At 66.0% G+C, this 56,623-nt stretch carries 55 protein-coding genes and 1 tRNA gene (2 of these 56 cut by a window edge); 30 read left to right on the forward strand and 26 right to left on the reverse strand.

The features are described 5' to 3' along the window. From C5B91_RS08225 to C5B91_RS08240, 4 genes are all read right to left on the reverse strand, one after another. Positions 1-380, reverse strand: partial view of a DUF4112 domain-containing protein gene (locus C5B91_RS08225; RefSeq protein ID WP_008096359.1) — the 5' portion only. It extends 196 nt beyond the left edge of the window; only the first 380 of its 576 coding nucleotides appear in the window; its start codon is at positions 378-380; the stop codon falls past the left edge of the window. Between the two features lie 214 nt (positions 381-594). Beyond that, a complete protein-coding gene (gene aceB, locus C5B91_RS08230; RefSeq protein ID WP_008096357.1) occupies positions 595-1,896 on the reverse strand; it encodes a malate synthase AceB in 1,302 nt (433 codons plus the stop codon). Continuing rightward, positions 1,889-2,926, reverse strand: a complete 1,038-nt coding sequence (gene aceA / locus C5B91_RS08235; RefSeq protein WP_004041865.1) for an isocitrate lyase — start codon at positions 2,924-2,926, stop codon at positions 1,889-1,891. The genes aceB and aceA overlap by 8 nt, the downstream gene beginning before the upstream one ends. Further along, a complete protein-coding gene (locus C5B91_RS08240; RefSeq protein WP_115819712.1) occupies positions 2,923-3,177 on the reverse strand; it encodes a hypothetical protein in 255 nt (84 codons plus the stop codon). Before C5B91_RS08240 ends, aceA begins: the two co-directional genes overlap by 4 nt. Positions 3,178-3,523: 346 nt before the next feature. On the opposite strand from C5B91_RS08240, the gene C5B91_RS08245 reads away from it, so the two are divergent. From C5B91_RS08245 to C5B91_RS08260, 4 genes are all read left to right on the forward strand, one after another. Further along, complete coding sequence (locus C5B91_RS08245) at positions 3,524-4,477, forward strand: ABC transporter ATP-binding protein (RefSeq protein WP_008096352.1); 954 nt, start codon at positions 3,524-3,526, stop codon at positions 4,475-4,477. Beyond that, positions 4,474-5,250 carry an ABC transporter permease gene (locus tag C5B91_RS08250; protein ID WP_008096350.1) on the forward strand — a complete coding sequence of 259 codons (777 nt, stop codon included), beginning with the start codon at positions 4,474-4,476 and terminating at the stop codon, positions 5,248-5,250. The genes C5B91_RS08245 and C5B91_RS08250 overlap by 4 nt, the downstream gene beginning before the upstream one ends. 145 nt (positions 5,251-5,395) lie before the next feature. Continuing rightward, positions 5,396-6,295, forward strand: a complete 900-nt coding sequence (locus C5B91_RS08255) for a S49 family peptidase (RefSeq protein WP_115819711.1) — start codon at positions 5,396-5,398, stop codon at positions 6,293-6,295. Continuing rightward, complete coding sequence (locus C5B91_RS08260) at positions 6,282-7,301, forward strand: hypothetical protein (protein WP_049967451.1); 1,020 nt, start codon at positions 6,282-6,284, stop codon at positions 7,299-7,301. Before C5B91_RS08255 ends, C5B91_RS08260 begins: the two co-directional genes overlap by 14 nt. A gap of 178 nt (positions 7,302-7,479) precedes the next feature. On the opposite strand, the gene C5B91_RS08265 is transcribed toward C5B91_RS08260, so the two are convergent. Further along, positions 7,480-9,381, reverse strand: coding sequence for an ABC transporter ATP-binding protein (locus C5B91_RS08265; protein ID WP_115819814.1), 1,902 nt, complete (start codon positions 9,379-9,381; stop codon positions 7,480-7,482). A gap of 163 nt (positions 9,382-9,544) precedes the next feature. Between C5B91_RS08265 and trmY the strand changes: the two genes are divergently transcribed. The 4 genes from trmY to C5B91_RS08285 all read left to right on the forward strand — a co-directional run bounded on the left by trmY (position 9,545) and on the right by C5B91_RS08285 (position 14,665). Further along, positions 9,545-10,141, forward strand: a complete 597-nt coding sequence (gene trmY / locus C5B91_RS08270) for a tRNA (pseudouridine(54)-N(1))-methyltransferase TrmY (protein WP_049967452.1) — start codon at positions 9,545-9,547, stop codon at positions 10,139-10,141. Positions 10,142-10,225: 84 nt separating this feature from the next. Next, positions 10,226-10,298 (forward strand) — tRNA-Pro (locus tag C5B91_RS08275). 708 nt (positions 10,299-11,006) lie between these two features. Beyond that, complete coding sequence (locus tag C5B91_RS08280) at positions 11,007-12,248, forward strand: ABC transporter substrate-binding protein (RefSeq protein ID WP_008096341.1); 1,242 nt, start codon at positions 11,007-11,009, stop codon at positions 12,246-12,248. 92 nt (positions 12,249-12,340) lie between these two features. Continuing rightward, complete coding sequence (locus C5B91_RS08285; RefSeq protein ID WP_115819710.1) at positions 12,341-14,665, forward strand: hypothetical protein; 2,325 nt, start codon at positions 12,341-12,343, stop codon at positions 14,663-14,665. Positions 14,666-14,784: 119 nt separating this feature from the next. Here C5B91_RS08285 and C5B91_RS08290 read toward each other — a convergent pair whose 3' ends face one another. Continuing rightward, complete coding sequence (locus C5B91_RS08290; RefSeq protein WP_004041873.1) at positions 14,785-14,979, reverse strand: cold-shock protein; 195 nt, start codon at positions 14,977-14,979, stop codon at positions 14,785-14,787. Between the two features lie 253 nt (positions 14,980-15,232). Between C5B91_RS08290 and C5B91_RS08295 the strand changes: the two genes are divergently transcribed. Beyond that, positions 15,233-15,850, forward strand: a complete 618-nt coding sequence (locus C5B91_RS08295) for a bifunctional 2-polyprenyl-6-hydroxyphenol methylase/3-demethylubiquinol 3-O-methyltransferase UbiG (protein ID WP_008096338.1) — start codon at positions 15,233-15,235, stop codon at positions 15,848-15,850. Positions 15,851-15,862: 12 nt separating this feature from the next. Here C5B91_RS08295 and C5B91_RS08300 read toward each other — a convergent pair whose 3' ends face one another. After that, complete coding sequence (locus tag C5B91_RS08300) at positions 15,863-16,579, reverse strand: hypothetical protein (RefSeq protein ID WP_115819709.1); 717 nt, start codon at positions 16,577-16,579, stop codon at positions 15,863-15,865. A gap of 119 nt (positions 16,580-16,698) precedes the next feature. Here C5B91_RS08300 and C5B91_RS08305 point away from each other — a divergent pair, with 119 nt between their 5' ends. From C5B91_RS08305 to C5B91_RS08320, 4 genes are all read left to right on the forward strand, one after another. Further along, on the forward strand, positions 16,699-17,430 hold the full coding sequence (locus tag C5B91_RS08305; protein ID WP_004976222.1) for a hypothetical protein: 732 nt from the start codon (positions 16,699-16,701) through the stop codon (positions 17,428-17,430). Between the two features lie 45 nt (positions 17,431-17,475). Next, positions 17,476-18,063: an NUDIX domain-containing protein gene (locus C5B91_RS08310; RefSeq protein WP_115819708.1), complete on the forward strand. Its 588-nt coding sequence runs from the start codon at positions 17,476-17,478 to the stop codon at positions 18,061-18,063. Between the two features lie 90 nt (positions 18,064-18,153). Then, positions 18,154-18,927 carry a CPBP family intramembrane glutamic endopeptidase gene (locus C5B91_RS08315; RefSeq protein ID WP_008096322.1) on the forward strand — a complete coding sequence of 258 codons (774 nt, stop codon included), beginning with the start codon at positions 18,154-18,156 and terminating at the stop codon, positions 18,925-18,927. Between the two features lie 48 nt (positions 18,928-18,975). Continuing rightward, on the forward strand, positions 18,976-20,847 hold the full coding sequence (locus tag C5B91_RS08320) for an SLC13 family permease (protein WP_115819707.1): 1,872 nt from the start codon (positions 18,976-18,978) through the stop codon (positions 20,845-20,847). Positions 20,848-20,885: 38 nt separating this feature from the next. Here C5B91_RS08320 and C5B91_RS08325 read toward each other — a convergent pair whose 3' ends face one another. The 3 genes from C5B91_RS08325 to C5B91_RS08335 all read right to left on the reverse strand — a co-directional run bounded on the left by C5B91_RS08325 (position 20,886) and on the right by C5B91_RS08335 (position 23,223). Beyond that, positions 20,886-21,353 carry a cupin domain-containing protein gene (locus C5B91_RS08325; protein WP_004976215.1) on the reverse strand — a complete coding sequence of 156 codons (468 nt, stop codon included), beginning with the start codon at positions 21,351-21,353 and terminating at the stop codon, positions 20,886-20,888. Between the two features lie 71 nt (positions 21,354-21,424). Next, positions 21,425-22,945: a methyl-accepting chemotaxis protein gene (locus C5B91_RS08330; RefSeq protein ID WP_115819706.1), complete on the reverse strand. Its 1,521-nt coding sequence runs from the start codon at positions 22,943-22,945 to the stop codon at positions 21,425-21,427. Next, a complete protein-coding gene (locus tag C5B91_RS08335) occupies positions 22,942-23,223 on the reverse strand; it encodes a hypothetical protein (protein WP_008096314.1) in 282 nt (93 codons plus the stop codon). Before C5B91_RS08335 ends, C5B91_RS08330 begins: the two co-directional genes overlap by 4 nt. A gap of 186 nt (positions 23,224-23,409) precedes the next feature. On the opposite strand from C5B91_RS08335, the gene tgtA reads away from it, so the two are divergent. The 3 genes from tgtA (at position 23,410) to C5B91_RS08350 (ending at position 25,718) form a co-directional block, all read left to right on the forward strand. Beyond that, on the forward strand, positions 23,410-24,984 hold the full coding sequence (gene tgtA, locus C5B91_RS08340; protein ID WP_115819705.1) for a tRNA guanosine(15) transglycosylase TgtA: 1,575 nt from the start codon (positions 23,410-23,412) through the stop codon (positions 24,982-24,984). Between the two features lie 73 nt (positions 24,985-25,057). After that, the gene (locus C5B91_RS08345) at positions 25,058-25,333 is read left to right on the forward strand and encodes a winged helix-turn-helix domain-containing protein (RefSeq protein WP_004041883.1); all 276 of its coding nucleotides are present in this window, start codon (positions 25,058-25,060) and stop codon (positions 25,331-25,333) included. A 79-nt stretch (positions 25,334-25,412) separates the two neighbouring features. Then, positions 25,413-25,718, forward strand: coding sequence for a hypothetical protein (locus tag C5B91_RS08350; protein WP_042662634.1), 306 nt, complete (start codon positions 25,413-25,415; stop codon positions 25,716-25,718). Between the two features lie 49 nt (positions 25,719-25,767). Here the strand turns inward: C5B91_RS08350 and epsC are convergent, their stop codons facing one another. After that, positions 25,768-26,631 carry a serine O-acetyltransferase EpsC gene (gene epsC / locus C5B91_RS08355; protein WP_008096310.1) on the reverse strand — a complete coding sequence of 288 codons (864 nt, stop codon included), beginning with the start codon at positions 26,629-26,631 and terminating at the stop codon, positions 25,768-25,770. Positions 26,632-26,907: 276 nt separating this feature from the next. Here epsC and C5B91_RS08360 point away from each other — a divergent pair, with 276 nt between their 5' ends. Further along, positions 26,908-28,887 carry a PGF-CTERM sorting domain-containing protein gene (locus tag C5B91_RS08360; protein ID WP_008096307.1) on the forward strand — a complete coding sequence of 660 codons (1,980 nt, stop codon included), beginning with the start codon at positions 26,908-26,910 and terminating at the stop codon, positions 28,885-28,887. A 133-nt stretch (positions 28,888-29,020) separates the two neighbouring features. Here the strand turns inward: C5B91_RS08360 and C5B91_RS08365 are convergent, their stop codons facing one another. Then, positions 29,021-29,482 carry a hypothetical protein gene (locus C5B91_RS08365; protein ID WP_008096306.1) on the reverse strand — a complete coding sequence of 154 codons (462 nt, stop codon included), beginning with the start codon at positions 29,480-29,482 and terminating at the stop codon, positions 29,021-29,023. A gap of 133 nt (positions 29,483-29,615) precedes the next feature. Between C5B91_RS08365 and C5B91_RS08370 the strand changes: the two genes are divergently transcribed. The 6 genes from C5B91_RS08370 (at position 29,616) to C5B91_RS08395 (ending at position 34,830) form a co-directional block, all read left to right on the forward strand. Continuing rightward, entirely contained in the window at positions 29,616-29,975 is a 360-nt protein-coding gene (locus tag C5B91_RS08370) for a hypothetical protein (RefSeq protein ID WP_049913663.1), read from the forward strand. A 124-nt stretch (positions 29,976-30,099) separates the two neighbouring features. Then, positions 30,100-31,857, forward strand: a complete 1,758-nt coding sequence (gene arcS, locus C5B91_RS08375) for an archaeosine synthase (RefSeq protein ID WP_049967462.1) — start codon at positions 30,100-30,102, stop codon at positions 31,855-31,857. Positions 31,858-32,080: 223 nt separating this feature from the next. Further along, positions 32,081-32,350 carry a hypothetical protein gene (locus tag C5B91_RS08380; protein ID WP_008096297.1) on the forward strand — a complete coding sequence of 90 codons (270 nt, stop codon included), beginning with the start codon at positions 32,081-32,083 and terminating at the stop codon, positions 32,348-32,350. A 98-nt stretch (positions 32,351-32,448) separates the two neighbouring features. Then, the gene (locus C5B91_RS08385; protein WP_004976186.1) at positions 32,449-32,757 is read left to right on the forward strand and encodes a hypothetical protein; all 309 of its coding nucleotides are present in this window, start codon (positions 32,449-32,451) and stop codon (positions 32,755-32,757) included. A 184-nt stretch (positions 32,758-32,941) separates the two neighbouring features. After that, the gene (locus tag C5B91_RS08390) at positions 32,942-33,331 is read left to right on the forward strand and encodes a hypothetical protein (protein ID WP_049967463.1); all 390 of its coding nucleotides are present in this window, start codon (positions 32,942-32,944) and stop codon (positions 33,329-33,331) included. A gap of 596 nt (positions 33,332-33,927) precedes the next feature. Next, on the forward strand, positions 33,928-34,830 hold the full coding sequence (locus C5B91_RS08395; RefSeq protein ID WP_008096293.1) for a hypothetical protein: 903 nt from the start codon (positions 33,928-33,930) through the stop codon (positions 34,828-34,830). A 15-nt stretch (positions 34,831-34,845) separates the two neighbouring features. Here the strand turns inward: C5B91_RS08395 and C5B91_RS08400 are convergent, their stop codons facing one another. Continuing rightward, positions 34,846-35,964, reverse strand: a complete 1,119-nt coding sequence (locus C5B91_RS08400; RefSeq protein ID WP_008096291.1) for a hypothetical protein — start codon at positions 35,962-35,964, stop codon at positions 34,846-34,848. A 110-nt stretch (positions 35,965-36,074) separates the two neighbouring features. On the opposite strand from C5B91_RS08400, the gene C5B91_RS08405 reads away from it, so the two are divergent. After that, complete coding sequence (locus C5B91_RS08405; protein ID WP_008096289.1) at positions 36,075-37,097, forward strand: DUF5305 domain-containing protein; 1,023 nt, start codon at positions 36,075-36,077, stop codon at positions 37,095-37,097. A 33-nt stretch (positions 37,098-37,130) separates the two neighbouring features. On the opposite strand, the gene C5B91_RS08410 is transcribed toward C5B91_RS08405, so the two are convergent. The 4 genes from C5B91_RS08410 to C5B91_RS08425 form a co-directional block, all read right to left on the reverse strand. After that, on the reverse strand, positions 37,131-37,724 hold the full coding sequence (locus C5B91_RS08410) for a hypothetical protein (RefSeq protein ID WP_049967465.1): 594 nt from the start codon (positions 37,722-37,724) through the stop codon (positions 37,131-37,133). Positions 37,725-37,819: 95 nt separating this feature from the next. Further along, positions 37,820-38,440 carry a hypothetical protein gene (locus C5B91_RS08415; protein WP_008096285.1) on the reverse strand — a complete coding sequence of 207 codons (621 nt, stop codon included), beginning with the start codon at positions 38,438-38,440 and terminating at the stop codon, positions 37,820-37,822. Between the two features lie 42 nt (positions 38,441-38,482). Beyond that, on the reverse strand, positions 38,483-39,214 hold the full coding sequence (locus C5B91_RS08420) for a hypothetical protein (protein ID WP_115819704.1): 732 nt from the start codon (positions 39,212-39,214) through the stop codon (positions 38,483-38,485). A gap of 3 nt (positions 39,215-39,217) precedes the next feature. Beyond that, complete coding sequence (locus C5B91_RS08425) at positions 39,218-39,826, reverse strand: hypothetical protein (RefSeq protein WP_115819703.1); 609 nt, start codon at positions 39,824-39,826, stop codon at positions 39,218-39,220. Positions 39,827-40,277: 451 nt separating this feature from the next. Here C5B91_RS08425 and C5B91_RS08430 point away from each other — a divergent pair, with 451 nt between their 5' ends. Continuing rightward, on the forward strand, positions 40,278-41,438 hold the full coding sequence (locus tag C5B91_RS08430; protein WP_115819702.1) for a signal peptidase I: 1,161 nt from the start codon (positions 40,278-40,280) through the stop codon (positions 41,436-41,438). A 49-nt stretch (positions 41,439-41,487) separates the two neighbouring features. Here C5B91_RS08430 and C5B91_RS08435 read toward each other — a convergent pair whose 3' ends face one another. After that, on the reverse strand, positions 41,488-43,284 hold the full coding sequence (locus C5B91_RS08435) for a hypothetical protein (protein ID WP_115819701.1): 1,797 nt from the start codon (positions 43,282-43,284) through the stop codon (positions 41,488-41,490). Positions 43,285-43,641: 357 nt separating this feature from the next. On the opposite strand from C5B91_RS08435, the gene C5B91_RS08440 reads away from it, so the two are divergent. Beyond that, entirely contained in the window at positions 43,642-43,899 is a 258-nt protein-coding gene (locus tag C5B91_RS08440; protein ID WP_049967468.1) for a hypothetical protein, read from the forward strand. Positions 43,900-43,922: 23 nt separating this feature from the next. Here the strand turns inward: C5B91_RS08440 and C5B91_RS08445 are convergent, their stop codons facing one another. Then, positions 43,923-44,318: a response regulator gene (locus C5B91_RS08445; protein ID WP_008096273.1), complete on the reverse strand. Its 396-nt coding sequence runs from the start codon at positions 44,316-44,318 to the stop codon at positions 43,923-43,925. A gap of 99 nt (positions 44,319-44,417) precedes the next feature. Beyond that, a complete protein-coding gene (locus C5B91_RS08450; protein ID WP_049968564.1) occupies positions 44,418-45,605 on the reverse strand; it encodes a tubulin/FtsZ family protein in 1,188 nt (395 codons plus the stop codon). A 124-nt stretch (positions 45,606-45,729) separates the two neighbouring features. Here C5B91_RS08450 and C5B91_RS22635 point away from each other — a divergent pair, with 124 nt between their 5' ends. Further along, a complete protein-coding gene (locus C5B91_RS22635) occupies positions 45,730-46,191 on the forward strand; it encodes a zinc finger domain-containing protein (RefSeq protein ID WP_008096269.1) in 462 nt (153 codons plus the stop codon). Positions 46,192-46,275: 84 nt separating this feature from the next. On the opposite strand, the gene C5B91_RS08460 is transcribed toward C5B91_RS22635, so the two are convergent. The 5 genes from C5B91_RS08460 to C5B91_RS08480 form a co-directional block, all read right to left on the reverse strand. After that, positions 46,276-47,298, reverse strand: a complete 1,023-nt coding sequence (locus tag C5B91_RS08460; protein WP_008096267.1) for a cell division protein FtsA — start codon at positions 47,296-47,298, stop codon at positions 46,276-46,278. A gap of 132 nt (positions 47,299-47,430) precedes the next feature. Further along, on the reverse strand, positions 47,431-48,333 hold the full coding sequence (locus tag C5B91_RS08465) for a hypothetical protein (RefSeq protein ID WP_008096265.1): 903 nt from the start codon (positions 48,331-48,333) through the stop codon (positions 47,431-47,433). A 105-nt stretch (positions 48,334-48,438) separates the two neighbouring features. Beyond that, positions 48,439-49,821 carry a pentapeptide repeat-containing protein gene (locus C5B91_RS08470; RefSeq protein ID WP_199519523.1) on the reverse strand — a complete coding sequence of 461 codons (1,383 nt, stop codon included), beginning with the start codon at positions 49,819-49,821 and terminating at the stop codon, positions 48,439-48,441. 96 nt (positions 49,822-49,917) lie between these two features. After that, a complete protein-coding gene (locus tag C5B91_RS08475) occupies positions 49,918-50,277 on the reverse strand; it encodes a hypothetical protein (protein ID WP_008096261.1) in 360 nt (119 codons plus the stop codon). Between the two features lie 277 nt (positions 50,278-50,554). Continuing rightward, positions 50,555-50,827, reverse strand: coding sequence for a PRC-barrel domain-containing protein (locus C5B91_RS08480; RefSeq protein ID WP_008096259.1), 273 nt, complete (start codon positions 50,825-50,827; stop codon positions 50,555-50,557). A gap of 402 nt (positions 50,828-51,229) precedes the next feature. Between C5B91_RS08480 and C5B91_RS08485 the strand changes: the two genes are divergently transcribed. Next, positions 51,230-51,460, forward strand: a complete 231-nt coding sequence (locus tag C5B91_RS08485; RefSeq protein WP_115819700.1) for a hypothetical protein — start codon at positions 51,230-51,232, stop codon at positions 51,458-51,460. A 489-nt stretch (positions 51,461-51,949) separates the two neighbouring features. On the opposite strand, the gene C5B91_RS21915 is transcribed toward C5B91_RS08485, so the two are convergent. Further along, positions 51,950-52,435, reverse strand: a complete 486-nt coding sequence (locus C5B91_RS21915; protein ID WP_147298787.1) for a hypothetical protein — start codon at positions 52,433-52,435, stop codon at positions 51,950-51,952. Between the two features lie 10 nt (positions 52,436-52,445). Here C5B91_RS21915 and C5B91_RS08490 point away from each other — a divergent pair, with 10 nt between their 5' ends. Both C5B91_RS08490 and C5B91_RS08495 read left to right on the forward strand, forming a co-directional pair. Next, on the forward strand, positions 52,446-56,129 hold the full coding sequence (locus C5B91_RS08490; RefSeq protein ID WP_147374886.1) for a PKD domain-containing protein: 3,684 nt from the start codon (positions 52,446-52,448) through the stop codon (positions 56,127-56,129). 9 nt (positions 56,130-56,138) lie between these two features. After that, positions 56,139-56,623 carry the start of a PKD domain-containing protein gene (locus C5B91_RS08495; protein ID WP_008096252.1) on the forward strand. Its footprint extends 946 nt past the window's final position, so only the first 485 of its 1,431 coding nucleotides appear in the window; it begins with the start codon at positions 56,139-56,141; its stop codon lies off the right edge, out of view.

Below are 56,623 nucleotides of genomic sequence, written 5' to 3' on the forward strand. Positions count from 1 at the left end.
TCGAACACGTCGCCGACGACCGGGAGCGACCCGACGGTCGCGTCGAGGACGACGTTGCCGAGCATCCGCGCGAGCGTCGCCCGCGGCACGCCGAGCATCGCGGCCTCGACGAGGATGTACGCCGAGAGCGCCGAGGCCGTCGCGTCGCCGACGCCGGGCACGAGCCCTAGAATCGGGTCGAGACCGATGCGGTAGTTCGTCCCCGGAATCTCGAACGCCTCGTCGAGGTAGAAGCTCACCGTGCGGAGTCGCGCGAGCGTCTCCTCGTCCGCGACGCCCGCCGACTCGAAATCGACGACTGCGTCGGGTTCCAGCGACTCGTCTGCGTCGCCGTCGCTCGTCCCAACGGGCGTCGCCGGGGTGTTCGTCGAATCGTTCACACGTGTCAACTCGCGCGGGTGGAACTTGAGAATAGCGTCGGTCGGCGTCGTGTTGAGTCGGAAGCTGCGCGCCGAGTGGAAAAAAGAGCGCGACGCGCCGCCCCCACGGTTCGGGCGGGCGCGTCGTCGGAGCTACGAAGCCGGACGCCGTCGCGTGACCAAGCCGGAATCGGGGTCGACGGCGGAACCCCTGCGGTGGAGTCGGTTCCCGAACTTAGAGCCCCACCTCCATCGCGCGCTCGACGACGTCCGCGCCGTAGCGTTCCGCTAACTCCTCGTGTTGGTCGGGGCGGTGTTCGTACACGTCTTGGAACAGGCTGATGGGCGTCATCGCGGCCTGATACGTCGCCTCGTCCCACATGCGGTCCTTGGCGATGTCGATTTCGGTGCCGCCGATTCGGAGCGTCGCCGACTGCGTCATGGCGATAGCCCCGCGGCCCGCCTCCTTGGCCGCCTCGAACTCCTCCATGGAGTCGACGATGTCGTCCATGCTCGGGACGTACGAGGTCAGGCCGAGCAGCTCCTCGCGGAGTTCGTCCGCGGTGAGTTCCCGCGTGTCGCCGCCGACCCGGAGTTCGTAGCCGTCGTCGGTGGCTTCGAGCGAGAGGCGGTCGCCGTCGTACACCTCGGCCCCGTCCTCGGACGCGAGTTCGACCTCCTCGCCGTCCGCGTCGAGGAGCCAACTGCCGGTCTTCGGCGGGAGCGGCGAGGTGTTCGCCTCGACGACTTGGCCGGGCGTGAGCGACCAGATGCCGAGCATCCCCTTCGCCTGGTTCTCAGTCATGCGCTCGCGGTAGCCCTCCACGTCGCGGATGTCGTCGTAGGGGCCGTCGACGGCGACACAGCCGGCGGCGCTGGCCCCGCGAGAGGTGTTGTGTCGAAGCTCCGGCCACGCCGGAAGCTCGCCGGTCGGCGTCATGGCGCGCATGTCCTTCGTGTAGTCGACCTCGCCGTCGACGAGGAGGAACAGCCGTTCGAGGTTGTTCGTCGGCTTGCCCATCTCGTCGCGGAGGTCGCCCATGGCGAGTTCGGCCTCGCCGCTCTCGATGATGACCGACATGGCGAGGCTCCCCTCGTCGAGGCCGTGTTCGTTCTCGACGATGGTGAAGCACTCGTCGGCCTTCTTCCAGTCGTCGATGCCGCCGACCTCGGGGATGACGAAGCCGTCGATGTGCTCGACTGCGCCCTGCTCGGGGTCGGTGATGTCGAGCATGTGCTGGAAGCCCTGATACCGGGTCTCGGGGCTGTCGCGGTGCCAGACCATCCGCGGGTGAATCTCGCCGGGGAACTCCGCGCCGTGTTCGCCGATGACTTCGACGATGTTCTCGGCTCCCTCGTCGCGCATCGACGGCGCGGTGGCGTCCTCGTTGTCGGGGACCCACACGTCGGGCGCTTGCATCCCGCGGAGGCCGGCCGCCCGGCGGAGCATCTTCGCGGAGTCGGCTTCGCCCTCGACGGCCGTCGGCGAGGTGAAGAACGTCCGCACGAACTCCCGGTCGTGTCTGCGCTCAGTCATCGTCGTTGCTCGTGATGGGGTCGGCCTGCTCCTCGCTGAACCCTTCGGACTCCTCGATGCGGCGGCGCGCCTCGGGGTCGAACTCCGTCTCGATGTCCTGGTACCGCGAGACGAACGACAGCTCGTGGTGGCTCTCGGTCGGGTGGTCGAGGTAGCGCTGTTCGAGGTCGAACTGGCCTTCCTCGTCCTGTTCGGCGAGCTTCTTGAAGTCCTCGTAGACGGCGTGCGCGCCCGAGTGGAGGCCGAACAGCGTGATGAAGATGTACTTGTAGCCGAGGTCGCCCAGCTCCTGGAACGTCAGCGGGTCCTCCTCTTCGGACCACGCGAACGACGACGAGTAGTTGAACGCGAGCTTCAGGTCCGGGTGCGTCTCGTGAATCTCCTCGGCGTAGGCGACGGCGTCCTCACGCGAGGGGTTCGGCATCTCGGGCCAGACGATGTCGACGCCGGCGTCGGCGTAGATGCGGCCGCGTTCGACGTGTTCGTCCCAGTCGCCGTTCGAGGAACCGTAGGCGTCGGTGCGGGCGATGACGACCGTGTCCTCCGACTGCTTGGCGTCGACGGCGGCCTCGAAGCGAGCCTTGGCCTTCTCGCGGGAGACGATCTGCTTGCCCGCGATGTGGCCGCAGCGCTTGGGCGTCGTCTGGTCTTCGATGTGGACGGCGGCGACGCCGGCCTTCTCGTACTCGCGGACGGCGCGGCGGACGTTGTGGATGCCGCCGTAGCCCGTGTCGCAGTCGGCGATGACCGGGAGGTTCGTCGCCTCGACCATGCGCTTTGCGTTCTCGACCATCTCGGTCATCGTGACCATCTCCAGGTCCGGGAAGCCGAACTGCCCGAGGACCGTCGAGTAGCCGGACATGTAGGCGGCGTCGTGGCCCGTCATCTCGGCGAGGCGGGCGTCGAGGGCGTGGTACATGCCGGGGGCGAACACGAAGTCCTGCGTGTTCAGCATCTCCCGCAGTTCGCGGGCCTTCTGGTTGTCAACATCCTGTGCGAAGACGTCGCTGTCGAGTTCGGTCGGGTTCATTGGGTGTCGGTGGGCTGCATCGTTCGCTCGATGCGGTTCAGTTGGGCGCGGAGCGCGGCGAGTTCGCGCCGAATCGTCGTCATCTCGTCGTCCTCACCCGGTTGTCGGATGAAGGGGACGAGCGGCGCGTCCATGTTCTCCTCGTTGTTGGGGTAGCGCCGCGCGGCGCGAGGACGAGTCGTCGTCGAGCGAGCGGTGGTCTGCGTGCGGGCCGTCGTGTCGGTTCGGGTCGTGTTGTCGCGGTTTGTCATCGGTTACGTCGGTGGGGTCGGCGGTCGGTAGCGGTCGGTTCGGGTCGCGGTCGTCGAGCGGTCGGTTGCGTGGTGTGCTGCGGATACTACCATCGGATGTCTCCTCACCCGGTTCGACTGCCGAGTGGTACTAATAGTTAATGATTGATAATGATAATATTAGTTAATGACTTAGTTCTGTACGAACGGATATTAGGCCCTAATTTGACACATGGTAACATATCTACTCCGTGGGCAGGGTTCGAGCGTCGTCGACTCCACCCGGTGACCGGGCGTGCCACGCCGTGACGGGGCGTTCCGCGGACACTACGCTTAATCGCGTCCACGCCCGACGACGCACCAGCGAATGGCATCCGCGATAGAGATACGCGACTTGACGAAGTCCTACGGCGACGTCCGCGCCCTCGACGGCGTCGATCTCGACGTTCCCGAGGGGTCGTTCTTCGGGCTGTTGGGGCCGAACGGGGCGGGGAAGACGACGTTCATCAACATCCTCGTCGGTCTCGTTCGCAAGACCGGCGGTGAGGCGAGCGTCTTCGGCTACGACGTGGAAGACGACTACCGCGAGGCCCGCGACCGAATCGGCCTCGCGCCGCAGGAGTTCAACGTCGACCGATTCTTCCCCATCCGCGAAGTGCTCGAACACAAGGCTGGCTACCACGGGATTCCGCACGACGAGGCCCGCGAGCGCGCCGACGAGGTGCTCAAGCGCGTCGGCATCTACGACAAGCGCGACACCCGCTTCGACTGGCTCTCCGGCGGGATGAAACGCCGCTTCATGCTCGCGCGGGCGCTCATCACCGACCCCGACCTGCTCATCCTCGACGAACCGACCGCCGGGGTCGACGTGCAACTGCGCCACGAACTCTGGGAGACCATCGTCGACCTCAACGACAGCGGGACGACCATCCTGCTCACGACCCACTACATCGAGGAGGCAGAACGCCTCTGCGACGAGGTCGCCATCCTCGACTCCGGTTCCGTCATCGAGGTCGCAAGCCCCGAGGAACTGATGGACCGCGGCACCGACGACATCGTCGTCCAACTCCGCGACTCGCCGACCGCGGTCCCCGACTTCGCGGCCGACGACGACCGCGTCGAGGCCGTCGAACTCGACGGCACCCGCCTCGTCGTGACGGCCCAGCAGGGCGGTCTCGTCGCCCCCGACGTGGTGCAGGCGCTCGACAGGCAGGGCCACGAACTCGTCGACCTCGAAATCTCTCGCACGTCGCTCGAAGAGGTGTTCGTCGAGATGACGAGACAGGGTGAAGGCCGCGCCACCGCGGAGGTCGAGCAATGAGTCTCACGAGCCTCGACGTGACCGGTTTTTACGCCCTGCTCCGCCGCGAAGTCCTCCGGTTCGTCCGCCGCCCGCGCAACACGTTCGTCCCGCCGTTTATCACGAACGTGCTGTACTTCTCCGTCTTCGGCGTCATCCTCGGCGAGCGCATCAACGAAATCGCGGGCGTCCCGTACATCCTGTTTATCCTCCCCGGTCTCATCGTCCTCGGAGCCGTCTCGAACGCTTTCGAGAACGCGTCCTTCTCCATCTTCCACGGCCGTTGGAACCGCTACATCGAGGAGGCGCTGACCTCGCCGCTGTCGTACACCTCGATGGTCGGCGCGTACGTTCTCTCCAGTGCGACCCGCGGGGTGCTCGTCGGCGCGCTCGTCGCCCTCATCGGGGCGTTCTTCACGTCCGTCGGCGTCGCCCAACCGTTCTACCTCGTCGCGTTCATGCTCGTCATCACCCTGCTGTTCGCGGGCCTCGGCGTGGTCGGCGGCCTCTGGGCCGACGACTTCGACGACCTGACGATGATGAACCAGTTCATCCTCCGGCCGCTGGTGTTCTTCGGCGGCGTCTTCTACTCGCTCAACGAGATTCCCGCGACCTTCCAGCAGGCGTCGCTGCTCAACCCGATGATATACATGGTCAACGGCGTCCGCTACGGCTTCCTCGGCGTCACCGAGGTGGACCCGAACCTCTCGCTCGGCGTGCTGACGGCGCTCACGCTCGGGGTCGTCGGTCTCAACGTCGTGCTGTTCCGGCGCGGCTACGGACTGACCGACTGAGGCCGGGCGACCGTCATCGACCGTCTCCGGTGACAGCCCGCCGTAGTCGGCTCATCTCGCCCCGCCGCCTCGCGTTCTTGTCTGAACAACTGTCTTTTACGATGACAAGTATTTTCACAGCCGCTCTAGAAGTCACGTCCGAAGTATGGTATCAAAACCCTCCTCCGCGGCGTCGGCGCGGACCGTCTCGGTCCTCGCCCTCGTCGCGGCCGTCCTGGTTGGAGCATTCCTCGCCCCCGTCGTCTACGACGCGGCCGCGCCCACCCCCGACAGGGTCGCGGTCATCTCGGTCGACGGGTACATCTCCTCCTACACAGCTGACCAGCTGGAAGAGGACCTCCACGAAGCGCGAGAGAACGAATCGATAAAGGCGGTCGTCCTGAAGGTCGACAGCCCCGGCGGCTCCGCGGCCGCCTCCGAGCGGATGTACTTGGCGGTCAATCGGACCGCCCAAGAGATGCCGGTCGTCTCGAGCGTCCAAGGAACGGGCGCATCGGGCGCGTACTACACGATGCTCCCCTCTGAGAGCATCTACGTGACGCCCTCCTCGATAATCGGGAGCGTCGGCGTCCGCGGGTCGGCCCCCATCGGCGGCTCGTCCAACGAGATTCGCACCGGCCCCGACAAGGCGTCGATGACCGTCGACCAGCGTGAAGCGCAGATTGAGACGCTGAAGCACGCCTTCGTCGGCAGCGTCATGGACCACCGCGGCGACGACCTCTCGCTGTCGCGCGAGGAGGTCGCCTACGCGAAGGTGTACACCGGCGCTCGCGCCACGCAGAACGGCTACGCCGACGACATCGGCACGCTGCAGACGGCCATCGACCGCGCCGCCGCCGAGGCCGGCCTCGAAAACTACGAGGTCGTCGAGAAGGAGCCACAGGCCCAGTCGGGCATCATCCTCCTCAGCTCGGACAGCGGCGACTCGACGGTCGTCATCGAAGAGAGTCCCGTCGGATACGACGGCGTTCGCGCGCCGCAGTTCCTGATGGTGTACGGGCAAGTGCAGTACGAAGATGAGGTGATCGGTAATGTCTCAGCGTAACTTACTCGGCGGGACGGTCGTCTTCGCGGTCGCGCTCGGCCTCATCTTGGTCGGAGCCGCGGTGGCACCCTACGCCTTCCAACTCGGCGGTAGCGCCCCGGCAGACACGGAAAACGCCGCGAAACAGGCGTTCGACGCGGACGAACTCGTCGCCACACCCGGCCCCGAATCGGGCGACGTGACGATGGACTCGAACGCGGAGCCGAAGACCGTCCTCATCGACGTGGCCCACGAGAACGGCGTGAGCGAGTCCGACATGCAACCGCTCGTCGACGCGCTCGTCGCCAACGGCCATCAGGTGAAGTACCTCACCCGCGAGGACGCCCAGCGGAACTTCAACGGCTCGCTCCGGAAGGCCGACGCCTTCGTCGTCGTCAACCCCGAACAGCCGTACACCGGCGACCAGCTCGCCGGCCTGCGGTCGTTCGAGGACGCCGGCGGCCGCGTCGCCCTCCTCGGGGATCCGCAGTCCGCGGGCACGACGAGCATCCTCGGTCTCATCACCGTCTCGGTGTCGTCCGGGACCACCGGCGGCGACGCCGGACTGACCTCCGACTACGGGGTCTCGTTCGGTTCCTCGTCGCTGTACAACATGCACGACTACTACCTCAACTACGAGAACGTCTACGCCACGCCCGAGGGCGAAACCGCCCTGACCGAGGGCGTCGACGAGGTCGTGTTCCGCGACGCCGCGCCGCTTTCGGTCTCGGCCGACAGCGTCTCGCCGGCGCTCGTCTCCGGCGGCGAGACCCACGTCGAGTCGATTCGCAAGACCGGCCCGTACACGGTCGCCGCCCAGAGCGAGACGGTCGTCGCCATCGGCGACGCCGACTTCCTCGCGCCCGAATCGGCCTACGAGGCCGACAACGAAGTGCTCGTCGGCAACCTCGCGGACTTCCTCGTCTCCGGCGACAAGGAATCCGGCGCGCCCGCCCCGGCCACGCCCGAATCCGGCGGCGAGGCCGGTTCGGCACCCGGACAGGGAACCGCCCCAACTCCGGCGTAACCAACCCGAACCGACACGTATCGACGCGACCGGCCCACCCGTCTCAGCCATCGCGGGCGGCCGGTTGCCCGACACCGACGACCAGCCATCACTCACGCGACCGAAGCCGGACTCCCGGCTTCGTTGCCCCGCCCCGTTTTCTTTCGTCTTCTTCGCCTAGCGTCGCTCGACGACTTCCTCAGGCGTCTTCGCCGCCGTCGGCGCTGACGTCGGCGGCGATGCGGTCCGTGTCGGCCTCGTCGGCCGCGCGGCTTCGCTCGACCAGTCGCGCGAGGATGTCCGCCGAGACGCCCGACACGTCGCCGGCTTGGACGCCCCAGAGCGTCGCGTAGAGGCCGCCGAGTTCGACGAGTTCGTCGTGGGTGCCCGACTCGACGACTTCGCCCTCGTCGAGGACGACGATGGTGTCGGCCCGGCGGACCGTCGAGAGCCGGTGGGCGATGACGAGCGTCGTCCGGCCCGCCGAGAGTCGGTCGAGGGCGCGCTGGATGAGCAGTTCCGTCTCGGTGTCGACGGCGCTCGTCGCCTCGTCGAGGACGAGCATTCGCGGGTCTTGGAGCATCGCGCGGGCGATGGAGAGCCGCTGGCGCTGGCCGCCCGAGAGCTTCACGCCGCGCTCGCCGATGCGGGTGTCGTAGCCCTCCGGGACCCGCGAGACGAACTCGTGGGCCTCGGCGGCTTTCGCGGCCGCGACCATCTCCGCCTCGGTCGCGTCGAACGTCCCGTACAGGAGGTTCTCCCTGACCGTCCCGTCGAAGAGGTACACGTCCTGACTCACGTAGCCGATGGCCTCGCGAAGGCTCCTGATTTCGACGTCGCGCACGTCGTGGCCGTCCACGCGGACCGCCCCGTCCGTGGGTTCGTAGAGCCTGAGGAGGAGCTTCGCGACGGTGGATTTCCCCGCGCCCGTGGGGCCGACGAGGGCGACGGTTTCGCCCGACTCGGCCGCAAACGAGACGTCGTGGAGCACGTCGCGGCCGGTCGCGTAGGCGAACGAGACCTCGTCGAACTCGATTCGACCGGCGACGGTGTCGAGGGATTCGGCGTCGGGCGCGTCGCGGACGACGGCCTCGCGGTCGGCCAGCCCGAAGATGCGCTCGCCCGAGGCGCGGGCGTTCTCGTAGGAGTTGACGATGCGGCCCGCGCCGGACAGCGGGTCGATGAACCGCTGGGTCATGAACAGGAACGTGACGAACTCGCCGACCAGCAGGTCTCCGGTGAAGGGGGCGGGCGGGCCGAAGATGAGCCAGACGCCGCCGATGGCGAACGTGGCGGCGAACGCGACGCCGGCGAGGAGTTCCATCGACGGCTGGTAGAGGTAGTCGAGCCTGACCACCGCGAGGGCGCGACGGTAGTAGTCCATGGAGGCGTCGGCGACGCGGTCGGTCTCGTAGTCCTCGGTCGCGGAGGCCTTGATGACCTCAATCCCCGAAACGTTGTTCTCGATGCGGGTGTTGAGCGCGCCGACGCTCTCGCGGAGCGCGCGGTACAGCGGCCGAATCGTCCGCATGAACCAGACGGTGAAGACGGCCAGAAGCGGGACGGCCACGAGCGTGACGACCGCGAGCTGGGCGTTCAAGTAGAACAGCACGCCCGCGATGCCGACGACGGCGACGACCAACTGGAGGCCGCCCGAGAGCGTGCTGTCGAGGAACGTCCGAAGATTTCGCACGTCGCCGTCGAGAATCGAGAGCACCTGCCCGGTCTGCTTGTCGTCGAAGAAGGCCATATCGAGGCGCTGGAGCGCGTCGTAGGTGTCCACGCGGACGGCGTGTTGGACGCGATTCGAGTAGACCGCGAGGCCGAGGCCCTGCACCCACGAGAGCGCGACCCCGCCGACGAACGCCCCGATGACGAGCCAGAAACTCAGCCAGAACTGCCCGGAGACGGTCGTCGGCAGCCACGACGGCGGGACCAGCGGGAGGGCGTACGCCGTGTTCCGGAAGAACACCGCGTCGATGGCGACCCCGAGGACGAGCGCCGGGACGATGGCGACGAGTCGCCCGAGGACGCTCGCCAGTAACCCGACGACGAACCACGCGAGGTTCTCGCGACCGTATTCGGCGAACAGGCGGACCATCGGGTCGCGCCCGGACTTGTGGCTCACTTACCTGCGGTAAGCGTCCGGCGGATATGACGTGCGCGGTCGGGGAGATTCGCGCCCACTGCTGGCGTCGCTCCGACCCGTCCGCTCGCCCGCCCGAGTGAACAGCGATAAGGTTCCCACGCGCCGAATCGGAGTCATGCGCCAATTCATCGTCATCGGCCACGACGCGCCGACGACGCCCGACTTCTCGCTCGACGACATCGCCGGCGGGGCCGGCCGACTCGACGTGCTCTGTCGCTGTGTCAACTCCGCGTTCTTCCTCTCGCACGACATCCGCGAGGACGTTCGGGTTCATCTCGTCCTCGGCGACGAGTACACCGTCCGCTTCGAAGGCTCGGAACTCCGTCGGCTCAACCCCGACGAGCGCTCCACCGCCGCTCTGATTCGCAAGGCGCTGGAGAAACGCGAGGAGGCAATCGGCCACATGCCCGCCGAGTCGTCGCCGGGGGTCTCCATCCGCCGGGTGGGTTTCGAGACGACGCTGGAGGAGGCCGCCCGCGACGCGACGGTGGTCGAACTCCACGAGGACGGCGACCCCGTGGTTCAGGTCGAACCCCCCGAGAACCCGCTTTTCGTCCTCTCGGACCACCACGACTTCACCGACGAGGAAGCCGAGTTGCTGGCGGCCGCCGCCGACGAGCGGGTCCGACTCGGTCCCGAGATTCTTCACGCCGACCACTCGATTACGGTCGCGCACAACTACCTCGACACCGCGGGCTATTCGCGGTACTGAGGCGGGGTCGACGGTGTGTCACGCCGTCTGACGGTGGCCCGCAATCACAACTGTTAAACGCGACGGTGGCTTGCCTCAAAATGCGGGCCGGTGGGGTAGCTTGGTATCCTTCGGCCTTCGGGTGGCCGTAACCTCAGTTCGAATCTGAGCCGGCCCATATTCTCCCCACCTTTCACGACCCACGAGCGACAGCGAGTGGTCTGAAAGGTGTGGGAGGTTTCACCCGGCGAAGATTCGAATCAGGGAACGAACGAAGTGAGTGACCGTGGTTCGAATCTGAGCCGTACTCGCGAACGAAGTGAGCGGGTGCTTGTGACGAGCGCCAGCGAGTCACAGCGGCCCATTTCTACCCCTTTCAACGCCAACGAGCACCGCGTAGCGTGTGCGAGTCCCCCCGAAACGGTTGTCTGGGCGCCTGAAGATTCGAACGCCCGAGCGACAGCGAGGGAAGTTCGAATCTGAGCCGCCACTCCGCACGTCCTCTCTTCCTAGATGAAACAGGAGGTTCTGTTAGGAGAATCACAGTCCCGCCCGCAATTCGCTCATCAATACGTCGAACGCGACACACCCCCGCCACCAAACCGAAAACCTTCAATAGTTTAGGCCAACCTAAAACAAATGAGGGCGAGCGGTACCGACGGCTCGGCCGCCGCCTCGTCGCCGACAGACCCAAGGTGAGCACGGAATCGGCCGAACGGCCGGAGGCAGTCCAATCGCACCAAGCGGCGACGCGAGGCCGGCGCCCGCAGTTTCCTGTCAGAGCCGACGCACGGCCGAGCCGGCGAGGCGCTGCTCGCGCTCGTGACGGCCCCGTTGTCGTCCGAGAACCGAAGCAATTATCTATTTTAGGCTGGCCTAAAAAACTATGGAGCGCGACGAGACGCCACGGAAGGGACTGACGCGGCGCGACTACGTGAAGTACGGCGGCGCGGCCGTCGGCGGCGGGCTGCTCGCCGGCTGTACCGGAGAGGGCGGTTCGGAGTCGACGACGGACGCCGAGACCGAATCGACGACCGAGACCGCGACCGAGACGGCAACGGAAACGGAGACCGAGACGCCCGAGGACAGTTCGTACTCGGTGACGATGTCGCCGGTCGGCACCGTCGAGTTCGACGAGCCGCCGCAGAGCATCTTCACGCGGCTGACCCACCACGCGGGGATGGCGTTCGCGCTCGGCCGCGGCGACGACGTGAACGCGGTCAACGGGCCGGCGTACTACGACACGACGTGGAAGCAGTTCACGGCGCGGCTCCCGGGCGTCGAGGTCGACTGGGCGGACCTGTATCCCTCGTGGGAGACGAGCAAGGAGAAGCTCTACGAACTCGACAGCGACGTGCATCTGGCCGACCCCGCGTGGGTCGTCCAGCTCGAACAGTGGGACATGGACGACATCGAGGAGGTCGACGACAACATCTCGCCGTGGTTCGGGAACTCGCTGAGCGGTCGTCACGCGTCGCCGACCGACGAGTGGACCGGCGACTACGAGTACTACACGCTGTGGGAGCAGTTCGAGAAGGTCGCGCAGGTGCTCAACGAAGAGGAGCGATACGAGGCGCTCGCGGCCGTTCACGACGACCTGCTCGCCACCATCGAGGCGGGTCTGCCGCCGGAAGACGAGCGGCCGAGCGTGGTGCTTCTCACCGCGGCCGACATCGAAAAGCAGATCTGGGCGTACACGGTCGGCAACCCCGGCTTTATGACCTCCCACATCCGGCCGCTCGCGCCCCGCGACGCGTTCGAAGGCGCTATCGAGTCCGGCTCGAACGTCGACTTCGAGGCGCTGTTGGAGGCCGACCCCGACGTCATCCTCTTCCTGAGCGGGATGCAGCCGAACGTCAGCATGAACGACCTCCGGGCGACGCTCGAAGACGACCCCGTCGCCGCGGAGATTTCGGCGGTCCAGAACGGCCGCGTCTACCCGCAGGGCGCGCGGTATCAGGGTCCGATTCTCAACCTCTTCCAACTGGAGATGAGCGCCAAGCAGTTCCATCCCGAGGAGTTCGGCGCGTGGCCGACCTCGGACGGCGGCCCATACCCCGAAATTCCCGAGGAAGAACAGCTGTTCGACCGCCAGCACGTCGCCGACATCATCAACGGCGAGTTCTGAGCGGTCAGCCACGCCACACCGACGGCCCCGCACCCGCCGCCACCGGACGACACAAGAGATTTGTTCCGTCCTCGACTCCACCACATAGACAGATGACGGACCGACCCGCGTTCGACCGACGGGCGTTCCTCGCCGCGCTCGGGAGCGCCGGTCTCGGGTCGCTCGCCGGGTGTTCGGCCCTCGGCGGCGACTCGACCGAGACCGCCAGCACCGCCGCCCCGACCGCCAGCGTCGACGCCGAGGTCGCCCGCGACCTCGCCGCGCGGTTCGCGCCGACGCTCTACTTCGACGCCGACGAGACGTGGTTCCCGACGGACCCGCGGTCGTACGCGAGCGACCGGGACGGCGAGACGGTCGTCGACGGCTTCGACGCCTTCGACGGCTACCACGCGACACAGGGGGAAACGGACGAGCGAGCGCCGGAGCCGACGGTGTTCTACAACGTGGTCCGATACGATGACTCGTCGCTGACGGCCGTGCAGTACTGGTTCTACTCGGTGTTCGACCAGTTCACGACGAACTTCCACTGGCACGACTGGGAGGTGCTGCACGTCTTCGTCGACACGGCGGACGACGAGCCGGTCCCCCAACTGTACGTCGCGAGTTCGCACTCGCGGTCGGTCCCGAACAACGAGTTCCTCGACCCGGACCCCGCGCGTCCGCCGCGGGTGCTCTCCGAACTCGGGTCGCACTCCAGCGCGCTGTCGCTCAACGACCGCGCCGACCGGTTCCAGCGGCTCCCGGCGGGCGGGACGTTCGCGGACATCACGAACCGGGCGTTCGACCGCATCGAGGACGCCGCGGAGATACCTATCGCCTACGGCCTCCCGCGGGATGAGGGCGCGCGCCTCCCCTACGTCGTTCCGGAACTCGACGGCGCGCCGGTGTACGAAGACGAGCGACTCCCGTCGGTCACCCGCGACTCTCTCGTCAGCGAGGCGCTCACGGTGCGGTCGTTCGACGCGCTGTCGTCGCCGCCGACGGACCTCCCGGCGCGGTCGACGGGACTGGTGTTCGGGCCCGAGACGGCAGACGACGACCGCGACGCGGACACGGACGCCGACGCGGACACGGACGCCGACATCGAGTACGCGCTCGTCCCGGCGGGCGAGGTCGAGCACATCACCGAGTTCACCGGGCCGCAACTGAGCTTCGAGTTCGCGGTCCCCGGCTTCGTCGAGGACGCGATTGCGAGCCACCTCACGACGACGAGCACGCCGTGGAGCCAGCCGCGCTACGCCGACCCCGCGGCGGACATCACCGACCCGACCCACCGGAGCGCCCTCGCCGAGCGGTACGACGTCGTCGACGAGCCCTCGGCGCTCAACACGCTTTTCGTCCGGGTGACGGAGGCCGTCACCGACGCAGACGCGCCGGACGGCGAGGGCGTGACGACCCGCGAATCGGGCGTCGAGTCCGTCCTTCTCTTGGAGAGCGACCCGGAGGCTGCGCCGACGTTCGGCGGTCTCGGCGTCCTCCGGGATGTCCCCGCGGGCGAGCATCGGCTCACGGTGAACGGCGCAGGCTCGGCACCCCACAGCGAGACGGTCCGGGTCGGCGACGCGGGGTCCGGGTCGGAGTCCGCGTCGGAGACGGACTCGTCGTCCGGCGACGCCGAGACGCTCACCACGGCCGGCGTGGACGGCGAAATCCCGCTCGTCGCGCGGGAGTCCGCGACGAAGGTCGAGGTGGACGCCGACGGGACGGACCGCGACCTGACGGCGCTCGCGCTCGAAGACGACTTCGCCGGGCGACTGTACGACGCGCCGCTGTCCGGGCCGGACGCCGTCTACGTCCACCGCGGCGGCGCGTACACCGTCGAAGTCCGCGACAGCGACGACGAAATCGGCGCGTTCCGCGTGAACCCCGACCCGAGCGCGAGCGCCGCGGGCGACGACTCCGAGTCTGACTCCGGGTCCGCGCCGGCGTCGATTCCGAGCGTCCGAATCGACGAGCCGCGAACGGGGAAGGCGTCGCTCGCGACCTTCCTCGCCGACATCGCCGCCGAGACGGCCGCGGCGGTCGCGGCGGTCGACGAGAGAGACGGCGGCGACAACGACAACTCGGACGACTCGGACGACTCGGGTACTTCGGGCGACTCGTCGAGCACGGCCACCTCGAACGGCGCGACCCAAACGGCGACGAGCGACGGACAGGCGAACGCGGTCCGCGGGCTGGCGCAGGCGCTCGAATCGGTCGCCGAGGCCGCGAACCGGGCCGCAGAACGCGCCGAAGCCGGCGAGCGCGGCCGGGCGGACGAGAGCCTCGACACCGTCGCGTCGCGGCTCGAACGCGTGGCTGAGCGGTTAGCCGAGGCGCGCGGGGAGCTTCCGGGGTCGCTCTCTCGGGCGACCGACCGGCGACTCGAACAGGCGCGCCGTCGCTCGGAGCAGGCCCGTGCGGCCGACACGCTCTGAGTCAGTCGTTCGTGTCGTAGCTCGCGTGGACGACCGGCCGCGAACGCGTCGCTCGCCGGTCGAATATACGCAAAATGTGAGTTATCGTTCTGCCGCGAAACGCGGCGTACTAAATTAGTTTAAAGGCGCGTGAGGTTCGTCGCGCGCGGGCCCTTGGGGGCCTGCTCGATGTCGAACTCAACATCCGTGCCTTCTTCGAGGTCCGGGCCGCCGATGTCTTCCATGTGGAAGAACACGTCGTCGTCAGCATCGTCCGTCGAAATGAAACCGTAGCCGCCAGTGTCGTTGAAGAAATCAACGTTTCCTTTCGCCATTGCTTTTGAACACACACGCCCTTTACGGATAAGACTTGTGAGGGTCGTGTTGTCACGGGGGTTATTTTATTGAATATGTTTCTGAATCATCGGTATTTGTAGACGAATGTTCTGGTGTGTCGGTTCTACCCGCGCTCGCCTAGTGGTTCGGCGGTGATTCCTCGACAATCTGTGGTATCGGCAGTTCTCCCCGTCGGCCCCGGTCGGTCGCGGCCGACGAGGCTTTACGCGTGGCCGGACGGTCTCCGACACCGTGGATGCTAACGACGTTCGTCGGAAGTGGGCGAATCGGTCGGGAGAGTTCTCGCCGGAGTACTACGCGTACTACGGACCGAACGAGACGAGCGAGTCGATTCGGCGCGTCTTCGAGGAGCGTCTCGACCCCTCGGCGTCGATTCTCGAACTCGGTTGCGGTCCCGGTCGGCACCTCTCGCACCTCCGCGAACACGGCTTCGAGAACCTCCACGGCGTCGACATCAACCCCGACTGCTTCGAGGTGATGGCCGACGCCTATCCCGACCTCGCCGACTGCGGGACGTTCCACGCCGCCGCCATCGAGGAGGTCGCCGAGGAGTTCTCCCCGGGCCAGTTCGACGCCGTCTACTCCATCGAGACGCTCCAGCACATCCACCCCGACGACGCGTGGGTGTTCGAGGCGCTCGCCCGGAGCGCGAGCGACTACTTCGTCACCGTCGAAAACGAGGGCGACCAGTCGGTCCCGCCCGAGGACCGCGGCGTCAACGACGACGAGTACGACTTCCCTCTCTACTACCGCGATTGGGAGGCCGTGTTCGCGCCGTTCGACTTCGAACAGGTCGCCTGCGAGCGCGGCGACCGCGACACCCTCCGCGTGTTCCGCCGGACCGACTGACCTCGTTTCGGCTCAGAACCCGCCGTAGCGGAGGTACACCATGTCGGCGATGAGGACGAGTTGGAACAGCCCCTGCACGCCGCCGAGCATGGCGTTCTGTTTTCCGATGGCCGAGATGACGCCGGGGTCCGGGTCCTCGGAGGTCATCTCGAAGTACATCCGTATCTCGCCGGGCATCAAGAAGCCGAAGCCCTGCACCGAGAGGAGAGTGACGATGACGAGCGCGACGACGATGGCCGGGGTCGTCATCTGGAAGTCGCCGACGGTGGTCGCGACCCACGCGAGCGACCCGATGGTGGCGACGGCGAAGACGACCTGCCAGCGTCGGTCGCGCCACGCGTTCAGCCGGCGTCCGAGCAGGAGGAGAACCGGAATCAGGTTCGCGGCGGTGAACAGCGCGAGCCACGGCTCGGCGTGGGGAAACACACCGAGTCGCTGGGCGAGCGTGATGCCGCCCGCGATGGTGACGAGCGCCATCGACGGGAGGAAAAACGAGGTCTTCGGCGTGAGGCGCTCGAACACCGCGGCGCTCTGTTCGTCGGTCAACCCGCCGATGACCGGCCCGAGAATCGCCCCCATGAACAGGTCGGTCCCGGTCCAGAGCAGTCCCGCCATGACGTGGACGTACGTGTGTTGCTGGAGCGACCCGAGCGTGACCGCGTACGCGAGTGCGACTACCGACACGGCGACGATGCCGCCCGCGAACGCCGGGTTCGCCCGTTGTGCCATGCCCCCGATTGTCCCACCAATCGTTGCCCTGTGTTGGCTCATCACGTTCGAGACGTGTACTATCGGTGATAAAACCGGCGACGAACGAACTTATCCCCTCCAACCCCCACCCTCCGACAATGACTGACGCCCTCTCGTTCGATATCACGAGCGTCGACGACGTCGCGGCCAACCGCGACGAGGTCGTCGCCGCGGTCGAAGCCCACGCGGGACCCATCGCGCGCGAACTCGCCATCCTCCAGGGCGGCGACTACGGCCAGGAGACGTTCAAGACGCGCCGCGGGACGTGGACGCTCAAGTACGAGGCGGGCGCGCTGCAGTACCTCCGGTTCAAGGGGAAGTCGGGCGGCGAGACGTACGTCGTCTCGACCAAACAGCCCCCGGAGCCGAAGGCGCTCGGAACGGCGATGCAGGACTACCCGGCGTTCGTTGAGGCGTACAACGAGCACGTCGAGTCGCTCGACGGCGTCCTCGACGACGTACCGACGGAGTTCCCCGCGGTCACGACGACCGAGGAAATCGTCGCCCAGCGGGACCAACTCGTCTCGACCATCCGCGAGGTGGCCGACACCATGGCGGGCGAACTCAACCGCTTCGACGGCGAGTACGGCACCTTCACCCAGCGGGTCGGCGGCACGCGCTGGGAGCTGAAGTGGGACGGCCCGCGGGCGTCGTACCTCCGCGTCGGCGGCGAGGGCGGCATCTACCTGCTGTCGCAGTACGAACCCCCCGCCGCGCCCGACGTGCGCGAACTCGCCGGCGACTTCGTCGCGTTCGTGGAGGCGTACAACGAGTACGTCGACGACCTCGAAGCCGACCTCGCGACCGTCTCGTTCGACGACGCTGGGTAGCGGGGCACCGCGACGCTTTTGGAATCACCGCCGGCACGTGATGTCATGAGCGACGACTCCGAGACGGGTGACGACAGTCTCGCCGCCCCCGCCGACGACCTCGCGTGGGAGACCACCGACACGCGCATCGACTACTCGTGTCCCGGCTTCGACATCCGCATGGACGACGTTCGGCTCCCCGACGGGACCGAGACGGACTTCCACTACGTCGACGAGCCGGCGGCGGTCGTCGTCCTGCCGTTCACGCCCGACGGCGACGTGGTCGTCATCGACGAGTGGCGACAGGCCGTCGGCCGGACGAACCGCGGACTCCCCGCCGGCGGCACGGAACCGGACGACGACGACTACGCCGCGGCCGCCCGGCGCGAACTCGCGGAAGAGACCGGCCACGAGGCCGAGGCGGTCGAACCGCTCGTGACCGTCGAGCCGGCCAACGGTATCGCCAACTCGGTCCACCACTACTTCGTCGCGCGCGGGTGCGAGCCGAGCGCCGACCAGAACCTCGACTTCAACGAGAGTATCCGCCCGACGACGGTCGGCTACGACGACCTCGAGCGGGCCGTCCTCGCGGGCGAGGTCCGCGACGCGCGGACGGTTCTCGGCGTGCTCTACTACGAACTCGCCGGCGAGTAGCCCGGTCGGTTCCGCGCACCCCGCGTTCGCGTCTCGAACCCCCTTCCGAGGCGAGAAGGATTTTGACGCCGGCGCCCCAAGGGGTCGATTGTGGCTACTACGACGCGCCTCCCTGACCCCGTTCGGTCCTTCCTCGCGGCCATCGCCCTCGGCGGCGGCGGTCTCGCGGTGGGGACCATACTCGTTGTCATCACGCAGTTCGCGGCGTTGAGCGCGGGCATCGAACTGACACCGCTCGCGCTCGTCGTCATGTCGCTGGTTCTCCTGCAGGGCATCGCCTTCGGCGGCGTCGCCGTCGCCTACAGTCGGTACCGCGGTCTCGGACGCTCGTACTTCGGCGTCTCCGTCCCGTCGCTCCGCGACATCGTCGCGGTCGTCCTCGGCTACGTGACGGCGCTCGTCGCGGCGTTCGTCGGCGCGTTCCTCGTCTCGACGTTCGGCGTCCAAGCGGGGTCGAACCAAGTGACCGAAATCGCCGCGCAGGACCCGGAAGTGCTGTTGCTCCTCGTCCCGGCGTCGTTCCTCCTCATCGGCCCCGGCGAGGAACTGCTGTTCCGCGGGGTCGTCCAGAACCGCATCCGAGAGTCGTTCGGCCCGGTTCCGGGCATCGCCCTCGCCAGCGCCATCTTCGCGGCGATTCACTACGTCGCGCTCACCGGCGGCGCGGGCGGTCGACTCGTCACCATCGGCATCCTGTTCTTCCCGAGCGTCGTCTTCGGTACGGCGTACGAGCTGACCGACAACATCGCCGTGCCGGCGCTCATCCACGGCGCGTACAACGCGACGCTGTTCTCGCTGGCGTACCTCGTGTTCAAGTTCGCCGAGATGAACCCCGGCGAGGTTCCGACCGGACTGCTGTTCTGAGCGGCCGGCGATACCAGCCTTTTTCCTTCGCTGTCTCCTCGAACAGACGTGTTCTTCTCCACACTCGTGTCGGCCGTCCAGGGGCTCGTTCCGGCGGCCGTCACGGTGGACATGCTCGTCGTCTTCGCGCTCATCCTCCTCTCTCTCGTCTTGTTCGCCACCGAGTGGCTCCCCATCGACGTGACCGCCATCATCGTGATGGTCCTCCTGATGGTGTTGGAGCCGTGGACGCAAATCACCCCGCAGGAGGGGCTCTCGGGATTCGCCAGCCCTGCGACTATCACCGTGTTGGCGATGCTCATCTTGAGCACTGGCGTCAACCGAACCGGTATCGTCCAACTCATCGGCCGGAAGATGGCCGAGTACGCCGGCAACAGCCAAACGAAGCAACTCGCCGCGACGATTGGCGTCACCGGCCCGGTGTCGGGATTCATCAACAACACGCCGGTCGTGGCCATCCTCGTCCCGGTCGTCGCAGACCTCGCGCACAAGGGCAAGACCTCCCCGTCGAAGCTCCTCATGCCGCTTTCGTTCGCCTCGATGCTCGGCGGCACCCTGACGGTCATCGGGACTTCGACGAACATCCTCGCCAGCGACATCGCAGCCCAACTCGGACGGGAGTCGCCCGGTCTCGGGCTCCACGCCTTCGGCATGTTCGAGTTCACCAAGCTCGGCGTCATCGTCTTCGTGGTCGGCGCGGTCTACCTCATGACGGTCGGCGTCCGCCTGCTCCCGAAGCGGGTGCCCGCCGAGGACGACCTCCTCGAGGAGTACGCGCTCCAGGAGTACCTCGCCGACGTGGTCGTCCCCGCGGACTCGTCGCTCATCGGTCAGACCGTTCAGGAGGCCCTCGGGAACGACGACCTCGACATCGACGTGTTACAGCTCATCCGCTACGGCGAGCAGTTCTTGGAGCCGCTGGCCCGCAAGGAGATTCACGAGAACGACACGCTCCGACTCCGCACGAACCGGGAGACGCTCGAACGAATCATGCGCTCGGAAGGGCTCACGTTCGTCGGCGGGCCCCGCTCGGAGAGCGAGCTCCACCCGGGCGAAGAAGAGCCGGTCATGGTCGAAGTCGTCATCCCGTCGGGTTCGTTTCTCGTCGGCGAGAGCCTCGCCAGTTCGACGTTTCGACAGCGCTACGACGCGAACGTCCTCGCCTTCCGAACCCGCGGGAAGGTCGTCCGCGACCGGTTCGAGGACATCGACATCCGCGTCGGCGACACGCTGCTCGTGCAGGCACCGCCCGACAGCCTCACGCGACTCGTCCAAAACGAGGACTTCATCGTCGCCCACGAGTTCGAGGACACCGACTACCGAACCGAAAAGACGCCGTTCGCCGTCGCCATCATCGCCGGCGTCGTCGCGCTCCCGGCGTTCAACGTCCTCCCAATCGTCGTATCGGCGCTCGGCGGCGTCGTCGCGATGATTCTCACCGGCGTGCTCAAACCGAACGAACTGTACAAGTCGGTCGAGTGGAACGTCATCTTCCTGCTCGCGGGCGTCATCCCGCTCGGTGTCGCGCTCCAACAGACGGGTGCCGCGGCGCTCCTCGGTGACGCCGTCGCCTCGACGGCGACGTTCCTCCCCGCACTCGGCGTCCTGTGGGTGTTCTACCTCGCGACCGGGTTGCTCACGAGCGTCATCTCGAACAACGCGAGCGTCGTGCTCATGATTCCCGTCGCCGCCAGCGCCGCCCAATCAATCGGGGCCAACGCGTTCGCGTTCGTCCTCGCCGTGACGTTCGCGGCCTCGACGGCCTTCATGACGCCGGTCGGCTACCAGACGAACCTGTTCGTTTACGGCCCCGGCGGCTACACGTTCTCGGACTTCCTCCGCGTCGGCGCGCCGCTGCAGTTGCTCCTGTCGGTCGTCACCGTGGCCGGCATCGCCTTCTTCTGGGGCGTCGGCGCGTAGGCGCGTCGCCCCCGCCGTGCGAGTCGGCCACCGCCGACTCAGTCGTCGCCGTCGAACTCGTGGTCGTAGAACGCCGAGACCGTTCGGTCCGCCGAGCGACCCGGCGGCGCGCCGACGTAGACGCCGACTTTGTCGATGGACGGATGTATCGTCACGTCGGGGTCGCGCATGGTCGACATCGCCAGATACCGGAGCGGTTCGTCGCCGTCGTTGACGACGCAGTGCGCCCCTGACTCGTCGGTCGGGCAGGGTACGTAGTCGCCCTCGCAGAGGGCGTGGACCTCGCCGCCGAGGCGAACCTGCCCGCGCCCGGAGAGGACGTACAGCGCCTCCTCGTTCGCGGCGTGGTAGTGGTACGACCACGGCTGTGCGCCGGGCGGGAGTTCGTAGAGGCTACAGCCGAGGTGGTCGCTTCCGGCGGCCGCGCCCAGCCGCTTCTGTTTGAACGTGCCTTCGACGCCGTCGCGGACCCTCCAGTCGAGGTCGGACTCGTTGACCGGTTCCATATCGGGCGTTCGGCGAGTCGGCGGAAAAACGTTCGTCGGGGTCGCTCGCCGGCGCGGTCGCCGGGCGTCGGTCAGTTCGGACGGTCGTCGCCGCGCCCGTCGGCCCGCATCGCTCGGTTGGGGGTCGAGGCCGCGGACGTCGCCGTCTCGCGGCCCGGTGCGCCGCCCGCCGCGCGTCCGGAGTCGAACTGCGAGACGAGCGACTTGAGCTGTTGTGCGCGCTCCGAGAGCGACGAGGACGACGCCGCAATCTGCTGGGTCGCGGCCGTCTGTTCTTCGGCCGCGGCGGAGACGTTCTGGGCCTCGGAGGCCGTCCGGTCGCTGAGGTTCGTTATCTCGTCCATCATCGTGACGACCTCCTGGGTCGACTGCGCCTGCTCGTCGGTGGCGCTGCTGATGGACTGGATGGAGTCGTTGCTGTCTTCGATTTTGTGGACGATTTCCTCGAGCACCTCGACCGTCTCACCGACGGTCTCGCGGCTCGCTTCGACCTCGTCTTGCGTCTCGAAGGTGTCTTCGGCGACGTTCTCGGTCGATTTCTCGATGTCGCGGATGAGCGAATCGACCTCCTGGGTCGCCTCGGCGGTCTCCTCCGCGAGCGTCTTCACCTCGCTGGCGACGACGGCGAACCCCTCGCCGGCGTCGCCCGCGCCCGCCGCCTCGATGGAGGCGTTGAGCGCGAGGATGCTCGTCTTCTCCGCGATGTCGTCGATGAGGTCGACGACTTCGCTGATCTGCGTGACCGACTGCTGGAGGTCCTCGACCTCGCTGACGGTCTCGGTCGACCGCGACTCCAGTTGCTCCATCTTCTCGATGGTCGAACTGGCGGCCTCCTGGCTCTCTTTAGCGCGCCCGACGGTCTGTTGGGACTGCCGCGCGATTTCCTCGGAGGAGGAGGCGATTTCCTCGATGGTCGCAGAGAGGTTGCTCAGTTCGGACTCCGCGGCGTTGAGGTTCCGGTGCTGCGTCTCGTTGCCCGCCGAAATCTCCTCGATACTGTTCGCCACGTCCGTGCTCGTCGTCTTCACGGCGTCTGCGCTCGCGGTGACTTCGGAGCTCTCGTCGTCGACCTGCTCGGCGAACGTCTGTATCTGGACGATGACAGAGTCGATGGCCTCCAGCATTTCGTTGAACCCGCGGCCGATGCGACGCATCGCGTCGTTCTGGCTCTCGGCGTCGACGCGGACGGTGAGGTCGCCGTCGGCGGCCGTCTGCATCGCGTCACCGTAGTTCTCTGCCTGCCGTTCGAGGTCCGTCGTGAGCGCGTCGAGTTCGCGCCGCCGTTCTTCGGCGCTGTCGACGAGCTCCTTCATGTCCGCGACGATGGCGAGCGTCGCCGTGCCGCCGATGGCGAAGACGGCGACCGTGGCGGTCATGAGCGGCGAACTCGCGAGGTCGAACACCTCGGGATAGATGCCGACCTTTTCCAGCGTGAGGCTGGCCATCCACAGAATCGCCAGCACGGAAGCGAACGCGTACGTCAGCCAGAACGACGCTTCCGCGTCGGTGTCGCGGTAGTTGAGCCACGCCAGTACCGCCGCGCCGATGAACCCGAGGGTTCCGATAGCGTCGAAGAACGCGTCGATTATCACGAGCCCTCACCGCCTTTGATGACGTTTTTCCGGCGGATGTACGCGGCCGCGAAGAACGTCACGCCCGCGAGACCGATGCCGACCGCGTGCTCGACGAAGTTGAGCACCGACCCGAGGAAGAGCGCCTCGACGTTCGTGGCCACGATGCCGATTACGAGCATGACGTACCCCGCGGCGAACAGCTTCGTCTCGTCTCTGTACTGCGTGATAACCGGTATCAGCCCGACGAGCGCGACGGCGAGCGCGGTTACTTCGAGTGGCGATAGGTTGGCTAACATCTGGTTTCCCAGTTCTGCTAATCTCTTTGTAAACTGTTCGCCCAAAAAATCACGTTTGATACCCTTGCTGTATATTTTCTAGAACATTTCAACGCATGCACCGATTTCCGGTCGTGCGTCTGTTTTTGCGCGCACGGCCGACCCGCGAACGCAACCCTTACCGCCGCGCTCGGGAAACGCCACTCCATGCGCGACCACTTCGAACTCCGCGACGGGGACCTCGCCGGCCGAATCGGCCGTCTGTCGGTCCCGCGTGCGGGGGTCACCGTCGAGACGCCGGCCCTCCTGCCGGTCGTCAACCCGAACATCGACACGATTTCGCCCGCGCGGTTGGAGTCCGAGTTCGGCGCGGACATCCTCATCACCAACTCCTACATCATCAAGACGAACGAGCACCTCCGCGAGGAGGCGCTCGACGTGGGCCTCCACGAGATGCTCGATTTCGACGGAGCCATCATGACCGATTCGGGGTCGTTCCAGCTCGCCGAGTACGGCGAAATCGACACGACGACCGAGGAGATTCTCCAGTTCCAACGCGACATCGGGACCGACATCGCCACGCCGGTCGACATCCCGACGCCGCCGGATGCCGACCGCGAGCAGGCCGAAGCCGACCTCGAAATCACGAAGCGAGCCCTCGCCGACGCCGAGGCGGCCGACACGGGTGAGATGCTCGTCAACGCCCCCGTTCAGGGGTCGACCTATCCGGACCTCCGCGAGGAAGCCGGCCGTCACGCCGACGCGACCGACCTCGACGTGTTCCCCGTGGGCGCGGTCGTACCGATGATGAACGCCTACCGCTACGACGACATGGTCGACGCCGTCGCGGCCGCCAAGCGCGGCCTCGGCGTCGACGCCCCGGTCCACCTGTTCGGCGCGGGTCACCCGATGATGCTCGCGCTCGCCGTCGCGCTCGGTTGCGACCTCTTCGACTCCGCCGCCTACGCACTCTACGCCCGCGACGGCCGGTATCTCACGGTCCGCGGGACCGAACACCTCGAAGACCTCGAATATCTCCCGTGTACCTGCCCCATCTGTACCGAGTACTCGCCCGACGACCTGCGCGCCGCGGGGTCGAAAGAACAGGAGCAACTGCTCGCCGAGCACAACCTCCACGTCACGTTCGCCGAACTCCGCCGCATCAAGCAGGCCATCCGCGACGGCGACCTGATGGAACTCGTCGAGGAGCGCGCCCGTTCGCACCCGGCGATGCTCGACGGCTACCGCGCCCTCCTCGACCACGTCGACCAACTCGAACGCGAGGACCCCGCTTCGAAGGGCGCGTTCTTCTACGCCTCCAACGAGAGCGCCCACCGGCCCGAGGTCGCACGCCACCACGCCCGGATGGACCGCCTGACCGCCGAGGGCCACGTCCTCCTCACCGAGGGCGGCACCCCCTCCGGCGACGACTTCGACGCGACGTGGCGGGTCGTCCCGCCGTTCGGCCCGTTCCCGCGGTCGCTCTCCGAGACGTACCCGCTCACCGCCGAGGTCCCCGAGCGACTCGACCGCGACGCCTACGAGCAGGCCGCCCGCGGCGTCTCGCGGCTGGTCGAGGAGAACCCCGACGCGGCGTTCACGCTGGCGCACGACGACTGGCCCGAGTCGGCGCTCGCCCGCGTCCCCGAGTCGGTCGAGCTGGAGTCGCTTTCGACGGTCTCCGAGCGGTTGGGCGACGAGGCGTCGTCCGAGGGAGACGACGAGGGTGACGCCGGCGACGAGCGCGACGAGGGCGACTCGGACGGACTGTCAGACGAGTAGCGCCGACCCGGTCGGTCGCGTCGGCGTCTGTCGGTCGATGCTCTTAGGTTCACCCGACGTATCAACGAATACGATGGAGGCTGTCCTCTGGTACGTGCTCACGGGAACCCGCGGCGGCGAAAACCGTGTGCGTATTCTCAAGACCGTAGAGGAGCAGCCGCGAAACGCCAACCAACTGGCCGAGACGCTCGACCTCGACTACAAGACCGTCCGGCACCACCTCGACGTGCTCATGGACAACGACGTGGTCCAGCGGAGCGGCGACGACTACGGCGCGGTCTACCTCCCGTCGCCGCGGTGTCGCGCCAACTGGGAGACCGTCGAGACGATCGTCGAGCGGATGGACTGAGCATGCGAGTCACAGACGCGGTGATTATGGAAAGATTTGGGAAAGCGTATATCAGGATGACGGGGAAAGGAGAGAACGAATGAGTATCTGGGTGGACGTCGCGACGGTCTCCTCGGGCGTCAACGTCGTCGTGCTTCTCGCACTATCGGCGGTGTGGGCCCGAAACTACCTGACCTTCAGGTCCAAACACGCCGTCGGACTCCTCGTGTTCGGGGTGTTCCTCCTCGCCGAGAACGCGCTGGCGTTCTACATGTACATCCTCGACCCGACGCTCTCGGGGTGGTTCAGCACCGACGTGCCCGTCATCGCCTGGCGGCTGATGATGCTGTTGCACGTCTTCGAGACGTTCGGCCTCGTGTTCCTCGCGTGGATCACGTTCGACTGAAAACACGATTTTCCCCGCTCCCGTCCGGTTTTGACGCACCTTCGCCCGCTCAGTCGCGGTGTTTCCGCTCGTGGGTCGGGTGTTCGGAGATGAAGACGCTCGTGTGGTCCGGCACGTCCTCCGTGACCCACGAGTTCGCGCCGATGCTCACGTGGTCGCCGACGGAGACCGCGCCGAGCACCTTGGTCCCCGCGCCGATGACGACGCTATCGCCGATGTCCGGGTGGCGCTTGTATCCCTTCTTGAGCGAGTGCTCGTCGTCTTCGTCCTCCTCGAAGTGGAGCGCGCCGAGGGTCACGTCCTGATAGATGCGCGCCCACTCGCCGATGGTCGTCGTCTCGCCGATGACGACGCCGGTGCCGTGGTCGATGAAGAAGTAGTCGCCGATGGTCGCGCCGGGGTGGATGTCGATGCCCGACTCCATTTTCGCGTACTCGGCGAGTTCGCGGGCGTATTCGGGCGCGCCGGCCTCGTAGAAAGCGTTGGCGACGCGGTGGACGATAATCGCCTGCACGCCGGGGTACGACCGGATGATTTCGATGTAGCTGCGCGCGGCCGGGTCGCCTTTGTAGGCCGCCTCGACGTCCTTCTTCAGCGTCTCGCGGATGTCGGGGAGCCGCCTGACCACCTCGTCCACGACGGGTGCGGGGTCCTCGTCGGCGTAGGGGTCGATACCGGAGTGACAGAGCGCGGCGAAGTTGGCGACCGCGTCGCGGAGGAGTTCCTCGTCGCCGACCCACGGCCCCGCGTTCCAACAGCGCGGGAACAGGAGTCGCTTGATGAGGTCGACGTCCTCTCGCAGGTGATTCCGCCGCGGGAACGAAAGCGACGTGTCCGTGGGGAAGGGGTCGTCGTCGGCGTGGTAGGACGCCGCGAGCCCGAGGTGCGCGTCGCCCGAGTAGGTGTAGGACATCCGATAGCGATAGTTGGTGGACGAGCGGTATTTAACCCCGTCTCATCGGGCCCGATTCGCCGCCTTCGAGTCGCGGATTGTGTGTTCGAACTGGCGCTCGGCAGCCGGCGTGTTCGCTCTGTCGAACCGGCGTGAGCCAACCGCCCGATAAGGCTTCTGGCCGGCGAAATCGGGCGACTGGGGGCACATCGGGGAGAGATTTGGGTGACAGTTCGGAAAATCTTCTTTTAAATATTCGTCCCCCTCTGAGACATGCGACGCACACTCGCAGTGTTGATGACACTCGTCGTGGTCGTCGGGGGCATCCCGGCGGCCGCAGCGGCACAACAGGAGACCGCGTCCGTCTCCTTCGAGAACCAAGCAACGGGCGGCACAACCGTGACGGTCGACTCCGTCACGCTCCCCGACGGCGGCTTCGTGACGATTCACGACGCCTCCGTCACGGACGGCAACGTCCTCGGGAGCGTCGTCGGCTCGTCGATGTACCTCGACGCCGGCACCCACGAGAACGTGACCGTCCACCTCGACGAACCGGTCGGCGAGTCCGGCACGTTCGTCGCCATGCCCCACATGGACTCCGACGGCGACCGCGTCTACTCGTTCGTTGCGGCTAACGGCGAGGCCGACGGCCCGTACACGGCTGACGGGAGCGCCGTCGTCGACACCGCGATGGTCAACGCGAGCGCGACCGTCTCGATGTCCGACCAGCCCACGACCGGCGACTCGGTCGTGGTCGACCGCGTCGAACTCTCGCAGGGCGGCTTCGTGACGATTCACGACGCGTCCGTCACCGAGGGTGCGGTGTTCGAGAGCATCCGCGGCACCTCCGCGTACCTGCCCGCCGGCGTCCACGAGAACGTCCGCGTCGAGCTGGACGCGCCCGTGACCGAGAACACGACGCTCGTCCCGATGGCGCACATGGACACCGACGGCGACGAGATGTACACGTTCCCCGAGTCGGAAGGCGAGACTGACGGCCCGTACACGGCTGACGGGAGCGCCGTCGTCGACACCGCGATGGCCATGCCCTCCGACACCGCGAGCGTGAACTACACCGCGAAGGCCACCGGCGGCTACTCCGTCGTCGTCGATTCGGCGTACCTGCCCGACGGCGGCTTCGTGACGATTCACGACGGCACCGTCACCGACGGACAGGTCTTCGAGAGCATCCGCGGCACCTCGATGTACCTCGAACCCGGCCTGCACCACGACGTGCGGGTCACCCTCGACTCGCCGCTGAACGAGACGACCACCGTCGTCCCGATGGCCCACATGGACACTGACGGCGACGAGACCTACACCTTCCCCGAGTCGGAAGGCGAGGCGGACGGTCCGTACACGGCTGACGGGAGCGCCGTCGTCGACAGCGGCAACGCGACCGTCTCCGCCAGCGTCGACTACACGATGAAGTCCTCGGACGGTGCGACCGTCGTGGTCGACCGCGTCGAACTCTCGCAGGGCGGCTTCGTGACGATTCACGACCCGTCGCTGTCGGGCGGCGCGGTGTTCGATAGCGTTGTCGGCACCTCGATGTACCTGCCCGCCGGCGTCCACGAGGACGTCGAAGTCACCCTCGACGAGCCGATTCGCTCCTCGCAGGTGCTCACCCCCATGGCACACATGGACACCAACGACAACGAGGCCTACGACTTCGTGACCAGCGAGGGCGAGTCCGACGGCCCCTTCACGGCTGACGGCGGCGCGGTCGTCGCCAGCGCCCACACCTCGGTCAACGCGGTCGTGACCGCGATGGACCAGTCCGGCGACGGCACGACCGTCACCGTCGAGTCCGTCACGCTCCACGACGGCGGCTTCGTGACGGTCCACGACGCGACGGTCACCGAGGGCCAGGTCTTCGAGAGCGTCCGCGGCACCTCCGCGTACCTCGAACCCGGCACCCACGAGAACGTCGAAATCACCCTCGACACGCCGCTCGAGGAGTCCGGCACCGTCGTCCCGATGGCGCACATGGACACCAACGGCAACGAGGCCTACGACTTCGTGACCGGTGAGGGCGAAAACGACGGGCCCTACGTGGCCGCCGGCGGCGCGGTCGTCACGACCGCCGACTACACGGTCGAAGGCACGATGACCGAGACGCCGACCGAGACGATGACCGACGAACCCACGACCGAGATGACCGACGAGTCGATGGAGACGACGAGCGAGTCCTCCACCGACGCGCCCGGCTTCGGCCTCGTCGTGGCCCTCGTCGCGCTCGTCGCGGCGGCGCTCGTCGCCGCCCGGCGTCGGTAATCCCGCTGACGACGCACCGGCCCCCAACTACACAGAGGCACCCTTTTTCGTACGCCGCGCGGGCCACAAGCCACCCCCGCGCGGCACGCGCCCCGCTTTGGGGTTATTTCGCGCTGTCGAGCGTGAGCACCGACTATTCCGACGAACGCATTCGCGCCGCGTAGTCCCACGTGTGCACCCGCTCGGGTCGGATCCGAATCATCACCTCGTCGCGCTCGGGCGAGAGCAACCGCTCTGCCAGTTCCGAGTCGGTGCCGCCGAGATACCGGACGATGAGTCGCCGCAGGACCGTCTTCTCCGCGTCGGGCTCGACGGTCGCGGTTCCCCGGCCGCGGACGCCCCGGTACGGCGGGTCGTTCGTCGAGATTTCGAACGCCACGTCGTCGTGGGCGCGGAGGAACCGCACCACGTCGGCGTCGGCCGCGGTGGCACACCGGAGTTCGGTCGCCTCGGCGTCCCACTCGTACCACAGCGAGAGCATCCAGAGGTCGTCCGTCGGGGTGCGACACGAGAGCCGAATCGGGACGGTCGCGTCGGCGAGGAAGTCGTCGACGCGGTCGCGCGACCACGGACCGGTGGGGTCGGAGGCGTTCATAGTGGTCGTTCGGGCGGGGCAGGCTAAATTCGGTAGGCTCGGTGGAAGTAGAGCGGCCGAAGCGGTGCGACTCGGTTGCCGGCGCGTTCGCCGTGCCACCAGACATACGAGTGTCTGGACACAAGTACACGTGATGACGGACACAGACCTCGGTACGGCGGTAATCGTCTACGACGACCCCGACGAGGGAACCGTCGAGAAACGCGTCGAAAACGAGAACATCGCCTACTTTCAGGACCACTGGATCGTCAAACTCGACGAGGACGCCGGCGGCAACGACGTCGTCCGCCGGATTCCGATTCAGCGAGTCCACTACGTCGAGCGCTCCGTCGAGGAGTTCGAAACGGAGGTCAAGACGCTCCGAAACCAGGTCGAGTCGTTCGCGAAGAACCTGCAGTCGTCGCTACTGGGCGGTACTGACGACGCCGACGCCGACGCGCGAACGGAAGAACCCCAGCGCATCGAAGTCGAAGACGGTCGGTCGAGCGAGTAACCCGGTTCCGGTTCGTTGCCGCGTTCTTCGCGCGGTGTGCCTCCGGCGAGAGCCCGCAGTCACCCCCTGTCTCGGCGCGCCCGCAGAAGACAAGTTAATTGCCTATCGGGGGCCGAAAGCGGGTATGACCGACTACTTCGAGGTTCACGCCCGCGACGGCGCCGCCCGAATCGGGGAGTTGCGGCTCTCCGACTCGGTGACGACGCCGGCGGTCGTGGACGACGCGCTCGCGGACGCTGGCAGCCTCTGGGCGGCCGAGCGCGAGTTCCCCGACGGCTCCGACGACGTGCTGACCGTGCTCCCCCACCGCTCGCTTCCCGCGGGGAGCGCCGACGAGGTCCGCGAGTCCTTTTCGGTGGACTACCCCGACGTGGACTTCCCCTCGGCCGCCGTCGTCACCGCCGACACGGCCGCCGACTACGGCGCTGACGCCTACATTCTCTCCGACGCGCAGGGCTTCGTCGGCCACGCGCGCGCCTTCCGCGACAACGTCATCGAGGCGAAGGAGAACCTGCCAGCCGACACGGCGCTCATGCTCTCGGGCGTCGCCACGCCCCGGAACGTCTCGCTTCTCGTCTACGCGGGCGTCGACCTCGTCGACGAGAAACTCGCCCGCGCCCGCGGTCTCGAAGGGTTCTACCTCACGAGCGACGGCGAGTACTTCCTCGAAGACCTCGACGAATTCCCCTGTGCCTGCGAGGCCTGCCGCAAACCAGCCTCCGAGTTCACCCGCGCCGACGCGGCCGACCACAACGCCAACGCCCTGCGCGCCGAACTCGCGCGGGTCCGCCGCCGCGTGCGCGACGGTCGGCTCCGGGACTACGTGGAGGGGCAGGCCCGCCACGACCAGTGGCTGACCGCCCTGTTCCGACGGTTCGACCAGCAGTACAACTTCATGGAACAGCGGGTTCCCGTCATCCGCGACTCGGAGCTCACCGCGGCCTCCGAGGAGTCCATCGACCGCGTGGAGATTCAGCGGTTCGCCGACCGCGTGACGAAGCGCTATCGGAATCGCTTCGACAACCCGCTCGTGCTCCTGCCGTGTTCGGCGAAGAAACCCTACAGCGAGTCCCAGAGCCACCGGCAGTTCCAGGAGGCCGTCCAGTACCGCGCGCACATGGTGTCGATGACCTCGCCCATCGGCGTCGTCCCGCAAGAACTCGAACTCACCTACCCCGCCCAGCACTACGACTCGGTCGTCACGGGCGACTGGTCGGAAGACGAGAAGTCGTTCGTCGCCGAGGTGCTCCGGCGCTATCTGGAGCGCAACGACTACCCGCGAATCATCGCCCACGTCCCGCCGGGAGCGTACACGGAAATCGTCGAGCGCGTCGCGGACGACCTGAACCTCGACGTGGAGTTCACCGTCTCGGAACACCCGACGACCACGGAGTCCATCGGGAACCTCATGCGGACGCTCGACGGCGCGCCCAAGTTCACCCGCGAGGAGCGCGAGCACAACGTCGTGAAAGCTCTCGCAGACTACCAACTCGGCCCGGGCGCGGGCGACGCGCTCTTCTCCGACGTGGAGTTGGAGATGACGAGCCGCTACCCCAAACTGCAGGTGTGGAACGACGAGGGCGAGCAGCTGGCAACGATGGTCCCGCAGTACGGCGTGCTCTCCTTTACGCTCGAAGGTGCGAAGGTGTGGCGCGACAGCGACGCGCCGACGAAGACGGTCGAAATCGACGGGTTCGTCCCGCACGGGTCGGTCCTCGCGCCGGGCGTCGTCGACGCCGACGAGGACATCCGGCCGGGCGACGAGGTTATCGTCGAGGGACCGAAGGCGTTCGCCATCGGCCGCGCCGAGATGGGCGGCCGCGAACTGGTCGAGTCCACGCGCGGTATCGGCGTCGAGATTCGACACGTCGAAGAGCGGTGACGCGAACGCGGGGCGGGTGACGCGTCCCCGACTCGCCTCGGAAATCGCAGGACATCTCGTCGCCACCGACCGAAGTTACTTAACTTTGATATACTTATCGACGTCGTTAATCGGCTCCGAAACGCCAGTAAATGGTACGTATAGTGGGTTTCCTATCGAATCCGAAACGTCGGAATTATCACGTCGCTATAACTTTAAATAGTATCACGTCCCAACGTGGGCCATGATGGCAGAACGATACGAGGGGGAGCGGTTGGAGTTCGACGAACTCCCCGACGACGGGACGGTAGACTGGACAATTACCCAGGCGCTGTTGGCGGCGAGTGACTCCACGTCGCGGGCCTTGGAATCACACTTGTTGCAGGCGCAGTACCACGATGACGCCGGAGCCGACACGGCGGCGACGGCGCGGCATATCGACGACGCAATCGACCGCCACACGCGGATTATCGAGGACTTGCGCCTCGCACGCGACGCGCTCGACCATCGGTAAGACCCGAAATCGCCGCCCTGTCGCCCCTCGCCGCGCGAACCCGACCGCACGACCTCCCGATAAGCTGTTTATTTAACAGCGGCTGCGAACAACCATGTATGAAGTTGGCCGTCCCAACTGACTTCGATATCCTCGAGGCACTCTCGGACAGGAGGCGGAACACCGCCGTGAATCTCTCGTATATCCTCGATAAGAACCGTTCGTACATCAACACGCGACTGCCGATTTTAGCGGACTACGACCTGTTGGCGCGAGTCGGGCCCGCGCCGAACTCCGGGTTGTACGAAATCACAGACAAGGGGCTGGTCGTCATCGACAACCGCGACCAGTACCGGACAGACGGCGTCGACTTCGACGCCCTCGTCGAGTCCGAACTCAGGGCGCGGACCGACGAGACGAACGCGTAACAGAGCAACGCGCCGCAACCGGAGGTCGGGACGGCCTTCGGAGGCACCCCGGCGCGCTGTTCTCGGTGACGAGTGGCGACGCTGTTCGACACCGCCATCCCGACGGCGTCGTAGTGTCGGAGTACGTCCGCGCCGTGCTGCGACCGTCGCCGCCTTTTTGCCGCCTTGCCGCCCAGTTCGAGGTATGGATATCGAACCACTCTCGCTCGGCGTTCCGAAGCCCATCATCGACTCGCTTCCGGAGGCCGACGGCACGGCGGCACAGGACATGCAACGCGCCGTCGAGGGACTCGAAACCCGACTGAACCGGGCCATCGACGGCGCGGAGACGGAAGCGGAGGCCGCCGGCTACGTGGTCGACGCTCTCGAACGCCTCGAAGGCCACTATGAACGCTACGACGAGTTCATCCCCGAACTCCGCGCGTGGGGGCAATCGCCCATCTACGCCATCGCGTGGCGGAACCTCCAAGCGGACCTCATCCTCCAAATCGAGGAGTACGACTGGCTGAAGCCGCATATCGACCGGGAACGAAACCTCCGACTGGTCGAAGACGGCATCAGATTTGGCAAATAGCTAATACAGTACATTTTCTGACTAGATTGGTCGACTCTCCCGCCCGAGTCGCGTTTTACCTAACAATAGTATTGCTAAATATAGACACATCTACTACGCAGTTGTGCGACCCCACGTCGCGCCCAGAACAGAATCTACGGCGTGACAACCCCTACGAACTAGACAAAAACTGTCCAATCAGGTTCTCATTCGAACCTACCGGGAAGAAACCCACGCACCTGTACTCATTTGGATTATCGCGTATTCTGTATCCTTGTCCACCGATTCTGTGAACCGATTCCAGAAGCCCCCAATATTGTCCAAATATAGCAATACTAATACCTCGAGTTCTACCATAAATTCGAACAGACGAAATATCCACTTCGATATCAATTCCCTTTACCATACGAAATTTGTTAGTTTACCTGCTTTCCCCTGAGACGGGATATAATGCGATGCTGTCTTTCGCCGGCAAAGCCCCATACATTAAGTGAACCCCCTACGAGTTCAAAACAGTGAAACACGTTGGGAACAGAGCACGTTCTCGCTCTCGTTCCCGCTCAGTCGCCACCGCTTCACGAACTCCCTCGCAACCATGCTCACACCCATCGGCCACTATGGCAGACCGTGACGATGCGGAGTCGGGAGACTCCGACACCGAGATACAGGACTCGCCGTCGTTATCTGACCTTGCGGACCGCGTGGAAGACGGGACGCCGACCTCGGATAAATCGGGTGACACCGTTTCGCCGGCGGGAGAGGACGGGCCGACGACCGACCGGACGCCATCGGCGCTCTCCGAACTGGCGGAATCGATTCGGCGGAAGCAGGGTTCGTCGGCGTCGCTACCGGACGACGAGGCGTCCGAGTGGGACCTCATCGACGACCGCTCGGACACGCCGTTCGACGAGGCGAACTTCGACGAGAAGGCGGAGGCGGTGTTCGACCTCGTGTCCGAGCAGTCCAACATCCTCATCGTCGGCCCGGCGGAGACCGCAGCGGAGTACAGCCTCTGTACGCAGCTCATGACCGGTGATTCGGGGGCCGCAAACCAGCTTCTCGTGTCCATCGAGACGACGCCCGAAGAGCAGCTCAACATCCTCAACAACTATCGCGTTGGGAGCGTCGAAAACCAGACGCTCATCAGCGTCCAGTCGTACGACGCCTCCGGGACAATCGACGCCGCCGACCTGCCGATAACTATCAAGACCGTCACGAAGGCGACGGACCTCCGTCGCATCGGACTCCTCATCACGAAATCGCTGAACGAGTGGGGCGAGTCGTCGGTCCAATCGACGCTCTGTGTGCACTCGCTTTCGAACCTCATCACCGCGGTGAACAACAACCAGCGCCTCTTCCGGTTCCTCCACATCCTCACGAATCGCATCTCCTCGGCGGGCGCACGCGCCCATTACCACGTCGACCCGGCGCGACACGACGACCAGACGCTCCGGACCTTCAAATCCCTGTTCGACGCGGCGATAGAGTTCGAGGCCGACGGGTCGCTATCGCTCGGCTGAGGCGGGCGTCGCGCCTCACCGGAAGTCGTCTTCGTTCCACTCGAACGTGCTCTCGTCGGCGTCTATCGCCGCGTCCGGGTCGATAGCCCCCGTCGCGTCCGACGTCTCGTCGGTCCCGGTCGTCCCGTCGTCGCCGGTCGATACCGACTCGAACGAGTCGATTATCTCGTTGACCGCCGCCCGACTCTGGCTCACCGTGTGGTCGGACGTTCCGGGCGCGTCGCGCTTCGGTTCGGACGTTTGGCCGCCGGAGTCCGCGGGGTCCCGCGCGCCGTCGCGGTCGGGTCGAGCGGTCGTCTCCGACGCGCGCCGCGTGCCCCCGTCGCTACTCGCGACCGTCACGGTGTAGTCGGTGAGCACGAGCCACTTGGTCTCTTTTTCGACGCCGTGCAGCGGGCGCTGACAGTTCGGACACTCCGGGCTGGTGAGAAGCGCGAGGTCGATGCTCTCCCCGCAGTGTTCGCAGTCTCCCTCGTGGGTATCGGCCTCCTTTGCGGCCTGTTTCACCCGACGCAACTGCTCGCGTTCGGCCCGTATCTCGCGTATCTCGGCCCCGTACTGCGTCTCGATTTCCTTGAGTTTCGTCTCGACGCGGTCGTCGGTCTCGACGAGGTGTTCGAGAATCGTCTGGAGGTTGTCGAACTCGTCGTCGAACCGCGCGTCGAGCGTCTGATGTCGCTCACGGAGCGCCGATTCGACCTCGTCGAGTTCGGCCGATAGGTCTTCGACCTCGTCGAGTGCGTCTTCGACCTCGTCCAGTCGCGTCGTAAGCGTCTGAACCGACTGTTCGAGGCGCGCGCGCCGCTGTGCTTCCGTATCGACCTCCGATTGAAGTCCCTCGATGAGTTCGAGGACCTCGGCTAGTTCGTCGTCGCTCACGGGCTTGTTCGGTTCCGTATCATCTCTGGACGGCGAGCGCGTCGCGCTCTTCGCCTCGCTGGGTCTCTCGTCCGAGGCGTGGCTGTCGCGACCCAGAAGTTCCGTGATCTCGTTGAGCTGCCAGTGCGACGCGAGCAACTCCTGGCACAACTGGTCGCGCGACTTACCGGTCTCGCTCATTCGCTGGTCCAGCCAGGCTTCGAACGACGACGGAGTCTCGTTCGCTCGGTCGTTGTCGACGGGGTCGGAGACCATGTACTGTACTGCCTCGCAGAATCTATCGCTCGCTAGGACAAAAGTTTTCTTGCGCCTCGAACTATCTGCCCGTATGTACATCCCGCGAGTGCCGCGCTCCCCTCTCGATAATGGGATTTGACGACCGCCTCGAACTCTTCGTCACGCAGCAGGCTCGGGTGCTGGTCGCCGTCCTCGCCATCGCGGGCGTCGCGTGTCTGGTCGCCGCCGGCTACGTCTTTCTCACGCCGACGACGCAGACGGTGACCGAGGAGACGAACGTGCAGTCGGTCGAGACCGGCGTCGACACGCGGGCGGTCGTCACCCAGAACACGACGCTCTACGAGCGCGGGTCGACGCTGGAGAACCGCTCTGTCTACTTCATGACGATTTCGCCCGACGTGTCGTTCCGCGTCCACACCGACGTCCCCGCGAACCAGTCGGTCAACGTCACACAGCAGTTAGTCCTTCGCACCGTCGGCGTTCGGGACGGCACGCCGTTCTACGAGAACGAGACCGTTCTCCTCGACGAACAGACGCTCGTCACCGACGGGACCGTCGTCGACGCGCCCTCGCTCAACGTCTCCACGCTCGACCGCGACCTCCAGCAAAAGCGGACCGAGACCGGCGGCGTCGGTCAGTTCAGGACGAGTCTCAACCTCACGGTCACGTACCAGACGGGCTCGTACAGCGGCACGCTCGAAGCGAGCACGCCGCTCGCGTTCTCCGGGCGGGCCTACTACCTCGAACGGTCGCTGGCCGACGACCGGCGGCACTCGACGACCGTCGCGCGGACCGTGACGCGACCGCCGAACCCCGTCGAGTACGGCGGACTCGCCGCGGCCGCGTTGGTGCTGTTCGGACTCGCGGGCCTCGTCATCCGCACCGAGTACCGAAGCGACCCCGAGGAACTCCGCACGAGAATCTCGCACAGCCGCCACGAGGAGTGGATTTCCCGCGGCGAGTTCCCGACCGACGCGAACAAGCCGTACATCTCGATTCTCACCCTCGAAGACCTCGTCGACGTGGCCATCGATACGAACCGGCGCGTCATCTTCGACCCCGAAATCGAGACGTACGCCGTCATCGACAGCAGCGAGATATACTACTACTCGCTCGACGAGACGAACACGCACGCGTGGCTCAACCTCTGAGCCGGACCTTCGGGCGTGAACCCTCCTACGGCGCTACGGCGGCCGTTCGAGGTTCTCGAACTGATAGCGGCGGTTCGTCACGGTGTGGTACGCCGCCGAGAGGCCGAACGCCGCGACGATGACGGTCGGGTAGGCGAGAAGCGGGACCGTCCCCGTCGGGAGCACGTCGGCCCACAGGGCCGCCACGATGAGACTCGACAGGACCGAGAGGCCGAGGTAGTACACCCCCCACGGAACCGAGTTCTCGGGGACGATGTCCATGTAGATGTCGAGGCGCTCCATGCGCTCCGTGAGTTCGACTTCGCCCCGGTCGTAGCGGAGGACGCCGGCCTGTTCGAGCCGCGGTAGGTGCGTCTGCTGGAGCGACGTGTAGACGGTTTTTCGCTCGGCGGAGGTCAGCTCCGAAATCTCCTTGTCCTGTTCCCACGCCGCGACCTGCTCTGCGAGGTCTCCGAGTTCGACCGCGCCGTCGGCCCGCTTGCAGTAGTGGAGGGTGTACCGCCGGCGGTGGTTGCTCATCAGGTCGAAAATTTCGTCGCGCGTCAGCGCGTCGTCGGCCTCGCCGCCGTCGTCGCGCTCCGAGGGTGACGCGCGGCCGAGCAACCCACCGGCACCGCTGGGACTCATCTATCGACCGTCGATACTGCCCCACCGCACATAGTTCCTCTGCTGTCAGCGGCTGCACAGATACCGCCTCGCGCGGCGTGCCGACGGCCCGCCCGTCAGTCACCGGCCGACGACGACTCCCGCTCGACGTGAATCCGTAGCGTGGCGCTGTACGCCTCGGGGTCCGGAAGGTCCTCCAGCGTGCTCGGCCCGGTCCACGGGATGAGGTTAATCTGGAGGCCGAACGGGACCGACTCACCCGGCCCGAGGACCCCCTCCGGCCCCGACACCGCCGTGCTCACGTCGAGCAGGTCGTCTCCGTCCGTGCCCGGGGCGAGCGCCTCGTCGCCGGCGGTGATTTGGAGCGCCGCCTCGACGTCTTCGAGCGTCGAGTCCGAAAGCGAGTCGCTCGCCACGTCGAACTCGAAGTAGACGCCGTCGATGTCGGCCTCGCTGACGTTGGTGAGGCGGACGATATCCTCGAAGCGCGTGATAGCGCGCTTGTTGACGCCATTCTCGTCGCCGCCGGGAGTAAGCCGCGTCACGTAGCCGGACGCGTTCGTTTCGACGTGAATCGGGGGGTCGTTCGCCGCCGTGAGAGAGAGGTAGTCGGGTGCGACGATGCGAAAACTCGCCCCCGACGTTGACTGGGTCGTCGTCGTGGCGCTCACGCCGAGGACGCCGCCGACGATGAAGAAATTGCTGAGAACGAAGAGGGTCTGGCGGCGTGTGGGCATGGATGGGAGCGACGTATTTGGTTCAGTCGCGTGAGCGCGTCGTTACTGCGTCGGTTCTGCGACTGCCGTGACTTCCTCGATGAGGGTGATGTTCTCGCTTACGTCTCCGAACGTCCCGCTCGTGTCGAACTCGCTGGAGATGTTTCCGAGCGTCGCGTCTGTCTCCAGCGACACCGGAACTCTGCTACCCGAGTCCGCCGACGCTGCCACGGTGACGAAGTTCTGAGGATTGTGAGTGGACTCGTTCGGGTCCGACGAGATGACGTTGCCGTCCGAGTTGACGAACTGGAACGCCTCCTTGGCGGTCGCCGGAGTGACGGTTCCGCCGTTCGTGGTGACTGCGTTCCCGAACGTGGTGAACTCGAAGCCGACGTCGTACGCGGTGTCGGGATTGTTGTTGACGATATCGAATATCTTCCCAAGGTCCTGTGCGCCGCTTCCCTTCTCGATGGCGACCTGAATCTCTATCATGCCACCGCTGCTGTTCGAGTTATCGATGACGTGGACCGCCGGGAGGTCCATCTGTTCGAGGCTCCCGAAGTCGATACCACCGGCGGCCGCGTCGCCGTCGGCGTCATCGTTGTCGTCTTGGAACACGGAGACGTTCGCTCCCGGGTTGTCCGGAACCGTAATCGAGATGTTCGCCCCCGGCGAGACGACGCGGAAACTCCCGTCTTCGTTCGACGAGAGGACTTCGGTCGCGCCCGTCCCGAGGACCGTCCCGGTTCCGACTGCGAGCGTTCCAATTGCGGTGATGACGTTGCGTCGTTTCATAGATTAGCTCGACGTGGTGGTCGTAGTGGAATCAGTTGAGACCGCGAAGATGCTTAGGTCGACGGAATCGTTCGCACCCGTTGACGACACGGTTGTATCGACTTTAACATCGACAGTTACTGACTCTCCGGGATCAAGCGTAGGTGTGTTCGGACTGTCGAGGCTTCCAACTGAGAAAGTCACATCGACGTCCTCAGAACTGTCACTACTCCCAACAGTTAGCGTGACACTCCCTTTGAGATCACTTGTCTCTGGAACCGCAGTACTAGAACTACCAAGACCGACCTGAACGGAGTTGTTTGCCTCCGCAGAGTTGTTCGTAATCGTGAAGACGTCCGTGAGCGTCGTCACCGCGTTCTCGTTGAAGCCTGCGTCTTCCCCGCTTCCTTGTCCGTCCGCGTCCAACGTCAGCCGCAGCGTACCGTCTGTATCGTCGTCCACGTACGGGCTGCTAGACCCCAGCTGAAGGAACGCGCTCCCGTCGCCAGCCGTACTCACACTCACTTCACGCGCCGCGCTCACGGTCGTAAACGCGCCCGTTCCGACGAGTGCGCCGCCGCCGCCGACGAGTGCTCCGAGTCCGATCAAGATGTTGCGTCTGTTGATTGCCATGGTTGTGTTCTCCCTGACACAGGTGACTGCGTCGTTGTCTCTCCCAACAGAGCCTACCCACTTTGTATTCCGGTGCTTGAACGAGTTCTCGGTCGTCGTTCCGTTCGACAAGCCCGGCTTTCTCCCCGTCGAGTCGGGTTCAAGCCCACCTTTCGGGGCGCATTTTCGACGTTCAAGCGAGGGTTTAACACAGAAAAAATCGGCTCGTAGTCTATCGATTTCCGTTCGCCCCCGACACTCGTGGGTCGAATTTTCGTGGGCATTGGTAACTCGGTCCTCTACTCATGGTACCATTGAACAGGATATACTAGCACATCGAAATCGATGGTCCCCGACTCGTGACGCGTCGCGACCCCGCCGACGCCTGCGCGCGCAGCGTTCGCGGGCGCTGTCGGGTGGGCGAGACGGCGATAGGTAATTACGGATTCGCGCGTAGTGTCTCATACACGCCGTGAAACTCAGCGACGTCCTCGAATACGCGGTGCTCGGCTTCCTCGTCCTCGCCGTCGTCGCGCTGCTGTTCGGGCAGGCGCTCGGCCAGCCGGTGCTCCTCGGCTACGTCGAGACGGGGAGCATGGCACCGACGATGGAGCCCGGCGACGGCTTCATCGCGGTTCCGTCGGTGTTCCTCGAAGACCCCGAATCCGGCGACGTGGTCGTGTTCAACGCGCGAGAGCTCCACGGCGGCGGGCTGACGACCCACCGGGTGGTCAGGTGGACCGAAGAGGGGTACATCACGCGCGGCGACGCCAACCCCTTCACCGACCAAGAGAGCGTCGAGCCGCCGGTCAAGCGGTCCCAAATCGTCGCCGAGGCGCTCCAGGTGAACGGGAACGTCGTCGTCATTCCGCAACTCGGTGCCGTCGTGGGGGCGGTGAACGGGCTCGCAACTGGCGCGTTCGACCTCCTCGGGAGCCTCCCGGGGTTCGAGAGCGCCGCCGACGGGGAGCCCTCCCCGATGTTCCTCGTCGCTATCGGTGGGATTCTCATCGCGCTGAGCCTCGTGTTCGACGGCTCCGGCGGCGGCCGAAAACAGAGCTCGCACAGCCGTCGCCGCCCGGACTACTACACGAGCGGCGTCGTCCTCTTCCTGCTCGTCGTCATCGTCGTCACGCCCGCGACGCTGAGTATGGTTCTCGGGTCGGGGCCGACGGAACTGACCATCGTGAGCTCCGAGTCGCCGAACGAGAACCCGCTCGTCGTCGGCGTCGGCGAGACGGCGACGGTCGACTACCGCCTGACGAACAACGGCTACGTTCCGGTCATCACCGTCGTCGAATCGCGCGACCCGGGCGTCTCGTTCGGCCAGTCCGTGTTTGTGGTCCCCGGGAAGGGGTCGAAAAACACGACGCTCACCATCGAAGCGCCGGACCGAACCGGCGCGTACGACCGCGAGATACGCGAACAACTGTACGTCCCCGCGCTTCCGCAGACGGTTATCCTCGGTTTACACGAGGTTCATCCGTTCCTCGCAATCGCGGCTATCGACGCCGTGTTGGCGTTCGTGACGCTCCTCGTGAGCGTCCTCGCGCTCGGTCTCGGCCCGATTCGGTTGCGCTCGACCGGCCGGAACGTCTCGCTCGTCGAACAGTTCAGACGCAAGTATCTGTGAGTGCGCTGGACGCCGGGGGTCTGCAGCGTACGCGCGCGCCCGACTTCGACTACCCGCGAATCTGTCCGGCGCTCGGCGTTCCGGTCACTCCCGCGCCGCCGGGGTCGTAGTCGAGGGTGTCGTCTCGGTCTCGGATTTCGAGGCCGTCGACCGAGAGCGTCGCCGACGCGTCGCCGAGTTCGACGGCGAGTTCGGCGTTCGTGGTGCGCAGGTCGGCGTCGCGGAGGAACGCGTCGCCGTCGGCCGAAAGCGACACGTCCGCGTTCGTCGTCTCGAAGACGCTCTCGTTCGCGCGGAGGTCGCCCGCGGATTCGACGGTAATCTGCGCGTTCTTCGTCTTGACCGTCGCGCCGTCGAGCGTCACGTCGCCGACCCCCGACTGGAGGTCGATCTGGGCGTTTTTCGTCTTGATAGACGCGCCCGCGGCACCGATGCGTTCGCCGGTGAGGTCAATCTGTTTTTCCCCGTGGACCGTCGCGTCCTCGATGTCGAGGAGGCCGTCGTCGGCGTCGAGCGAAATCTGTCCGTTGACGACCGTAATCGAGGCGTTCCGGGCCGACACCGTCTCCCCGCCCACCTCGATGTCGCGGTTCCGGTTCTGGAGGCTCGCGTCGCGGATGTCCACGGGACCGTCGTCGGCCGCGAGGTCGATTTTCCCGTTTCGCGCGCTGATGCTCGCGCCGCGAGCCTGAACCGACTCGCCCGAGACGGTGACCTTGCCGTTCCGGTTGTCGAGCGTCGCTCCCGTGACGTTCACGGGACCGTCGTCGGCCGCCAGTTCGATTTCGTCGTTCGTGTTCCGGATGGTCGCGCCACCGGCCTCAATCGTCTCTCCAGTCAGTTCGACCTTGTCGTTCTTCCCCCGGACCGCGCTCTCGCGCACGTCGAGCGTCCCGCTGTCGGCCGCGAGTTCTATCTTCCCGTTTTTCGCGTCTATCGTCGACCGACGGAGCGTTATCGACTCGCCCGAGAGCGTGACCTGGCCCCAGTCGGAGTTGACCGTCACGTCGGTGAACTCGATGCTCGTCTCCGCCTCGATGTCGACCGAATCACCGCTCGTGAACGTCGTGTGCGTGACGACGACGCGCTTGGCCGAGATGTCGATGGAGCGCCAACTGTTGTCGATGGTGCCGTTATCGGTCCCGACGACGAGCACCGCGTCGTCGTCGTTGAACGTCGCGACCTCCTGTTCAGTCAGGACGCGTTCGCCGTCGTCGTAGGCGATGTCCTCGTCACTGTCGACGTAGGCGACGCCGTTCGACGGCCCCGGTGGGGTGCCCTCGCCGCCATCGCTCCCGTCGCCGCTATCTCCGTCGTCGTTGCCGCCGCCGTTCCCGGGGTCGTCGTCGCCGTTCCCGGGGTTCCCGCCGCTGTTCCCGCTCGTGCAATCGTACTCGACTCGCGCTTCGAGCGTCGCACCGGAGATAGAGACACCGTCCGCCTGCGCGGAATCGACTTCGACGACGAGTGTCGCCACGCCGCTCCCCGCGTTCGGTCGCCGGCAGTAGGCCGTCACCTGGTGCTCGCCGCTCCGGCTGAGCGTCGGAGAGCCGCCCGACTGCGCGAGCGAAAGCGCGTTCACGTCGAATCTGGCGGTGTAGTCGACGGTCACGTCGGTGCCGAGGTTGTTCACGATTGACCCGACCGCCACGGCGTTGCCGCGGCCGGGGCTCGTCACGACCTCGCCGGTCGGTTCGAGCGCGACGAGGGCTCGGTCGTCGTCGACGACCGAGACGTCGACCGGCCGCTGTCCGGAGACCGAACTAAAACTGCCCGTCGGAACCGCGGCGAGGGTGACGCCGAGCACCACGATGAGGACGCCGGCGTACCAGAGATTCTGATTCATGCGACGGTCTCCAGAGCCTACTCGTCCGTAGGACGTGGAGCGCCTTGTACACACCGACTGACGGCGGTTCGGTCGGCCGCGCTTCTCGTCCGGCGGATGTGACTCTTGAGAACAGTTTCGCCCCGTAAAGGGGTGACCGAACCTAAGGGGAAGGGGGGAAGGGGGGATGAGTTCGGTCAAGTGGATGCGTCCGAGGGGTTACTCTGTACGGTGCTGCATCCAACTAAACACAATCACTTCGAATATATAAATGGTTCTGATTGTCAATCTGAAGAACAATCTCTCAGAAGATGTAACGATGTTACACCTATTACATCTATTGAAACGACTATGCTCCTCGGTATCGTATTCCCTGTTATGGCGGAACACACACCGGCACGACGGCCCAGCGACGCACTCGAGCGGGCGACGGCTCACGTCGACCGCGCCGAGGAACTCCTGTGGGAGTGCGCTCGCGACCTCCCGGACGACGCGGACGACGAGTTCGACCGGCTCTTCGAGCGGTTGTGGGCCGTACAGAACGAACTCGGACGGGTCTCGCTCCCGGCCGCCGACGCGGCCGACGAGGCGGAGCAGACGCTGGGCCCTTTCGACTTCCCGTCGACCGACGACTGACCGGTCCCGACTGGGTTCGGTGACTACTCCGCTTGCCGTTCTAACCACTCTCTCGCGTCGGTGACGAGGTCTAACAGCGCCTCCTCAATGGGGCCCTCGCCCGCGAGGTTCACGCTCCAGGTGACCTGCGACTGTACCGCTTGGAGGTTGAGCATCGTGTTCTGGATTCGCGACGCCAGCACCACCGGGACCGTCGCGTCGAACCGCCGGATACCCTTGACCGCCTCGACGCCGTCGAACACCGGCGGGGCGTGGAGGCAGATGACGAGATGGGTCGGTGCCTCGGTCAACCGTTCGAACAACTCTCTGCTCGACTCCACGAACTCCACGTCCACGTCGGACTGTGCTATCGCCGAATCCGCGGGTTGCGGGCCGTACGCGAGGATGCGCGGCGTCGCCGCTATGCTGGTCTCAGACACGCACCTAGCTGTTCGCCGAGAGAGTATTTGACACTTTCTCCGGAACGAACCGCCGCCGGCCGCACCCCTGCTTCGGCGGCGGTCTGCGACGCGACCGGGTTAAAACAACGTATCGAGGCGCTCGTCGACGACGCCCTCCGCATCGCCGCCGGCGTCGGCGCTCGTGTCGTCGGCCTCGCGGTCACGGCGGTCCCGCTCGGCCTCGACGGCGGTCGACCGGACCTCGGCCACGCGGTCGCTCCGCGACACGTCGCCGAGGAGGACGAGCACGCCGACGTGGTTCGACTCGGGGAGCGGGTAATCGCCGCCGCGGACCTCCATGCTCCCGGTCTGCTCTTCGACCCACGTCCGACTCCGCTCGATGGCCTTCCGGTTGAGCCACTCGGGCGGGCCGCTGACGACGACCAACCCGCGGGACGCGGAATCCACGTCACACGGGAGGGTGAGCCGACCGAGCACCGCCTTCCGCGTCTGGGTCGTGATGCGGTTGATGGAGTCGAGTTCGTCCACCGACGACGACCCCCCGCCCAGCAGTCCCTTGATGCTGAACCCGCCGCCGTCGTCGCTCTCGGGGAGTTCGCTCGCCGCGTAGCCGATGGTCGAGATGCCGCCGCCGCGGAGGGTGTTGATGACCTCCGAGGAGTCGACGACGCTCTCGCCGACCGTCCCCGACTCGCTCACCTCGCCCGAGGCGAAGAGGATGCCGAGGCGTCGCACCAGCTCTTCGTTCATCGAGTCGTGGGCCGCCGAGACGTCCTCGCCGGCGTTCGCCCACGCCCCGTTGTCGAACGCGAACACGTGGTCGGTCACGTCCACGAACGTCTTGAGCGACCGCGCGGCGTTGCGCGAGTAGAGCGCCCCCTCGTCGGCCGCGGGGAGGATGCCGACGCCGTAGATGGGCTGTTCGTAGATGCGCTGGAGGTGCTTCGCGAGCACGGGGGCCGCACCGCTTCCCGTGCCGCCGCCGAGACCGGCGAAGATGAGAAACGCGTCGGCCGTGGAGGTCGGTGCGCCGTCGGTGCCGCGAAGGAGCTGTCGGCTGTCGCGCTCGGCGAGTTCGGCGGCGAGTTCGTTGTCCGCGCCGACGCCGTGACCGCTCACCTCGTCCGCGCCGAAGAGGATGCGGTTCTCCTCGGGGACGAGGTCGAGGCCGCGGAGGTCCGCCGACGCGGTGTTGTACGCCACCGCGTCGACGACGTAGTCGGCGTTCGTGCGCTGTTCGTACCGAAGGAGGGCGTCGAGAACGTTCCCACCCGCTTGTCCAACTCCGAAGCAAAGGACCTTCATCGTCTCTTTGTGGCACGCCATTAATGGTGAATCTTCTGTTAGCGGACTGTCACACGTGGTTCTTCGGCCCCGCCGCCGACGGGGTAGTTCTATACGACCCGGGCGAGAACCACCGGCAAACTGCATGACCTGTCCGCGGTGTTCACAGCCCCTCTCGACGCTCTCGCTCGACGGCCGCGCGGCGCGCTACTGCGAGCGGTGCGGCTTCGTCGGCGTCGAGACGGTCCACGAGCGTGACGCGCCGAACCGAGAGTCGTGGGACGACGCGATAGCCCGCTTTCACGCACGGGCGGTCCGCGGGGCGCGCGAGCGCGACGAGGGCGTGGCGGCTGGAGACGAAGGCGGTGACGACGAGTCCGCTGACGGCGACAACGAGTCCGAACCCGGGGGCGACGAGGCTGACGACGCCAACGGGGCGGACGACGTCGCCACCGACGAGAGCGACGCGACTGAAGGTGTCGCTGAGTCCGGAGCCGTCGAGGCCGACGAGACGGGTGACAGCGACGCCGCTGACCGCGAGCCCAGCGACTACCAGCGCAAAAACGGGGAGGACGGCGACCGCGGGGACCGCACGGGAGACGAGTAACGCGCTCGCTCGCGCGCTCCCGGCGGCGCGTCGACCTCGGTCGTGACGTACTGTCCGGTCGGGTGCGTCAGTTCGGGTCGGCGCTCAGTTCGATTCCGGCGCGGCTTCTGCTTCGGGTTCCGGTTCGGGCTCTGGTTCCGAGGCGCTCCCGCCGGACTCCTCTTCGGAGCGGGCGGCGACGAGCGACCCGCGGGCGACGCTGTACAGCGGGCGGTCGATGCTCCGGACCTCGTTGACCGAGAACGGAATCGTCGAGTCTTCGAGGTGGTGTTCGAACAGCTCCTCGAAGCCTTTCGGACTGGAGGTGCCGCCGGTAACGACGACGGGCACGTCGAGGCCCTCCTCGATGTCTTCCTCGTCGACCTCGCGCTCGATGTTCTCGATGACGTAGTCGAGGAGGTTCTCGTAGTAAATCGACAGCGCGCCCTCGACGCCGCCGACGTCCGTCCGGAAGTCGAGTTGGAAGTCGTCTTCCTTGATGGACGTGACCTTGTCGACGGCCGTGCCGGTGGCCTGGGCGGTCTGCTGGTCGATCCAGTCGCCGCCGCGGGCGATGGAGAACTGCATGACCGGCACCGCGTAGTACGCCAGGCAGATGTTCGTCATGCCCGCGCCGAAGGAGACGCCGAGACCGGTGAAGTTGTTGTCGGCGAGTTCGCTGTAGATGACCGCCATCCCCTCGTTGATAGGTTCGGGGTCGTAGCCCATGTCGCCGAGCATCGATTCGAGCGTCTTGTCGTGATACAGCGTCGAGAGGTCCGAGTCGATGGGGTCCGCCGGACTCGAATAGAAGAGGCGCTCGTTCGGCCGGGAGGGCGAGCCGACGACCTGCTCGATGATGAGCTTGATCATCGGAATCGCGGAGGACTCCTCGCTGGAGAGGATGCCGTGTTGCATCGGTCGGCGCGTCTCCTTGCCGAAGATGTTCGCGAAGTTGAGCGCGTCGTCGCCGACGACGTACACTTTGTCGTCCTTGCGGATGTGGAGCACGTCGCTCCGCGAGAGCATCTGCTCCGCCATGTCGCTGTAGTCGATTTCGACGAACGAGTTTCGCTGCTGGACAAATACGGTCTCACTTCCATCCTGGCTCGCGGACAGGATGTTCATGGTACCTACGTCAAGGCCTTTCGCCATACCTCACGCGTCGTAGGGCTGTCGCATAAATCTGTATGCGCTTTTGACATTCACTTCCGCCAATGAATCCAACGCCGAACCGATGGCCCGGCGTCCCGAAACGACTCAGGAGAACAGTCCGCGAATTCGGTCGACCACGCCGTCCGAGTCCTCGCGTTCGGCCTCCGCCTGCTGTTGCTTCCGAAGCTCGGCCAGCGCGGCGGCCTGGTCGTCCGTACTGTCGCCGACCGCCGTGTCCTTCTTCCCGCCGCGGAGCCCCTGTAGCCCGGCGACCGCGTCGTCGACCCCGCCGCCGCGCGTCTCGGTCACCTTGGCGTTCTCGAAGCTCGCCCGGTCCACGTCGTCGACGGCGGAGGTATCGAGCTTCAGGCGGGTGGTCTCGGTCTTGCGGACGCCGCCCCACGACAGTTCGGTGTTCGACATCGCCTCGTCCATGTCGCGGCGAACCTGCGCGGAGACGGCTTCCTCGTCCTCGCCGTCGTCGGTCGCCTCGGTCTCCGCGTCGCTCCCGCCCGCGGCGGGGCCGCTCGTCCTCGCGCGGGCGAGTTGGAAGCCGACGAGCGACGTGCCGCTCGCGGCGACGACCGCCACCGCGCCGAGCGAGTAGATGCCGACGATGCGGCCGCTCTGGTCGGCGCTCGCGGAGACGTTCCAGTTGTGGGGGTACGCGCCGACGAACTGGACGACGGCGACCGCGCAGACGAGGAGCCCCGCGCCCGCGAGGACCGTCGGGAACCGGTACTGGGAGGGAAGTAGGACCACGACGGAGACGAGGAGGAGGGGAATCCCGAGCGCGCCGGTGACGCCCGCGACCTCGCGGAGTTCGTACTTGAAGATGTTCTCGGGCGGGATGCCGCCGCTCCACACCACCGCCGCGAGCGCGACGGCGAGCAGTCCGATAGCCGTAAAGAACAGCGCGAAGCCCGCATAGACGGTCGTCTCGTCGGGGTCGGCGTCGACGTACCGCCGGTAGAGGGCGATGAGGGTGTTCTGCCCGTCACTCGACATGCCTCAGACCACTCTCCCGCGCGACATATAATGTTCGCCGGGTTCGGGGTTCGTACCGCCGTCGGCGTCCGACCCGACGCCCCGTCACGACCCGCCGGCGCACCGTTACTGTCCGCCGGCGTGCTCGACGGACATGTCGTAGGCCGCGACCGTGTCGCCGAGGGTCGCCTCGGTGAGCGTGGGGTCCGCGTCGAACCGCGCGCTGGTGAACCGAGCGGGCCCGCGGACGACGGTGTCGCCGAAGGCCGCGGCGTCCGTCACGTGCGTGTACGCGAAGTCCAGTCGGCCCTCGATTTCCACCCCGAAAACGAGCGAACCCACGGTGCAGTCGGAGAAGTCCACGTCGCGCGCGACGCGGACGCCCGAACAGAACACCTCGTCGCCGAAGCGCGCGTGGTCGCAGACGACGCTCCCGCCGACCGTGGTTTCGACCACGCGCACGGGTGACTCGGCGGAACAGACCGCGTCGGAGAGGTCGAGGCCGCCGGTCACGGTCACGCGGACGAACGAGGCCGGTCCCGACTCGAACCGCGCGCTCCGGAACCGGAGCGCCCGCCCCTCGACGGTCGCGTTGTCGAAGTAGACCGGGCCGTCGAACGCGCTGTGCGTGAAGTCGACGGTCCCGTCGCGGGCGGTGAGCCCCGTGCAGTCGATCCGGCCGCCGAAGCCGGCGCTCGTCGCGTCGATGCCGCCGTCCACCGTGAGTCGCGTCGCGTCGAGTTCGCCGTCGACCGTCAGGTGTTCGAGCGAGAGGCCGTCGTCGACGGTCGCCGACGCGGCGACGATGTTCCCGCGGACGCGGCAGTGCGCGAGGGAGAGCCGACGGTCGCACGCGACGTTCCCGAGGTCGAGGCGACCGCCCAGTCGGGTGTGGGAGAACCACGCCGGCCCGCCGAACTGCGCCTCCGCGACGGACACGTCGTCGTCGACGACGCCCTTCCGGAACGTCGCCCCGCCCTCGAAGCGCGCCTCGGTCGCGACGACCGCCCCCGCGCTGAAGCCGGTCGCGTCGAAGCGCTCGCCGAAGCGCGACTCGCAGAGCACCCAGCGGTCCCCGACCTGGAGATTGCGACAGGTGACTGTCGCGAGCGCGTCGAGCCGCTGCATGCACACCGCGCCGCCCACCGAGACGCGGTCGAGCCGCAGCGGGCCCTCGAGCGCCGCGTCGCGCAGGTCGATATCTCCTTTCACCATCGCGCCGCGGAAGTCGAGCGGCGCGTCGTCGTCGAGCGTCAGCCCTGCGAGGTCGATGCGTTCGAACGACCCGCCGACGAACGCCGACGGCCGTTCGGGGTCGGCAATCGTCTCGCGGAGCGCCTCGGTGACGGCCGCGGGTCGCGTTTCGCCGACGGGGCGGTGAAAGAGACAGCGGTCGGCCGCACCGCTCGCGGGGTGCGGACAGCGCCACACCGATGGCGATTCGTCGGCACCCGTCTCGTCGGCGGCGTCGAAGACGTGCTTGTAAGCACAGCGAGCGGGGCGTTCCACGTCGCTCGACCGTTCGTTGTTATCACGTAAATAGGTTGTCACGATGTCGCGAACGTCCGATTTCACCTTCGTCGCCACCTCAGTCGGCTGCTCTGATTACCGCTCGATGAAGGGCGCGCCGGCTTCCGCGTCGCCGACGACAGCCGAGAACGTCGCCGCGAACTCGAAGTCACGGACGGGAAGCGTGACCAGCCGAACCGTCTCGCCGGCGCTGTCGTGGAAGCCGACGACGGTCCGGTCCGATTCGAGTTCGACCGAACAGCCGGCGAAGATGGGGCGGTTGAGCTGTATCGTCCGCACCTCCCGGACTTCCTCGGGGGTCGCCTGCTCGCCGTCGTGTCGAATCTGCACGAGTCGCGTCTCGGTCAGAAGCACCGTCATCTCCTCGTAGTGGCTGACCGACCGGAGCGTCTCGTGTTCACCGACGAACTGGTGAATCGACTCGTAGAGGCTCATACGTCGCCTACTCGACCCACTCCTATCAACGTATCTACAACAGTTTTCGGCGTCTCTCGACCGTCAGCGCGGGTCGCGGACCTCGCGACTCGCGGCCTGAACGGTCGGGGCCCGACCGTCTGTCAGAGGCGTGCAGGCGGGACGGGCCGCCGTGACTGGGCAATCGCGCTGTCCACATCCTGACCAACACGACCGCCCGCTATACGGTCGTCGTCGGGAGTATATCAACGTATGTGCCCGTTGGCTGCGTGGACGGTCGAAAAACCGGTGTTCGAGATCAGTCGGCGGCCTCGATACCGGGGTCGCCCGTCAGGACGATGATGTCGGCCATCCCCCGCACGGACCTGAACGGGACCCGAATCCCCCGAGGGCCGACTTCCATTCCCTCGGGAGGCTCTTCGACCGAGACGAGAAGCGCGGTCACGCGGTCGTCGTCGAGGTCGACACAGAGGTCGACTGCCTCGCCCAACCGGTTCCCCGAGGCGGTGTACACGGGGCGGCCTTCGATGCTTGGAATCGGTTCGATGCCCGTCGGTGACTGGGGGACCATACCTACGCCATCGAACGTGTCAATCAAAAATACCTCGGTCGATGCGGACGGTTCGGTCCCGAGGGTATCGAGAGTGTGATGCGTTCCGGTCCAGACGCGTACTGCGCGATAGTCACCGAGAGACGACGCGAGCGCTGAATATTCTCCCGCGTCGATATGTATTTAGGCACGCCTAATGGATATGAATCTGGTCAGGACAAACCGAGCCTCGGTGTTCCTTCCACAGACCCACCACCACTACCGAGGCCGACTGACCATTTTCTCACGGACAAGCGGTCGGTCGTGTTTATCCCGCTGTCGTCTCTCCCGCCGAGCGCTGTCGCCGCCTGCACTGTGTACAGTCCCGTTGTCATAATGCAAAGCAATCTTCACATTTATGTTTTTGAACATACATTTCTCCGTATGGTAGACAGTCCGGTCCGGGCGTATGGTGCGCTGTTCGTCGTCGTCGCGGCGGCGGTCAGCGGTGCCATCATCCTCTCGGGCTTCGTCGCTATCGATTTCGTGCTCGACGTGCTCACCGTCTGGGGCTACATGGCCGCGGTCGGCGTGATGGTCGTCTGTGCGGCGGTCAGTTGGCTGACCGACCTCCCCGGCATCCTGTCGAGCGAGTTCGGAAGCGGCGGACGGTGAGACGACACGGTAGCGACCGCTGACGTATCTCCCGCTGTTCGCTGCGCCAATTCAGTCACCCGCTTTTCCGTGTAGTCGAAATCGCGCCGGCTGTGTGCCTCCCCGCGGCACGCTCCGCCGTTCTCGGGGGGTCGTTTGTGTGCAGTATGTGGACACACCCTGACATTTATATCGGCCAAAATGTATTTAGTCAACCATGACTAGCGGGTATAAAACGCTCTGGCAGGGTACCGTTTCGCTCATACTCGCAGCAATTGTTCTTTCCGGGGGAGTCGTCGGTTTCGTCTCACCGACTGTCGTATCCGGGGCTCCGACGGATTCTGTGCAGTCGGCGAACCTCGCGAGCGACGGCGCCGGACAGGGCGTGGTACATACGCAGAACGGCTCGAACGCAACACAGTCATCACCGACAAATACGACCAACTCGTCCCTCTCTCCTTCGACAACAACCAACTCGTCGCTTTCTAACGAATCGAATTCGACTCCGAATCAAACTACGACGCCAGTCAACCAGACCGACGAGTCGCAAGATTCGGAGGGAGTGACTGAACACAACGAAACACCCAATTCTTCGACTCCGGTAAACGAGACCGAGACATCGGAGCCGAATTCCACAGAAACACCTGTGAACGAGACGGAGACTCCGGAGTCGAACACCACCGAAACACCGGTGAATGAGACGGAGACTCCGGAGTCGAACACCACCGAAACACCGGTGAATGAGACGGAGACTCCGGAGTCGAACACCACCGAAACATCGGTGAATGAGACGGAGACACCGGAGTCGAATTCCACCGAAACCCCGGTGAATGAGACGGAGACGCCGGAGTCGAACACCACCGAAACCCCGGTGAATGAGACGGAGACGCCGGAGTCGAACACCACCGAAACCCCGGTGAATGAGACGGAGACGCCGGAGTCGAACACCACCGAAACCCCGGTGAATGAGACCGAGACACCGAAGTCGAATTCCACCGAAACTCCGGTGAATGAGACCGAGACACCGGAGACGAACGAGACTGAAACACCACGGGCAAACGATAGCGACATTCAAGCGCAGGCGACGAACGGGACGGTCGAGGCGGCGCTATCCGGCTCGGTGAGTATCACGTCGGTCAACACGACGGTGTACGACGTACCGGTCGATTCGATTGCGAGCGGCCAGCCCGTGTCCGTTACTGTGGACTACTCGCTGTCCGGACAGAGCTCCTACGAAATCTGGATTTACGAGGAAGACGTGACCGAGCTTTCGGACGAACAGTTAGCTTCCAAGACGGTGACGTCGGACTCGGGAGAGACGACCATTCGCGTTCCGGGGGACGAGCTGGACGACGCCGCCAGTGACGAGTCGTTTACCGACCCCGGCGTCGAACTTCGGGCGGTCGTGTTGCGGGGATTCCTCAAGGACGATATCGAGTCCACGTCGGTCAACAAGGGCAGAACGAGTAGCACGATCTACCTCGCCGACGACTCGGTCGAGACGCCCGTCGTCGAAGGAGACACGACTCGCGTCACGCTCTTCGGCTGGGGTTCGGACACGTTCGCGGGGTGGGAACTGAGAGAGGACGACCTGCTTTCGAACCCGCTCGTGGCGTCCGGCAGCGCCCGAACCAACAGCTCGGGCTACTTCGAACAGGACGTGCAGTACACGCCCAGTGAGTACCGAAGCGGAGTCGGCGACCCGCCGATCGAGATATACGCGGCGTCCGACGACTCCTCCGACACCACGCGGCAGTTTACCGTGGGCGTCACCGAGTCTGACGACCCGCCGGTCATCGACGACATCAGCTTCGACCCGTCGGTCCCGAACCCGGACGACAGGAACGGGAACAATGGCGAGACAGTCACGATGACCGCCTCGGCGAGCGACGATAATCGAATCAGGTCGTACGACTGGGACGTCGACGGTGACGGCCAGTACGAGTACTCCGGGGAGTCTATCGACATCGTCTACCGCGACGGCGGCGACTACGACGTGACCCTCCGGGTTACCGACTCGAGCGGACAGAGCGTCACTGAGGGAGAGACGCTCCACGTCAACAGGCGTCCGTACCCGCGAATCGACGGTCCGGGGTCGGTCGTCTCGGCCCCGGCGGGCGGCAGCGCGACGGTCACGCTCGATATCTACGACTCGATGGACCCCGACGGGAACATCGATTATTCGGGAACGACGTGGGTCGTCGCCGGTATCGACGGCACCGACTTCGCGACGGAGACGTACACCGACCGCGGCGGTGAACTCCGACTCGATCTCCCGGCGGGGGACTACCGCGTCGAGGCGTACGTCGAGGACGACAACGGGTTCCGAGCGCTGACGAACCGCGTCGGCGAGTCGGTTGAGTTCGAGGTCAATGCCCGTCCGTCGGTTGCGGCGTCCGGCCCGAATGAGGTCAACGAGGGTCGGTCGTTCACTCTACAGGCGTCTGGGAGCGACGATAACGGCGACTCCCTATCTTACTCGTGGACGCAGACGAGCGGCCCGGGAACGGCGGAGGGAAGCGGCAGCTCGGTGACGTTCGAAGCGCCCGAAATCGACAGTAGCAGCCGTCAACTAACGTTCGAAGTCACCGCCGACGATGGCCACGCCACGGCGAGTGACACGGTCACCGTCACCGTTCAAAACACGAACGCACAACCGACTGCGGAGCTCGCCGCGACGCCGACGGAAATCGACGAGGGCCAATCGGTTACCTTAGACGCAAGCGGGTCGTCTGACCCGGACGGAACGAGCCTCTCGTACGCGTGGGAGGTCGTCTCCGCCCCGACGAGCGACGCGCCGACGCCGTCCGGTGCGAACGGGGATGTCACGCTGACGACGCCGGGCGAGTACACCTACGAGGTGACGGTGACTGACCGCGGCGGAAAGTCAGATACGGCGACAGTCACGGTGTCCGTTGCCGACGTGAACCCGGCTCCGACCGCTTCACTCACCGCCTCGTCATCGACTATCGACGAGGGACAGTCGGTCACGCTCGACGCCAGCGATTCGTCCGACCCGGAGGGCGAACAACTCGCCTACTCGTGGCGCGTGCTCTCCGCACCGGCGGGCGATGCGCCGACACCGTCCGGTGCGAGCGGGTCGGTGACGCTGGCGACGCCGGGCGAGTACACTTACGAAGTGACGGTGACTGACCGCGACGGTGACGGGAAGTCCGACACGGACACCGTGACCGTGACCGTCGCCGACGTGAACCCGACACCAACCGCTTCGCTCACGGCCTCGCCGTCGGCTATCGACGAGGGACAGTCGGTCACGCTCGACGCTAGCGATTCCTCGGACCCTGAGGGCGAGGCGCTGACGTACTCGTGGGAGGTTGTCTCCGCACCCGTCGACAATGCTCCGACACCATCGGGCTCCGGTGGGGATGTCACGCTGACAACGCCGGGAGAATACACCTACGAGGTGACTGTAACCGACCGTGGTGGTGACGGGAAGTCCGACACAGCTACGGTCACCGTGAACGTTGGAGATGTTAACGAAGCGCCGACGGCGGAAGTAGAGGCGTCCCCATCGACTATCGACGAAGGCCAGTCGGTCACACTCGACGCCGGCGACTCCTCGGATCCCGAGGGATCGCGCCTCACGTACGACTGGCGAGTCCAGTCTGCTCCTGTCGACAATGCTCCGACACCATCGGGTTCCGGCGGCGATGTCACGCTGACGACGTCGGGCGAGTACACCTACGAGGTGACCGTGACCGACCGTAGCGGCGACGGGAAGTCCAACACGGACACCGTCACCGTCACCGTCGGAGACGTCAACAGAGCACCGACCGCTTCGGTCACGGCGTCGCCCGACGAAGTTCGCGCGGGGTCGGACGTGATGCTCGATGCGACCAACTCGTCGGACCCAGAGGACGAACAACTCGCGTACGACTGGGAGATCGTCTCGGCACCGACGAGTGACGCCCCGACGCCGTCCGGTGCGAGCGGGTCGGTGACGCTGACGACGCCCGGTGAGTACATCTATGAGGTGACCGTGACCGACCGCGGCGGCGACGGGAAGTCCGACACGGCCACCGTCACCGTGACCGTCTCGAACGAGACCGGAACGACGGTCGACCTCCGGTCCGATTCGGTCGCGACGACCGGCCAGCGGACGAACGTCAGCGTCGTCGTGCAGCAGGCCACGGACGGGGTTCGCTCGTACGACGTGACGCTGCACGTCTCGAACGCGTCGGTCGCGGCCGTCGAGGACGTCTCCTTCGCCGGCGACCCGCAGTTCTCGAACGCGAACGTCTCCGACGGCGGCACATCCGTTCGGGTGACCGCGGGCGCCGCGAACACGGCCGACAACGGGTCGGTCGTGATTGCAAACGTAACGCTCCTCGCCGACGCCGCCGGAACCACGGACGTGCGTGCGACCGTCCAGGCGCTCGGTGACGAGAACAACGACGCGTACGTGGTCACAGCGGTCAATAACACGACGGTCACCGTCGAGTCCGGACCGCCCGCGATAGGGTCCGACCGTAACTCGCCGACCGACCCGGACGACGACGGCGTCTACGAGGACGTCAACGGAGACGGCGAGTTCAACGTCATCGACGTCTCTGCGCTCTTCGATAACCGAAACGACGCGGCCGTACAGGAGCACGGTCGCTTCTTCGATTTCAACGGAGATGGCGCGTTCAACGTCATCGACGTCTCCGCGCTCTTCGACCAACTCTAACCACTCACGATGTCATTCCACACTCGCGCGCTGCTCGTCGGGGTCGTGTTGCTCGCTGCGGTCGCCGGGAGCCTCGCGTTCGCCCCGCTCGCACAGGCCGCAGGTGAGACGACCGTTCGTCTCTCACCGGTAAACCAGTCGGTCGAAGCGAACGACACCGCGACGGTCGATATCGTCGTCGAGAACGCTTCGGAGGGCGTCCGGTCCTACGACGTTTCGGTCCTGCTTGAGCGGGACGGCGTCGCTAGCGTTGCCGACGTCGAACTCAAGGGTGACCCGGGGTTCTCCGACGTCACCCCGGGAGACGACCGCCAGCGGGTTCGTATCACTGCCGGGACCGCTGACACCGCAACCGGGTCGAACGTGACGATTGCGACCGTGACCTTCACCGCCAACGGCACGGGCACGACGCCGGTCGCGCTCCGTGTGAACGCCCTCGGCGACAGCAACAACGTCGCGTACTCGGTGTCGCGGACCGTGAACGGGTCGCTGAC

Source organism: Haloferax sp. Atlit-10N, assembly GCF_003586325.1.
GTDB classification, from domain to species: domain Archaea; phylum Halobacteriota; class Halobacteria; order Halobacteriales; family Haloferacaceae; genus Haloferax; species Haloferax prahovense.

Bases quoted from the DNA above. Each gene is read 5' to 3' on its own strand.
- C5B91_RS08475 (WP_008096261.1), bottom strand. From the start codon at position 50,277: ATGAGCCTCTACGAGTCGATTCACCAGTTCGTCGGTGAACACGAGACG.
- C5B91_RS08260 (WP_049967451.1), top strand. From the start codon at position 6,282: ATGTCTCAGCGTAACTTACTCGGCGGGACGGTCGTCTTCGCGGTCGCG.
- C5B91_RS08250 (WP_008096350.1), top strand. From the start codon at position 4,474: ATGAGTCTCACGAGCCTCGACGTGACCGGTTTTTACGCCCTGCTCCGC.
- C5B91_RS08390 (WP_049967463.1), top strand. From the start codon at position 32,942: ATGGATATCGAACCACTCTCGCTCGGCGTTCCGAAGCCCATCATCGAC.
- C5B91_RS08365 (WP_008096306.1), bottom strand. From the start codon at position 29,482: ATGAACGCCTCCGACCCCACCGGTCCGTGGTCGCGCGACCGCGTCGAC.
- C5B91_RS08325 (WP_004976215.1), bottom strand. From the start codon at position 21,353: ATGGAACCGGTCAACGAGTCCGACCTCGACTGGAGGGTCCGCGACGGC.
- C5B91_RS08335 (WP_008096314.1), bottom strand. From the start codon at position 23,223: ATGTTAGCCAACCTATCGCCACTCGAAGTAACCGCGCTCGCCGTCGCG.
- C5B91_RS08370 (WP_049913663.1), top strand. From the start codon at position 29,616: ATGACGGACACAGACCTCGGTACGGCGGTAATCGTCTACGACGACCCC.
- C5B91_RS08410 (WP_049967465.1), bottom strand. From the start codon at position 37,724: ATGAGTCCCAGCGGTGCCGGTGGGTTGCTCGGCCGCGCGTCACCCTCG.
- C5B91_RS08255 (WP_115819711.1), top strand. From the start codon at position 5,396: ATGGTATCAAAACCCTCCTCCGCGGCGTCGGCGCGGACCGTCTCGGTC.
- C5B91_RS08480 (WP_008096259.1), bottom strand. From the start codon at position 50,827: ATGGTCCCCCAGTCACCGACGGGCATCGAACCGATTCCAAGCATCGAA.
- C5B91_RS08240 (WP_115819712.1), bottom strand. From the start codon at position 3,177: ATGACAAACCGCGACAACACGACCCGAACCGACACGACGGCCCGCACG.
- arcS (WP_049967462.1), top strand. From the start codon at position 30,100: ATGACCGACTACTTCGAGGTTCACGCCCGCGACGGCGCCGCCCGAATC.
- C5B91_RS08435 (WP_115819701.1), bottom strand. From the start codon at position 43,284: ATGAATCAGAATCTCTGGTACGCCGGCGTCCTCATCGTGGTGCTCGGC.
- C5B91_RS08465 (WP_008096265.1), bottom strand. From the start codon at position 48,333: ATGTCGAGTGACGGGCAGAACACCCTCATCGCCCTCTACCGGCGGTAC.
- epsC (WP_008096310.1), bottom strand. From the start codon at position 26,631: ATGTCCTACACCTACTCGGGCGACGCGCACCTCGGGCTCGCGGCGTCC.
- C5B91_RS08305 (WP_004976222.1), top strand. From the start codon at position 16,699: ATGACTGACGCCCTCTCGTTCGATATCACGAGCGTCGACGACGTCGCG.
- C5B91_RS08290 (WP_004041873.1), bottom strand. From the start codon at position 14,979: ATGGCGAAAGGAAACGTTGATTTCTTCAACGACACTGGCGGCTACGGT.
- trmY (WP_049967452.1), top strand. From the start codon at position 9,545: ATGCGCCAATTCATCGTCATCGGCCACGACGCGCCGACGACGCCCGAC.
- C5B91_RS08395 (WP_008096293.1), top strand. From the start codon at position 33,928: ATGGCAGACCGTGACGATGCGGAGTCGGGAGACTCCGACACCGAGATA.
- C5B91_RS08460 (WP_008096267.1), bottom strand. From the start codon at position 47,298: ATGAACATCCTGTCCGCGAGCCAGGATGGAAGTGAGACCGTATTTGTC.
- aceB (WP_008096357.1), bottom strand. From the start codon at position 1,896: ATGACTGAGCGCAGACACGACCGGGAGTTCGTGCGGACGTTCTTCACC.
- aceA (WP_004041865.1), bottom strand. From the start codon at position 2,926: ATGAACCCGACCGAACTCGACAGCGACGTCTTCGCACAGGATGTTGAC.
- C5B91_RS08280 (WP_008096341.1), top strand. From the start codon at position 11,007: ATGGAGCGCGACGAGACGCCACGGAAGGGACTGACGCGGCGCGACTAC.
- C5B91_RS08345 (WP_004041883.1), top strand. From the start codon at position 25,058: ATGGAGGCTGTCCTCTGGTACGTGCTCACGGGAACCCGCGGCGGCGAA.
- C5B91_RS08450 (WP_049968564.1), bottom strand. From the start codon at position 45,605: ATGAAGGTCCTTTGCTTCGGAGTTGGACAAGCGGGTGGGAACGTTCTC.
- C5B91_RS08420 (WP_115819704.1), bottom strand. From the start codon at position 39,214: ATGAAACGACGCAACGTCATCACCGCAATTGGAACGCTCGCAGTCGGA.
- C5B91_RS08440 (WP_049967468.1), top strand. From the start codon at position 43,642: ATGGCGGAACACACACCGGCACGACGGCCCAGCGACGCACTCGAGCGG.
- C5B91_RS08285 (WP_115819710.1), top strand. From the start codon at position 12,341: ATGACGGACCGACCCGCGTTCGACCGACGGGCGTTCCTCGCCGCGCTC.
- C5B91_RS08380 (WP_008096297.1), top strand. From the start codon at position 32,081: ATGATGGCAGAACGATACGAGGGGGAGCGGTTGGAGTTCGACGAACTC.
- C5B91_RS08415 (WP_008096285.1), bottom strand. From the start codon at position 38,440: ATGCCCACACGCCGCCAGACCCTCTTCGTTCTCAGCAATTTCTTCATC.
- C5B91_RS08400 (WP_008096291.1), bottom strand. From the start codon at position 35,964: ATGGTCTCCGACCCCGTCGACAACGACCGAGCGAACGAGACTCCGTCG.
- tgtA (WP_115819705.1), top strand. From the start codon at position 23,410: ATGCGCGACCACTTCGAACTCCGCGACGGGGACCTCGCCGGCCGAATC.
- C5B91_RS08265 (WP_115819814.1), bottom strand. From the start codon at position 9,381: ATGGTCCGCCTGTTCGCCGAATACGGTCGCGAGAACCTCGCGTGGTTC.
- C5B91_RS08405 (WP_008096289.1), top strand. From the start codon at position 36,075: ATGGGATTTGACGACCGCCTCGAACTCTTCGTCACGCAGCAGGCTCGG.
- C5B91_RS08300 (WP_115819709.1), bottom strand. From the start codon at position 16,579: ATGGCACAACGGGCGAACCCGGCGTTCGCGGGCGGCATCGTCGCCGTG.
- C5B91_RS08425 (WP_115819703.1), bottom strand. From the start codon at position 39,826: ATGGCAATCAACAGACGCAACATCTTGATCGGACTCGGAGCACTCGTC.
- C5B91_RS08310 (WP_115819708.1), top strand. From the start codon at position 17,476: ATGAGCGACGACTCCGAGACGGGTGACGACAGTCTCGCCGCCCCCGCC.
- C5B91_RS08385 (WP_004976186.1), top strand. From the start codon at position 32,449: ATGAAGTTGGCCGTCCCAACTGACTTCGATATCCTCGAGGCACTCTCG.
- C5B91_RS08360 (WP_008096307.1), top strand. From the start codon at position 26,908: ATGACACTCGTCGTGGTCGTCGGGGGCATCCCGGCGGCCGCAGCGGCA.
- C5B91_RS22635 (WP_008096269.1), top strand. From the start codon at position 45,730: ATGACCTGTCCGCGGTGTTCACAGCCCCTCTCGACGCTCTCGCTCGAC.
- C5B91_RS08245 (WP_008096352.1), top strand. From the start codon at position 3,524: ATGGCATCCGCGATAGAGATACGCGACTTGACGAAGTCCTACGGCGAC.
- C5B91_RS08485 (WP_115819700.1), top strand. From the start codon at position 51,230: ATGGTAGACAGTCCGGTCCGGGCGTATGGTGCGCTGTTCGTCGTCGTC.
- C5B91_RS08350 (WP_042662634.1), top strand. From the start codon at position 25,413: ATGAGTATCTGGGTGGACGTCGCGACGGTCTCCTCGGGCGTCAACGTC.